This is a genomic window from Xanthomonas arboricola, assembly GCF_003353015.1.
Taxonomy (GTDB): domain Bacteria; phylum Pseudomonadota; class Gammaproteobacteria; order Xanthomonadales; family Xanthomonadaceae; genus Xanthomonas; species Xanthomonas arboricola_E.
Map to the genome: position 1 here is coordinate 230241 of NZ_QREM01000009.1, position 44059 is coordinate 274299.

Here is a 44059-nt window from a genome sequence, read left to right on the forward strand (position 1 = left end):
CGGCCAATGGCGACTTCAGTGCCCGCGGCGATGCCGAGCGCTTCCAGTACGACTTCCGCCTGATGGTGGAAAGCCTCAACAACCTGATGGCCACCGCCGACGGCAACCTGCAGTCGCTGTCCAGCCTGCTGCAGTCCATCGCCGCCGGCGACCTCACCGCGCGCATGAGCGGCGAGTTCCGCGGCGTGTTCGCGCAGATGCGTGACGATGCCAACGCAACGGCCACGCAGCTGGCCGAGATCGTCAGCGGCATCAAGTCCTCGGCGGTGTCGATCAAGGGTGCCGCCAGCGAGATCGCCGCCGGCAACCAGGACCTGTCGCAGCGCACCGAGCAGCAGGCCGCCAACCTGGAGGAAACGGCCGCCTCGATGGAAGAGCTCACCTCCACCGTCAAGCAGAACGCCGAGAGCGCGCGTCAGGCCAACCAGCTCGCCATCGGCGCGGCCGGCGTGGCCTCGCAGGGCGGCGAAATCGTCAGCAAGGTGGTCGAGACCATGAGCGGGATCGAAGCCTCGTCCAAGAAGATCGCCGACATCATCTCGGTCATCGACGGCATCTCGTTCCAGACCAACATCCTGGCCTTGAATGCCGCCGTCGAAGCGGCGCGTGCCGGCGAACAGGGCCGCGGCTTCGCCGTGGTCGCCTCGGAAGTGCGCACCCTGGCGCAGCGCTCGTCGGCGGCCGCCAGGGAGATCAAGGGGCTGATCGACGACTCCGTGCAGCGCGTCTCCGAGGGGTCGGTGCTGGTGCACAGCGCCGGCAAGACCATGGGCGAGATCGTCTCCAGCGTGCAGCGGGTCACCGACATCATGGGCGAGATCTCCGCCGCCTCGCAGGAGCAATCCTCGGGCATCGAGCAGGTCAACCAGACCGTCACCCAGATGGACGAGACCACCCAGCAGAACGCCGCGCTGGTGGAGGAAGCCACCGCCGCCGCACGCGCGCTGGAAGACCAGGCCACCCAGCTCACCGACGCGGTGGCGGTGTTCAAGACCGACACCGCGTACGCGCCGGTGCGCAGCGCCGCCCCGCGGCCGGTGGTGACGCCGGCGCTGAAGGCCAAGGTGGCCGCAGCCGGACGCAGCGCCGCGGCCAGGCCGCGTTCCGTGGTCGCCGCGCCGGGCAACGACACCAGCTGGCAGGAGTTCTGAGCCAAGCGGGCGCAACAGGCTGAATGGAGCCAGTCGGCGCCTGCGCCGGCCGGCTCAAGGCATAGCTGTTATCAGCCGATAGGCTGCGTACGCCTATGAGAAGCATCCATGACCACGTTGCCCGTGCAGCCTCCGCACACCGCCCCACCCTCCCCGCACCGCTGGAGCAGCCGCTGGGATGACCTGGCAATCGCCAGGAAGCTCGGCGTGATCGGAGTGCTGGCGCTGGCCGGCCTGGTCATTCCGGTGCTGCTGTACAGCGGCAAGCTCAACGAAAGCGTGGCCATCAGCAGCAACGAGCTGCGCAGCTATGCGCCGCTTGGACAGATGCTGGGGCTGATCACCGACCTGCACGCTGCCCACGTGGACAGCGGCAGCACCGCCAGCGCCGCAGCCGCGCGCGCCGAGCGCGATCTGCAACGCCTGCTGGCCACCACGGCAACCATGCCGGGCTTCGAACGCAGCCAGAAGGCCCTGCTGGGCCTGCAGCAGCGCCACGTCGCCGGCGCCGCTGCAACCGGCTATGCCGCCGTCAGCGAACAGGCGTTTGCCGCACTCGACGCCCTGCGCGACGACAGCCAGCTGGTCTACACCCCGTATATCGAGAGCTACCACCTGGTGGTGGCCACGCTGATCTACAGCCCCGATGCCACCGAGTCGCTGACCCGGCTGGATGCGGCCAGCGACCCGTCGCAGGCGGCCGACAGCCGCGCCATGCTGCGCGAACAGCTCAACCAGCTGGCGCGCAGCCACCAGCGATTCCGGCATGAGCTGGACAAGGCGATAGGCCTGCTGGAACAGCCCGACCCTGCGCTGGCCGATGCCGCCAGGACCGAAACCGCGCGTGCGAACGCGGCGCTGTCCGCACTCGGCACTGCGCTGGAAGGCAGCGACGCCAATGCCGACACCCAGTGGAACGCAGCGCTCGACGCGCTCGGCCAGGCCATGCAAGCGCTCGGCAGCGTCTCGCTGCAGGCCTTGCAGCGCCAGTCCGAGCGTCACCTGGCCGAGGCCCGCGATGCGATGTGGCAGGCCATTGCCGGGCTGTCGCTGCTGGCGGTGCTGATCGCGGCGCTGGGCTGGTACACCCTGTCCAGGCTGACCCGCAATGTGCGCCGCGCCGCTGCAGTGGCGGCCAACATCGCGCAAGGTCAGCTCGGCGAGCACATCGCCACGCCCAGCCGCGATGAAACCGGCCAGCTGCTCGACAACATGCGCCGGATGCAGGACCAGTTGCAGCGCGTGCTGACCGCGCAGAGCCAGATGGCGCAGCATCACGACGCCGGCCGGATCAGTTACCGCATGGACGCCGATGCCTTTCCGGGTGCCTACGCCAGCATGGTGCGCGACACCAACGCCCTGGTCGGCTCGCATATCGCGGTGAAGATGAAACTCGCCCAGATCATGTCACGCTATGCGATCGGCGACCTGAGCCAGGACATGGACCGCCTGCCCGGCGANTCGGCTCGCATATCGCGGTGAAGATGAAACTCGCCCAGATCATGTCACGCTATGCGATCGGCGACCTGAGCCAGGACATGGACCGCCTGCCCGGCGAAAAAGCCGTGTTCAGCGACACCATGGATGCGGTCAAGGCCAACCTGTCGGCAATGAACAACGAGATCAAGTTGCTGGCGCAGGCCGCCGCCAACGGCGATTTCAGCGTGCGTGGCGATGCGCAGCGCTTCCAGTACGACTTCCGGGCCATGGTCGACAGCCTCAACCAGCTGATGGCCACGGCCGACGGCAATCTGGGCGCGCTGTCCGGCGTGCTGCAGGCCATTGCCGCCGGCGACCTCACCACCCGCATGCAGGGCGACTTCCACGGCGTGTTCGCGCAGATGCGCGACGATGCCAATGCCACCGTGGCGCAGCTGGCCGATATCGTCGGACGCATCCAGCGCTCCACCGACGCCATCAACGCTGCGGCCAGCGAGATCGCCTCCGGCAACCAGGACCTGTCCCAGCGTACCGAGCAACAGGCTGCCAACCTCGAGGAAACCACCGCCTCGATGGAAGAACTCACCTCCACCGTGCGCAACAACGCCGAACATGCGCGGCGCGCCAATCAGTTGGTGGTCGGCGCCGCCACGGTGGCCTCGCAAGGTGGCACGGTGGTCGGCGAGGTGGTCGGCACCATGGCCGGCATCCAGGCCGCGTCCAGGAAGATCGCCGACATCATCTCGGTCATCGACGGCATCGCCTTCCAGACCAACATCCTGGCCTTGAACGCGGCGGTGGAAGCCGCCCGTGCCGGTGAACAGGGCCGCGGTTTTGCGGTGGTCGCCTCCGAGGTGCGCACCCTGGCGCAGCGTTCGGCCGGCGCGGCCAAGGAGATCAAGCAGCTGATCGACGATTCGGTGAGCCGGGTCGAACAAGGCAATGCGCTGGTCAGCCAGGCCGGTCGCACCATGCAGGACATCGTCGATTCGGTGCGCGGCGTCACCGAGATCATGCACGAGATCAGCGATGCCTCGCAGCAGCAGTCCCAGGGCATCGAACAGGTCGGCCAGACCATCGCGCAGATGGACCAGGCCACCCAACAGAACGCCGCGCTGGTGGAGGAAGCCACCGCCGCCGCACGGGCGATGGAACAGCAGGCGCAGCAGCTGCGCGATGCGGTGTCGGTATTCCGGCTGCAGGCCGCTGCCAGACCGGCCAGGCGCGTGCGGGCCGCGTGACGCGGCGGCGCGCGGGCATGCGTGCACGCCCCGCGCGCGCGCCCTTGCGGACCCGCGCAGGGCGCCGGGAACAACGCGGCCACCGCCACCGCTGGCATGACCGGCGGCGGCGCACCACCGCCTGATCCCCGCAGCCGAGCGCTGCATCCCGAGCGAACCCGCCATAGCGCATGACGCTGCCGTTGCGGGCTGCATTTCACCGTGCGCAGCGCACGTTCGGTGCCTGCCGCAGGCCATCGCCGGTCCGTCCACGTAGCTGCGCCGGCGTCGCCTGGCGGCCTGCGATCAACCCGGCCATTCGCGCAATGCCACCTCGCAGCGCCCCCGACCGGGTGAGACAGACGTGAATCCGTCCGCACCTGCCCCGGTCTTGATAGCGCTCCCATCGGTGTTTTCGGCCTGTTTCTGCACATGCGCGTCACTTCGGTGACGGCTGCCCATACGCGACAGGGCTTGCCAGTTCAGGCGCATGGCCGCTAGCCGTTACCTATAGCGGCACGTTTACCTGCCTTGCAATCGCCCGGTCGCCTCATGGCCGGGGCGATGGATCGGCCGGATACCTGCCCGCTGCGCGGTCATTGCGCATGGCCGACGCGTCACCCCGACGCACCTTGTTTTTCTTGCCCCCTGCCTCGAGACCCCAACATGATCACTTTTCTTCAGCGGTACAACGTCGGCAAGCGCCTGAGCTTCGCCTTTGGCACGCTCATCCTGTTGTCGTGTGCGCTGGTTGCCGCAGGCCTGTACACGCTGGCGCAGGCGCGCGAGCGCATGGATACCGTGGTCAATCGCCAGGTCAAGATCATGCAGCACCTGGAGGACATGACCGGCGCAACCTCGGTGATCGCCGTGCAGCTGCGCAACATCGTGCTGCCGACATCGCAGGAAGACAATCTGCGCTTTGCGGCGATCATCAAGGACCAGCTCAAGTCCTATGAGGACAGCCGTCGCACGCTGTATGTGTTCTCGGCATCCCCCGAAGCCGCTGCGATGCGGCAGAAGATCGACCAGGCCAGCGAGGCCGCGATGACGCTCAATACCGCGGTAGGCGATCTGGGGCTCGCCGGCAAACCCGATGAAGCGCTGGTGTTGCTGCTGCAGAAAGCCGCGCCGGCCACCGAGCGGTGGCAGGCCGCACTGGCGGACTATGCCGGGCTGCAGCGCCGGCGCGCTACCGAGGCATACGCAGTGACGGCGGCCGAAATGGCGCGCGGCCGCGCCCTGCTGATCGGCGGCGGCGTGGCGGTGGTGCTGTTCAGCGCCCTGCTCGGTTTCCTGATCACCCGCAGCCTGGTGCGTCCGCTGACCCAGGCCACCCGCGCCGCCGAAGCGATCGCCAACGGCAATCTCGACAACGATGTGCGCACGCAGTCCAACGACGAGACCGGCCGTCTGTTGCAGGCGATGGACCGCATGCAGGACCAGGTCCGCACGCTGATCACCGCCCAGCTGGACATGGCCAAGCGCCACGACGAGGGCCAGATCAGCTTCCGCATCAACGCCGATGCCTTCCCGGGCGAATTCGGCCGCATGGCCAAGGACACCAATGCGCTGGTCGGCTCGCACCTCGCGGTGAAGATGCGCCTGGCGCATATCATGGGCCGCTACGCGATCGGCGACCTGTCCGAGGACATGGAGAAACTGCCCGGCGAAAAGGCCGTGCTCAGCGACACCATGGCCCAGGTCAAGATCAATCTCGGCGCGATGAACACCGAGATCAAGCACCTGGCGGTGTCGGCGGCCAACGGCGACTTCAGCGCCCGCGGCGATGCCGAGCGCTTCCAGTACGACTTCCGCGTGATGGTGGAAAGCCTCAACAACCTGATGGCCACCGCCGATGGCAACCTGCAGTCGCTCTCGGGCCTGCTGCAATCGATCGCCGCCGGCGACCTCACCGCACGCATGAGCGGCCAGTACCAGGGTGTGTTCGCGCAGATGCGCGACGACGCCAACGCCACCGCCGAACAACTGGCCGGCATCGTGGGACGCATCCAGCAGGCAGCCGATGCCATCGGCCTGGCGTCGGGCGAAATCGCATCGGGCAACCAGGACCTGTCGCAGCGCACCGAGCAGCAAGCGGCCAACCTGGAAGAAACCGCCGCCTCGATGGAAGAGCTCACCTCCACCGTCAAGCAGAACGCCGAGCACGCCAGCCAGGCCAACCAGCTCGCCATCGGCGCCGCTGCCGTGGCGTCGCAGGGCGGCGATGTGGTGGCCAAGGTGGTCACCACGATGTCCGACATCCAGAGTTCGTCGAAGAAGATTGCCGAGATCATCAGCGTCATCGACGGCATCGCCTTCCAGACCAACATCCTGGCATTGAACGCGGCAGTGGAAGCGGCGCGTGCCGGCGAGCAAGGGCGCGGATTCGCGGTGGTCGCCTCCGAGGTACGCACCCTGGCGCAACGTTCGGCCAGTGCGGCGAAAGAAATCAAGCAGCTGATCGACGACTCGGTCGACAAGGTCACCCAGGGCGCTACCCTGGTCGATCAGGCCGGCACCACCATGGCCGAGATCGTCGCCAGCGTGCAGCGCGTGACCAACATCATGGGCGAGATTTCCTCGGCCTCGCAGGAACAGTATTCGGGCATCGAACAGGTCAACCAGACCGTCACCCAGATGGACGAAACCACCCAGCAGAATGCCGCATTGGTGGAAGAAGCCACCGCCGCCGCCCGTGCGATGGAAGAACAGGCCCAGCAGCTCACCGAGGCGGTGGCGGTCTTCAGGGTCGACACGCACGCACCGGTGGCACGTCAGCTCTCGGCCANGCCGCCCGTGCGATGGAAGAACAGGCCCAGCAGCTCACCGAGGCGGTGGCGGTCTTCAGGGTCGACACGCACGCACCGGTGGCACGTCAGCTCTCGGCCATCGCCAATGCGCCCGCCAATGCCCGCAGCACCCCGCGTCCGGTCGCCCGCGCCCGCCCCGCAGCGTCGTTGCCTCGCAGCGCCACCGCTGCATCGGCACCCAGCAACGACGTCGGCGACTGGCAGGAGTTCTAAGTACCGGCAACCGCTGTCGGCGCACCGACAGGCAGTGCGTCCGTGCTTGCCACCCGCATGCACGGCGCACGCGGCACCCGACACCACGCGCATGGACGCGACCCGGTAACCAGCTGCACTGTCCACGACGGCACCGCCCCTGCGGTGCCGTTTTGCGTTGCGCGCGACCTGCAACCGTCCGCTGCTCCGCCGGCATCGCCACCAGCGTGAAATCGGGCTTCACATCAAGCAAGGCGGAGGCTATCGCCGCGCCTGCATCTGCCTATGCGACAGGTGTTTTCCAGGGAAATCCCCGACCCTCCCCCACCAATTCCCTACCCCTCGTACACATGGCAGTCACGTGCCTGAGACCCGGCTTTACAGACCGGCCCGGTCTGCCTAAATGCAGCAGGGCTAACGCCGTTATCTGACCGCGGCAACACACAAGGTATGACGCGCAACACGGTGCTACCGCACTGCACTGCCCGCCATGCCACCCAACGGCACATTCGCTCAGGCACCCAATGACTTCCTTCCTGCACCGCTTCAATGTCGGCAAGCGCCTCTCCCTGGCCTTCGGCATCCTGATCCTTCTGTCCTGCGCACTGGTGGCCGCCGGCCTGTACACACTCAGCCAGGCGCGCGAACGCCTGGACACCATCGTCAAGCGCAACATGGCGATGATCCAGTACGCCACCGACATGCTGGACGCCAACGCCACGATCTCGCTGAATCTGCGCAACATCGTGCTGCCGACCACTGCCGAACAGAATCGCCAGTTCGGCGAAGTGATCGACGCCCAGCGCGTCCGCTACAAGGAGCTGCGCGAAAAGCTCTACGCATTTCCCGCCGACGCGCACGACCAGGAACTGCGCAACGCGCTGGATTCCACCCGCGAGCAGGCACTGGCGCATAACCAGCAGGTGCGCGAACTGGGCACCGCCGGCAAGGTCGACCAGGCCATGCCGATCCTGCTCGAACGCGCCGCGCCGGCCACCCAGCGCTGGCAGGATGCGATCCGTACCTACTCGGACGCGCAGCGCACGAGTAGCCAGCTGGCCTATGACCAGGCCAATGCCTCGATGGCGCGTGGCCGCAGCATGCTGATCGGCGGCGGCCTTGCGGTGGTGCTGCTGAGCGCCCTGCTGGCCTGGACGATCACCCGCAGCCTCACCGGCCCGTTGAACCGCGCCACCCGCGCCGCCGAGGCGATCGCCGACGGCAAGCTCGATAACGCCGTGCACAGCGAGGCCAGCGACGAGACCGGCCGTCTGCTGCAGGCGATGGACAAGATGCAGTCGCAGGTGCGCAACCTGACCACCGCCCAGCTGGACATGGCCAGGCGCCACGACAGCGGCCAGATCAGCTTCCGCATGGATGCCGAGGCGTTCCCGGGCGACTACGGCCGCATGGCCGGCGACACCAACGCGCTGGTCGACAGCCACGTCCAGCTCACGCAGCGCCTGGCGCAGATCATGGGGCGCTATGCGATCGGCGACCTCAGCCAGGACATGGAGGCGCTGCCTGGCGAAAAAGCCATGCTGACCGACACCATGGCGCAGGTGAAAACCAACCTGGCCTCGATGAACCAGCAGATCAAGCAGCTGGCCCAGGCCGCGGCCAACGGCGATTTCGGCGCACGCGGCGATGCGGCGCAGTTCCAGTTCGATTTCCGCGTCATGGTCGAGAGCCTCAACCAGTTGATGGCCACCGCCGATGGCAGCCTGCAGTCGCTGTCGGGCATCCTGCGCGCGATTGCGGCGGGCGACCTGACCGCGCGCATGGACGGCGAGTTCAACGGCGTGTTCGCACAGATGCGCGACGATGCCAATGCCACCGCGACCCAGTTGTCCGGCATTGTCGGGCACATCCAGCACTCGGCCGTCTCGATCAATGCCGCCGCCAGCGAAATCGCCGCCGGCAACCAGGACCTGTCGCAGCGCACCGAGCAGCAGGCCGCCAACCTGGAGGAAACCGCCGCTTCGATGGAAGAACTCACCTCCACCGTCCGGCAGAACGCCGAAAGCGCGCGCCAGGCCAACCAGCTGGCCATCGGCGCCGCCAGCGTGGCCTCGCAGGGCGGCGAGGTGGTCAGCAAGGTGGTCGACACCATGACCGGCATCGAAGCCTCGTCCAAGCGCATTGCCGACATCATCAGCGTCATCGACGGTATTTCGTTCCAGACCAACATCCTGGCCTTGAATGCCGCCGTGGAAGCGGCGCGTGCCGGCGACCAGGGCCGTGGCTTTGCCGTGGTCGCCTCCGAGGTGCGCACCCTGGCACAGCGTTCGTCCGCAGCGGCCAAGGAGATCAAGAGCCTGATCGACGACTCGGTGCAGCGTGTGACCGACGGCTCGCACCTGGTGGACCAGGCCGGCAAGACCATGGCCGAGATCGTCGCCAGCGTACAGCGCGTCACCAACATCATGGGCGAGATCTCCGCCGCCTCGCAGGAACAGTCGGCCGGCATCGAGCAGGTCAACCAGACCGTCACCCACATGGACGAAGCCACCCAGCAGAACGCCGCGCTGGTGGAAGAAGCCACCGCTGCCGCCCGTGCGATGGAAGAACAGGCCCAGCAGCTCACCGAGGCGGTGGCCGTGTTCAAGATCGTCGAGCAGGGTCCGGGCGCGCCGCAGCCCTCGTCGATGGTCGCCGCGCCGGTCAATGCACGCTTTGCCGCCCGCCCGGCCGTACGCACCGGCAGCAACGCAGCACCGCAGCGGGGCACCGTCGCCACGGCGGCGGCGGCCACCGCCGGTCCGAGCGACTGGCAGGAGTTCTGAGTCCACCGCAACGCGCGATAACCGCAGTCTCCAGCAACACCATTCGAGGGGAGTTTGATTCGGTCACCGAATCTTGAGGGTCGCTTCCATGCGAGGGAAGCGGCCCTTTTTTTGGTCCGGACGATGCGCGCAGGCGTGAGGCAACACACCCGGCGCCGGCCCACTCTTCACCTATAATTAACAATCGCCTTGCAGCTGTCGGCAGCCGATTGGGCACGCGCACCGGGCATTTGTGCGGATTTCGGCATAAAGCATCAATTAATTGCATAAGCGGCCGCTATCGGCTTCACGCATCCGTAACGCCCTCCCCCGGGCAAGGTCGATTCCTCATGCATTCTTTCAACCGGCTGTCCGTCGGTACCCGGCTGTCGGCGCTGCTGACGCTGGTGATCGCGCTCTCCCTCGGCCTGCTGGCCCTGACCATCTACCGCCAGTCCGCCGGCGACATCGAATCCCAGGTCAAGGCCGAGCTGCGCTCCAGCACCCGGCTGATGCAGCAGTCGGTCGCGATGTACGACGTCACCCTGACCGAAGGCACCCAGCGTCTGAGCAACGTGTTCGACGACATGCTGCCCGCTGGCGAGCGCACGCTCGACACCGCCAGCACCGTCGCCATCGGCGCGCAGCAGACGCCGTCGCTGCGTGCCGGCACGCAGGCCTTGAACCTCAATGTCGAGGCGGTGGATCGCTTCGCGCAGGCCACCGGCGGGGTTGCGACGATCTTTGCGCGCACCGGCGAGGACTTCGTGCGCATCACCACCTCGCTGCGCAACAAGCAGAACGAACGGGTGATCGGCACCCTGCTCGACCGCAAGGGCAAGGCCTACGCCGCGCTGTCGCAAGGCAAGGCCTTCACCGGCCAGGCGCAACTGTTCGGCGAGCAGTACATGACCCACTACCAGCCGCTGCGCAACGCCGCCGGCGAAGTGATCGGCGCGCTGTTCGTCGGCCGCAACTACACCCAGGGCCTGGCCGCACTCAAGGCGCAGGTCAGCGCCACCAGGCTGGGCCAGGACGGCTACTTCGTCATCGTCGACATGGCGCCGGGCGAGCGCCAGGGCCAGATCATCGCCGCACCGTCGGGCACACCGGCCACCCTGGCGGCGCTGGTGCCGGCCGGGCAGCAGGCGCTGCTGCAGTCGGTGCTGGACGGCAGGCAGCCCAGCGCCAACCTGCCCTTGCGCGACGCCCAGGGCAACGCCCAGGCCTTCGAAGTCACCGCCCAGCGCTACGCGCCGTGGCAGTGGGCAGTGATCGGCACCCAGCCGCGCAGCGCCATCGACGGCCCGCTGGACGAGCTGATGGGCAGCATGCTGCTGTTCTCGCTGGCGGTGCTGGCGCTGTGCATCGCGGTGGTGTTCATCGCCGCGCGCAAGATGGTCACCCGCCCGCTGCTGGCGGTGGAACGCGTGCTCGGCGATGTCGCTGCCGGCCGGCTGGACAACCCGATCGAGATCGACCGCCACGACGAACTCGGCCGCCTGCTGCGCAATGCGCGCACCATGCGCGACGACCTGCGCGCGCGCCTGCAGCGCGATCACCTGATCGCCAGCGAAGCGTTGCGCGTGCGCACCGCGCTGGACGATGTCAGCACCAACGTGATGATCGCCGATGCGGATCGCCGCATCATCTACGTCAACCGCCCGCTGCAGCGCATGCTCAAGAGCGTGCAGGACGAGCTGCGCCGCGACCTGCCCACCTTCGATGCCGATGCGCTGATCGATGCCAGCATCGACCAGTTCCATCGCAGGCCCGAGCATCAGGCACGCATGCTCGATCAGCTCACCGGCACCCACACCGCGCAGATCCATGTCGGTGGCCGCACCATGCGGCTGGTGGTCAACCCGGTGCTGGGCGCGGCCGGCGAACGCATGGGCTTTGTGGTCGAGTGGGCCGACCGCACCCAGGAAGTCCAGGTGGAACAGGAGGTCGCGCGCCTGTCTCTTATACACATGTAGATGNGCGGGCGTGTCGGCCTGGAAGGCAAGCAGGGCTTCCTGCTGCTGCTCGCCCAGCAACTCAACGCGCTGCTGGACAACAATGCAGACGGATTGTCGCGGGTGTCCGCGCTGCTCTCTGCGCTGTCACAGGGCGACCTGACCGCGCGCATGGACGGCGATCTGCACGGCGTGTTCGCCAGCATCCGCGACGACGCCAATGCCACCGCCGACCAGCTCGCCGGCATCGTGCGCCGCATCAAGGACTCGTCGCTGGCGATCAACGCAGCCGCCAGCGAGATCGCCACCGGCAACAGCGACCTGTCGCGTCGCACCGAGCAGCAAGCCGCGGCACTGGAAGAAACCGCCGCCTCGATGGAAGAGCTCACCGCCACCGTCAGGCAGAACGCCGACAACGCCGACCAGGCCAACCGCCTGGTGCTCGATGCCGCCGGCGTGGCGGCCAAGGGCGGCGATGTGGTCGGCCGCGTGGTCACCACCATGGCCGACATCGACACCTCGTCCAAGAAGATCGCCGAGATCATCTCGGTCATCGACGGCATCGCCTTCCAGACCAATATCCTGGCCCTGAACGCGGCGGTGGAAGCGGCCCGTGCCGGCGAACAGGGCCGTGGCTTCGCCGTGGTCGCCTCGGAAGTGCGCACCCTGGCCCAGCGCTCGGCCGGCGCGGCCAAGGAGATCAAGCAGCTGATCGAAGACTCGGTGAGCCGCATCGGCAACGGTGCCGCGCTGGCCTCCGAGGCCGGCAGCACCATGCAGCAGGTGGTCAGCTCGGTGCAGCGCGTCACCGACATCATGAGCGAGATCACCAGCGCCTCGCGCGAGCAGGCCGCCGGCATCACCCAGGTCAACCAGACCGTCACCCAGATGGACGAAACCACCCAGCAGAACGCCGCACTGGTGGAAGAGGCCACCGCGGCTGCACGCGCGATGGAAGACCAGGCCGCGCAACTGGTCGATGCGGTGGCGGTGTTCCGCCTGGAACAGCAGGACCAGCTGCACACCTTGCTGGCCAACGCCCGACACGCCTATCCCTGATGCCACACGCGACAACGGCGCACTCGTCAGATCGGCGCCTGCCGTGCAGGTGCGCGACCGTGGCCCTGCCGCCAGGCCGCAGGGCCGCCGCTCTGCGACTGATCGATCCGCAGCCTGCAATCCCCTCGAAACACGACGTCCAGGCAACCAAGATTTCAAACAGCGGTGCTTTGTCAGCCGCCCTTAAAGATTCCGCCGTGCCGCCGATATCAAGGCGACGCCGGGGCAACCGTTCCGGTGTCTTCCCGCATCTACCGTGCCCGTGCCCATGTCCCAAGGCGATACCTCAGAGCTGGACCACGACGATCACCTTGCCGAAGGTGACGAGCGCTATCTGCTGCGTAACAAACGGCAGATCCGTGGCCTGCTGCGCCAGTTGCTAGACCAGCGTGCCATCGTGACCATGCATGTGGCCGGACGCGACATGGCCGTGCCCACCGCCGTGCTCGAAGTGGACGAGGACGACGACTGCGTGATCCTGGACGGCAGCCACAACGAGGCCTCCAACCGCGCCATCGAAGGCGCAAACTACCTGCTGTGCTACGCGCAACTGGACCGGGTCAACATCCGCTTCCGGCTGGAAACGCCCGACCGGCTGGAGCGCGACATCCACGTCGCCTTCCGTGCTGCATTGCCCGACGCGATGTATCACATGCAGCGCCGTGAGTCGTACCGGCTGGAAACCCCGATCACCGACTCGCCCGTCTGCATCGTCCGCCAGGACGAGGCCCAGGGCGGCGTCCTGAACTTGCAGCTGCGCGTGATCGACATCAGCAGTGGCGGTCTGGCTGTAGCGCTGGTGGAAGGCATGCCGCTGCTCGAACCGCAACGGACCTACCGCAATTGCACGCTGCAGTTGCCCGACACCGCGCCCATCACACTGCCGCTCACCGTGTGCAGCCAATATAAGCAGGCGCTACCCAACGGCAGCGAAGGCTTTCGTATCGGCATGCAGTTCAGCGATCTTCCGCGCGGCGCCGACGAAACCATCCAGCGCTACATCTTCCGCGTCGACCGCCAGCGCAATGCGCGCAAGAGCGGCGTGTTCTGAACCCATCCGCACCAGCCACGGCGCACGGCTAAAGTTGCCCTGCGCTGCGCCGATGTTGCTAGGGCAATCCTCATCCGCATGCTTTTCCCAGAGCTGCAATCCGACACTCAGCCGCAACGCCCGGAGTTTCCATGAACGATAAAAGCACGACCACCGGCACCGGTGGTGAATTCCTCAGCTTCGCCCTGGGCGAAGAGCACTACGGCGTGGACATCCTGAAGGTGCAGGAAATCCGCGGCTACGACTCGGTCACCCGTCTGCCCGACGCACCGGACTACATCAAGGGTGTGATCAACCTGCGCGGCACCATCGTGCCGGTGATCGACCTGCGCCTGAAGCTGCGCCTGAAAGAAGCGCGCTACGACGCCTTCACCGTGATGATCGTGCTCAATGTCGAAGACCGCGTGGTCGGCATCGTGGTGGACAGCGTTTCGGACGTGATCCCGCTCAATGACGACCAGATCCGCCCCACCCCCGAATTCGGCGCCTCGGTCGACACCCGTTTCATCTCGGGTATCGGCACCCAGGACGATCGCATGCTGATCCTGCTGGATATCGAGACCCTGCTGGACAGCACCGAGCTCGGGCAGCAGCAGCTGACCGAAGAAGCGGCCTGATTCAGACCATCTGGTGTCGGGAGCTTCCCGACACGAGACGCACAGCGAAGTTGAAGTGAGATAGAAATCACGTTTTTCGGATTCAAGTTGAACGGCAGCTAGCCGATAGCTGAATAGAAGCCCGCGCACACAAACGGGTCACCGTTCGACTTTTTGATTCTGGAGAATCCCAATGAAGTTCCTGCTCTCGCTCCTCCCCGTCGCTGCTCTCGTGATCGTCGCTCCCACGCTGTCGGCCCAGTCGCAGGAAATGATTCCGCCGGAGATGGCGACCCGTTTCGTCGGCAAGGACGGCATGGTGTGCGGCAAGGTCGAAAAGGCCAAGTACGCCCAGAGCTCGGAAGGTGAACCCACCTTCCTGTACATGGGCGGCATGTTCCCGCGCCACACCTTCTCGGCCCGCATCGACGGCGCCAACCGCGGCAAGTTCAGCTTTGCCCCGGAAAGCCTGGAAGGCAAGGACGTCTGTGTCCTGGGCAAGATCCAGCGCGACAGCTCGCGCGCCGAAATCGAAGTCAGCTCGCCGGCCAGCCTGAAGCTGGCCACCATCAAGTAATCGCTGCGCCGATCGCCACGCCCTCGCGCGTGGCGATCTGCCGTTTGCGGTTATGCGCACTGACTTCTACCGGGGAATCGTGTCAATGCAATGGATCAACAATCTCAAATTGATGCCCAAGCTGATGCTGGCGTTCGGCATCGTGCTGCTGATCATGCTGGTGCAGGGAATCATCGCCTACGCGGGCCTGGCCTCGCTCAATAATGTCACCCGCGACCTGGCCGGCAACACCATGTCCAGCGTGCGCGAAGCAGGCGATCTGCGCGGCATGCTCGGCGAATACCGAAATGCGACCTATCAAAACCTGGTGCGCGCCAGCGACTCGGTCAAGCAGGAGGCCAAGGTCCGCGCCACGCGTCTCAGCGGCGAAATCGATGCCACGATCAAGGGCTATCCCCGCCTGATCGAGAGCCCGCAGCAGAAGAAATTGTTCGATGTGTTCGTGGCGGACTGGAAGAAGGCATCGGCCTCCTACGCCAGCGTCGACGAAATGATCGAGCTCAATCTGCCCGACGATGCCGTCGACACCTTCGTCGGCGAGACCCGTACCCTGCACAACAAGGCCAAGGACTCGCTGGCCGCGTTGATCGCCGAAGACAACAGGTTGGCGCAGGCTGCCAAGAGCAAGGCCGAAAAGGTCCACGCCACCTCGGTCTCGTTGACCGTGCTGGTGCTGTTGATCGGCATCGCCGGTGGCCTGGGCCTGGCGTTCCTGTTCGCACGTGCCATCGTCAAGAGCATGCGCGGCGCGGTCTCCACCGCCACCGAAATCGCCAGCGGCAAGCTCGATGGCCAGATCAATGTGCAGGGCCAGGACGAAGTGGGCGAACTGATGCGCTCCATGCACCGCATGCAGCGCGACCTGAAGGAGCGCATCGAACGCGATCAGAAGATCGCCGACGAAAACCTGCGCATCCGTACCGCGCTGGACAAGTCCTCCACCAGCACCTTCATCACCGACGCCGACCGGGTCATGATCTACGCCAACGAGGCGTTCCACAAGCTGGTCACCCATTACGAAAGCAGCATCCGTCTGTCCGCGCCCGATTTCGAAGCCGGCAAGATCATCGGTCAGCACATCAGCTATCTCGGCCTGCCCGAAGCGACCGTGCACAAGGCCATCGCAGCACTGGAACGCGACGGTATCACCAGCTTCGAAGAGCGCTACGGCGAGTTCGTGATGATGCAGACCGTCACCGTGATCAAGAACGAGCAGGGCGAAAGCACCGGCGACGTCTGCGAATGGCGCGATCGCACCATCGAAGTCCAGGTCGAAGAAGAAGTCGCCCGCATCGTGCGTGCCGCTGCCACCGGCGACATGAGCGGCCGGGTGGAAACCGACGGCAAGCAGGGCTTCTTCCTGCAGCTGGCCCAGCAGCTCAACGGCCTGCTGGATGCCAACGCCGCCAGCCTGGAGCAGATTTCCTCGTTGCTCTCGGCGCTGTCGCGTGGCGACCTGACCGTGCGCATGCATGGCGAGTTCAGCGGCGTATTCGCGCAGATGCGCGACGATGCCAATGCCACCGCCGAGCAGCTGGCCGACATCGTCGGACGCATCAAGGTCTCCTCCACCGCGATCAACGCGGCCGCCGGCGAGATCGCCTCGGGCAACGGCGACCTGTCGCACCGTACCGAGCAGCAGGCGGCCAACCTGGAAGAGACCGCCGCCTCGATGGAGGAACTCACCTCCACCGTCAGGCAGAACGCCGAAAGCGCCCGCCAGGCCAACCAGCTGGCCATCGGCGCCACCGGCGTGGCCTCGCAGGGCGGCGAGGTGGTCTCGCAGGTGGTCACCACCATGTCGGGCATCGAGGCCTCGTCCAAGAAGATCGCCGACATCATCTCGGTCATCGACGGCATCGCCTTCCAGACCAACATCCTGGCCTTGAACGCAGCGGTGGAAGCCGCCCGCGCCGGCGAACAGGGCCGCGGCTTTGCCGTGGTCGCCTCGGAAGTGCGCACGCTGGCACAGCGTTCGGCCGGCGCGGCCAAGGAGATCAAGGGCTTGATCGACGACTCCGTGCACAAGGTGGCCGAGGGCTCGGCACTGGTGCGCAAGGCCGGTGCGACCATGGCCGAGATCGTGGCCAGCGTGCAGCGCGTCACCGACATCATGGGCGAAATCTCCGCTGCCTCGCAGGAACAGTCGGCCGGCATCGAGCAGGTCAACCAGACCATCACCCAGATGGACGAGACCACCCAGCAGAACGCCGCGCTGGTGGAAGAAGCCACCGCGGCCGCACGCGCGATGGAAGAGCAGGCCGGCCAGCTGGCCGAAGCGGTGTCGGTGTTCAAGCTGGACGAGCCGGCCGCCATGGCCGCACCTGCCGCGCGCGCGCGCGCGGCTGCCACGCGCCCGGTTGCGGTGACGCCCGCAACCAAGCCGGCCGCGCGTGCAGCGGCCACGCCGTCGCGACCGGCCAAGCCGCAGGCCGCCCTGGCCGACGGGAACTGGCAAGAGTTCTGATCCAAGGCTTGTCCCCGCAAAGCCCCGGCACTGCCGGGGCTTTGCGCATCTGCAGCCAGCAAATCTGCAGCCAGCGCCGTGCGCAGCGCCGCGCATTGGCCACGCCCGCTGCCCCGCCAACGCGGCGGCAGGCCCGCAAGCGAACCGGACCTTCCGCAAGGCACCGATTGGTGCTTCAGTTGCATGACCACGTGGCCGATATCCAGTCATCGCTCACGACGCGTATGGATATGACGACCACCTCGACTCCCGCTTCAGACACACGCGAATTTGATTTTGGCGACCGCGATTTCAAGCGCGTCTGCGACCTGATCTACCAGCGTGTCGGCATCGCCCTGGCTCCGGCCAAGCGCGACATGGTGTATGGCCGGCTGTCGCGTCGTCTGCGCGTGCTCGGCCTGCGCTCCTTCCGCGACTATCTGGACCAGCTGGAAGCCGGCAACGACGAGGAGGAATGGCAGGCGTTCACCAACGCGCTGACCACCAACCTGACCTCGTTCTTCCGCGAGCCGCACCACTTCGACAAGCTGCGCGAAGAACTGCAAAAACGCGCTGCGCAGGCACCCCTGAAGATCTGGTCGTGCGCGGCCTCCACCGGCGAGGAGCCCTACTCCATCGCCATCACCGCCTGCGAAGCCTTCGGCACCTTGACCCCGCCGGTCAGCATCGTGGCCACCGACGTCGACACCCAGGTGCTGGAAACCGCCTCGCGCGGCGTCTATGCCATCGACCGTGTCGCCTCGCTGGACGCATCGATCAAGCGCAAGTATTTCCAGCGCGGCAGCGGCCCCAACGAGGGCAAGTGCCGGGTCATCCCGGCATTGCGCCAGCTCATCGAGTACCGCCAGTTGAACCTGCTGGCACCGCGTTACGACGTCGGCGGCCCGTATGCGGCGCTGTTCTGCCGCAACGTGATGATCTATTTCGACAAGCCGACCCAGCGCGGCATCCTGTCGCGTCTGGTCAGCCACATGGGCGACGACGGCCTGCTCTACACCGGGCACTCGGAGAACTACCTGCACGCAGCCGATCTGATCCAGCCGTGCGGACGCACGCTGTATCGGCGCAGCCCGCGCGCCGGAGCGGCTGCATGAGTACCGCCGTGCAGGTCGACGATGTCATGCGCTACCGCGACTCGCGGTTCCAGACCATCACCGCCAAGCTGCTGCCCACCCAGTACCTGGTGGTCGACGACGACACCGCGTTGACGACCACCTTGGGATCGTGCGTTGCCGCCTGCCTGCGCGACCCGGTCCTGAAGATCGGCGGCATGAATCACTTCCTGTTGCCCGAAGGCCAGGTCGGCGATGGCGCACCCGCGCGTTACGGCAGTTATGCGATGGAGTTGCTGATCAACGACATGCTCAAGCGCGGCGCGCATCGCAAACGCATCGAGGCCAAGGTCTTCGGTGGCGCCAACGTGCTCAAGGGCTTCACCAGCAACCCGGTCGGCACCCGTAACGCCGAGTTCGTGCGCCAGTACCTGCAGGCCGAGCACATCCCCATCATTGCCGAAGATCTGTGCGGCATCCATCCGCGCAAGGTGTGGTTCTTCCCGACGACCGGACGCGTGGTCGTGCAGCGTTTGCCGCATGCCCACGAAGCCGAAGTCGCCGCCGCCGAATCGGCCGTGCGCGCCCGTCTGTCCAAAGCACCGGTCACCGGTGGAGTGGAGTTGTTCGAATGACGCTGGAAACCCCTGTGCGTGTACTGATCGTCGACGATTCGGCGGTCGTCCGTCAGATGCTGACCGAAATCCTCTCGCGCGATGCCGGCATCGAGGTGATCGGCTCGGCCGCCGACCCGATCCTGGCACGCGAAAAGATCAAACGCCTCAATCCGGACGTGATCACGCTGGACGTGGAAATGCCGCGCATGGACGGCCTGGTGTTCCTGGAAAACCTCATGCGCCTGCGCCCGACCCCGGTGGTGATGATCTCATCGCTGACCGAGCGCGGCGCCGACACCACCTTGCAGGCCTTGTCGCTGGGTGCGGTGGACTTCGTCTCCAAGCCCAAGATCGATGTCGCACGCGGGCTGGAAGGCTACGCCGAGGAGATCGTCAGCAAGGTCAAGATGGCGGCCAAGGCCAAGGTCAGCGCACTCAATCGCCCCAGCGCGCCCAAGGTCACCCTGGACATGCAGTCGGCACCGGTGCCGGGCAGCGCACTGCGTTTCCGCACCACCGACCGCCTGATCGCCATCGGCGCCTCGGCCGGTGGTACCGAAGCCCTGCGCGTGGTGCTCGAACACATGCCCGCCGATGCGCCGGCGGTGGTGATGACCCAGCATCTGCCGGCCAGCTTCAGCACCGCCTTCGCCGAACGCCTCAATCGCCATTCGGCGATGTCGGTACGCGAGGCCAGCGATGGCGAGGCGATCCTGCCCGGCCATGCCTACCTGCCGCCGGGCGGCCAGCACCTGCGCATCATCCGCGACGGTGCGCGCTGGCGCTGCCGCATCGACGACGGCCCGCCGGTCAATCGGCACAAGCCGGCGGTGGACGTGCTGTTCCGCTCCGTCGCCGCCAACGCCGGTCCGAATGCGGTCGGCGCCATCCTCACCGGCATGGGCGACGACGGCGCACGCGGCCTGCTGGAAATGCTGCAGGCCGGCGCACCCACGCTGGTGCAGGACGAAGCCAGCAGCGTGGTGTGGGGCATGCCCGGCGCCGCCTACAAGCTCGGCGCCGCGCAGGAAGTGGTCCCGCTGGACCGCGTGGCCGAGCGCCTGATCGCGCTGTCGGCGCAGGCGCGCTGATCCGGCATGACCGCCCGCCCCCCGCACCCGACCGAGCAGGCGGCGGTTCCCGACGTCGCGGAACGCGCCTCGCCGGCAACGGCGGACGCGCCGGCTGATCGCCCGAGCCCGCTGGGGACGACCAAGGCCGGCCCGATCACTGCCGGCATGAGCAGGCCCGACGAACACCCCGACGCCACGCGCTCGCGGCTGCTGGCCGAAGCGCTGGACGGCAGCAGCAGCGCGATCCTGATCTGCGATCTGCAATCGCGCCTGCTGTACGCCAATGACGGCTTCCAGCGCATGTTCGGCTATACCGAGGCCGAACTGGTCGGCAAGCGTCCCTCCGACGTGCTCACCCGCGCGCAAAGCGACCAGAAGGAAGTGGCGCGCATCCGCGACCGCGCCGACGCGCTGCAGCAGACCCAGGCCGACCTGCTGGTGTACCGCAAGGACGGCACGCCGCTGTGGATCTCGCTCAACTTCAATCCGATCTACGACGCCAGGCATCTCCCGTCGCATTACGTGGCAGTGCTGACCGACATCACCGACACCAAGATGCATGAGGTGCTGCAGCATCGCGTGCTCGAGGCCCTGGTGCAGGAGCGGCCGCTGATCGAGGTGATGACGCTGATCTGCACCGAGGTCGAACGCATCGCCCCGGATGTGCTGGCCACGGTCATGAGCGCGGACAATCAAGGCTGCCTGCATTCGCTGGCCGCACCCAGCCTGCCGCCGGAATATGCCGATGCGGTCAATGGCTTGAAGATCGCGCCCGGCGCGGGCGCCTGCGGCACGGCCGCCTGGCGCGGCCGCGCGGTGATGGTGGAAGACATCGCCACCGACCCGCTGTTCGCGCCGTACCGCGAACTGCTGCTGCCGATGGGCCTGCGCGCCTGCTGGAGCACGCCGATCCGCGCCAACAGCGCCCGCGTGCTCGGGACCTTCGCGCTGTACTACCGCAAGGCCCAGCGTGCCGACGCCTGGCATGTGCGCCTCACCGATCTGTGCCAGCAACTGTGCACGCTGGCGCTGGAGCGCGAGCAGATCCGCCAACGCGTGCACCAGCTCGCGTTCTACGATGCGCTGACCGGCCTGCCCAACCGCATCATGTTCAGCGCACGCGCCGAGCAAGCCCTGACGCAGGCCGACTATGCCGGCGAACCGGCCACGTTGATGTTCATCAACATCGACCGCTTCAAACTGATCAACGACAGCCAGGGCCATGCGGCCGGCGATGGCCTGTTGCGCGACATCGCCTTGCGCATCGGCGAACAGCTGACCGCCACCGCCATGCTGGCGCGCCTGGCCGGCGACGAATTCGCGCTCGCGCTGCCGCAATGCAGCGCCGAACAGGCCAGTGCCACCGCCGAACGGGTGCTGGGCACCATTGCCAGGCCGCTGCCGGTCGGGCACATGACCGTGCATCCGTCCGCCAGCATCGGCGTGGCGATGTTTCCCGAGGACGGGCGCGACATCAACATCCTGTTGCGGCATGCCGATCTGGCCATGAACCGCGCCAAGCAGGAAGGCGGTGGACGGTTCCGTTTCTTCAGTTCCGACATGAACCGCATGGCGCAGGAGCGCGTTGCGCTGGAAGCGGAGCTGCGCCAGGCCATCGGCCGCGATCAGCTGCAACTGCACTACCAGCCGCAGCTGCACAGCGCCGCGCCGCACGCGCTGTATGGCGTGGAAGCGCTGTTGCGCTGGAATCATCCGCAACTGGGCGCCATTTCGCCGGCGCGTTTCCTGCCCGTGGCCGAAGAGCAAGGCATGATGCCGCAGCTCAACGATTGGGTATTGCGCAGCGCCTGCCGGCAGATCGCCGATTGGCGCACGCGTGGTGTGCCGGTGGCGCGCGTGTCGGTGAATCTGTCGGCGAGCAGCTTCGAAAGCCCGCGCATGCTCGGCGACCTGTTGCGCCTGATCGCCGAGACGGGTGCGCAGCCTTCCGACCTCACGCTGGAAATGACCGAGAGCGTGATGCTGTCCGGGCAGCCTGGCGTGCTGGAGAACCTGCACGCCATTCGCGAAGCCGGCATCTCGCTGTCGCTGGACGACTTCGGCACCGGCTATTCCAGCCTGAGCCACCTGCATCGCCTGCCGATCGACGAACTCAAGCTGGACATGAGCTTCGTGCGCGACATCGAACACAGCGAAGACGCCCGCGCGCTCACCACCTCGGTGCTGCGCATCGGCGCGCATCTGCGCAAGCACGTGGTGGCCGAGGGCGTGGAAAACGAGGCGCAGCGGTTGTTTTTAGCCGACCTTGGCTGCGAAGTGCTGCAGGGCTATCTGTTCTCGCGGCCGTTACCGGCCGCAGCACTGGAAGCCTGGTTGGGCGCGCAGCCTTAGGCCGGCGTACACCACTACCTCTTGATGGTCAGACTTGCCCTCATGGCGCTTTCTGCTCGCATCAGCAGGTCGAAGCAACCTGCTAGAAGGCAAAGCATCTGATCTGGTGCTTCGGTGCAGGGCCCTTGCCCGCCCACCATCGCGGGACACGCCGTGAATCCATCCATGGAGGCTGTTACGCGGCATCCATGCCGCGTAAGGTCCCGCGACGGTGAGCGGGCAAGGACCAAGTGAGGTGGTCGGTGCCCATGGTTGCAAGCAACGCCAGGTGAGGTGGTCGGTGCCCATGATGCAAGCAACGCATGATGTCGTTCTGATCGCCAGATCAGCAGCACATCCTTAGAGCGGCGCCTGTGCCTGGGCGCTGCCTTCAGGCGCGCGCCTTTCCATCCGCATCGAATCCGATGCCACGGTGCGCTTCAGCCATCCCGACAACTGCGCAGTGACGAACGCCGGATTCTCCAGCGATGCGATATGCCCGGCGTCGGGAATCAGCTCGTAGTCGCAACCGATCACCTCGGCCATCAGCCACAGCTCATCCGGCGGCCGCGGAATATCGTCTGCGCCGCCGAGCAGGAAGGTGCTGGCCGGATTCAGCGCAGACATCGCCTGCAGGCGATCGGCGCGCCCGAAGATCAGCCGGCCCAGCGGCACGATGGATGTGCGCAACTGTTCGGCCGACATCGCCGCCAGGCGCTGCGCAAACGCAGCCGGCAGCGCGGAATTCAGATCGATACCGGGACGGAAAAAGATCGGCACGATCGCCTCGATCAACGCAGGCGTCACCTGCCCTGCCGCTTCGATTGCATCGAGCAGACCGAAATAACGCGTTTGCGTGGCCTGCGGCTCGGCACCCAGGAAGGTGTCCATCAATACCAGGCTGTGCACACGCTCCGGTGCCAGCAGCGCCAGCTCGGCGCCCCACATGCCACCGACCGACAGACCGACCACCGCGCACTGCGGCAGCTCCAATGCGTCCAGCAATCGCAGCATCTGCTCGGCAAGATCGCCAACCGTCTGCGTGCCCGCCGGCAATGCTGCCGATTGCCCGTGTCCCCACAACTCGGGGACGATGACCCGATAGTGCTGCGACAGCGCCTGGATCTGCGGCTCCCACATGGCCGCATCCCAGAGATAACTGTGGCCGAGCAGAACCGGAAATCCTTGACCGTGTTGTACGTAGTGCAGCGTTTGACCAGCGATCGTGCAAGTGGGCATTGGAGATCATCACAGCGAGTGGAAGCGGCGCCACTGTAGGCCTCCCGACTTCAGATTTTTGTTGCAATGCGGCAAGTGAGTTAACTGCGATTTCCTTTCAACGTCCGGCATCGCGCGGCCAACACGAAGCCATCGCCCGAATAACGAAAAACGCCCGGCATTGCCGGGCGTTTTCGGACAGGTGATCCAGCCGCGGGATCAGGCAGCGACGGTGTCGGCCACGTCCTGATATTCCTGGATCTGATCGAAGTTCATGTAGCGGTAGATCTGGTCGCCACTGGTCTTGATCACGCCCACATCGGCCATGTACTCGTCCTTGGTCGGGATGCGACCCAGACGCGAGCAGATCGCGGCCAGTTCCGCCGAACCCAGGTACACATTGGTGTTGCGGCCCAGACGGTTGGGGAAGTTGCGCGTGGAGGTGGAGAACACCGTGGCGCCCTCGCGTGCCTGCGCCTGGTTGCCCATGCACAGTGAGCAGCCCGGCATTTCCATGCGCGCACCGGCCGCGCCGAAGGTGCCGTAATGGCCTTCCTTGGTCAGCTCGGAGGCATCCATCTTGGTCGGCGGCGCAACCCACAGGCGGGTCGGGATATCGCGCTTGCCTTCCAGCAACTTGGCCGCGGCACGGAAGTGCCCGATGTTGGTCATGCACGAACCGATGAACACCTCGTCGATCACCGCACCGGCCACGTCCGACAGTGTCTTGACGTCGTCCGGATCGTTCGGGCACGCCACGATCGGTTCGACGATGTCGGCCAGGTCGATCTCGATGACGGCCGCGTATTCGGCGTCGGCATCGGGCTGCAGCAGCTGCGGGTCGGCCAGCCACTCTTCCATCTTCTTGATGCGGCGGCCCAGCGTGCGCGCATCGGCATAGCCTTCGGCAATCATCCAGCGCAGCAGGGTGATGTTGCTGGTCAGGTATTCGATGATCGGCGCCTTGTCCAGGTGCACGGTGCAACCGGCCGCCGAACGCTCGGCCGAGGCGTCGGACAGTTCGAACGCCTGCTCCACCTTCAGGTTCGGCAGGCCTTCGATCTCCAGGATGCGGCCGGAGAAGATGTTCTTCTTGCCCTGCTTGGCCACGGTCAGCAGACCGTCCTTGATCGCGTACAGCGGGATCGCGTTGACCAGGTCGCGCAGGGTCACGCCCGGCTGCATCTCACCCTTGAAGCGCACCAGCACGCTCTCGGGCATGTCCAGCGGCATCACCCCGGTGGCGGCGGCGAACGCCACCAGGCCGGAGCCGGCCGGGAACGAGATGCCGATCGGGAAGCGGGTGTGCGAGTCGCCACCGGTGCCGACGGTGTCGGGCAGCAGCATGCGGTTGAGCCAGCTGTGGATCACGCCGTCGCCCGGACGCAGCGACACGCCGCCACGGGTGGAGATGAATTCCGGCAAGGTGTGGTGGGTCTTGACGTCGACCGGCTTCGGATAGGCGGCGGTGTGGCAGAACGACTGCATCACCAGGTCGGCCGAGAAGCCCAGGCAGGCCAGGTCCTTGAGCTCGTCGCGGGTCATCGGGCCGGTGGTGTCCTGCGAACCCACCGAGGTCATCTTCGGCTCGCAATAGGTGCCCGGGCGCATGCCCTGGCCTTCCGGCAGGCCGCAGGCGCGGCCGACCATCTTCTGCGCCAGCGAGAAGCCCTTGCCGGTGTCCGGCGGGTCCATCGGCAGGCGGAACAGGTCCGAGGCCGGCAGGCCCAGGAACTCGCGCGCCTTGGCAGTCAGGCCGCGGCCGACGATCAGCGGAATGCGGCCACCGGCGCGCACCTCGTCGAACAGCACGTCCGACTTCATGGCGAACTCGGCGATCACCTGCCCGTTCTTCAGCGCCTTGCCGTCGTAAGGACGCAGCTCGACCACGTCGCCGTGCTCCATCTGCGACACGTCCAGCTCGATCGGCAATGCACCGGCGTCTTCCATCGTGTTGTAGAAGATCGGGGCGATCTTGCTGCCCAGGCACACGCCGCCGAAGCGCTTGTTCGGAATGAACGGAATGTCTTCGCCGGTCCACCACAGCACCGAGTTGGTGGCCGACTTGCGCGAGGAACCGGTACCGACCACGTCACCGACGTAGGCGACCAGGTGGCCCTTGTCCTTGAGATCGGCGATGGCCTGGATCGGGCCGCGCTTGCCGTCTTCTTCCGGCACGAAGGCCGCACCGTCGCGGGCGTTCTTCAGCATCGCCAGCGCGTGCAGCGGGATGTCCGGGCGGGTGGTCGCATCCGGAGCCGGCGACAGGTCGTCGGTGTTGGTCTCGCCCGGCACCTTGAACACGGTGACGGTCATGCTCTGCGGCACTTCCGGCTTGCTGGTGAACCACTCGGCCTCGGCCCAGCTCTGCAGCACGGCCTTGGCGTGCGCGTTGCCGGCTTCGGCCTTTTCCTGCACGTCGTGGAAGGCGTCGAACACCAGCAAGGTGTGCTTGAGCGCCTCGGCGGCAGTGGCGCCCAGCTCGGCGTTGTCGAGCAGGTCGATCAGCGGCTGGATGTTGTAGCCACCCAGCATGGTGCCGAGCAGCTCGGTCGCACGCGTGGGGCTGATCAGCGCGGTTTTCTCGGTGCCGAAGGCCACCGCAGCCAGGTACGAAGCCTTGACCTTGGCGGCGTCGTCGACGCCGGCCGGCACGCGCTGGCTGAGCAGCTCGACCAGGAATTGTTCCTCGCCCGCCGGCGGAGCCTTCAGCAGCTCGATGACCTCGGCGGTCTGCTGCGCGGTCAGCGGCAGCGGCGGGATACCGAGCGCGGCGCGCTCTGCAACGTGGTGGCGATAGGCTTCCAACATGCGGGTTCTCCAAAAGGACAGCAGTGAATGTGTAAAAACGTCAGACGTGGATCAGAAGGCGTGGGTCAGGCAACGGGCTTGGGGACGGTGATCTTCAAACCCTTGAAGTAGTCGCGGAAAAAGCCCTCGTCGCGGGTAATCAGCCCGTCGCACTGGAGCATCGCGTGGGCGCCGATCAGGAAATCGGCCACCACCCGCTCGCGCTTGCCGCCGCGCGCGCGGAAGCGCTTGTTCATATGGCCGGCGCGCACCGCCGCCGCTTCCTGGGTGGGCTCGTAACGCACGCCGATCGAGGCCAGCGTTTCCATCAGGTCGACCTGGGTATCGAGCATGGCCAGCACTTCGGCCACCACCGCGTCGCACACCACCACCTCGTCGCGCGCCAGCGCGTCGCCGATGCAGGTCTCCGACACCTCGCCGTAGACCGCATCGCCGACCAGGATGTCGAGCAGCACCGAGGAATCCAGGGCGATCATGGGTCGAATGGATCCCCGGGCGCGCGGCCGCGGATCGCGCGCATCGCCTCGTCGGTACTGGTCAGCCCGTCGACCAGCCTGAACTTGCCGCGCACCTTGCGCAGCGCTTCGCTGACGTCCTTGCGCAGGATGATGCGCCCGCCGTCGAGCTCGATCTTCAGCGTGGTGCCCTTGGTCAGGCCCAGGGCATCGCGCACGGCCTTGGGCAGGGTGATCTGCCCGCGTTCGGCGACTGTGGCTTCCATGAGCATGCTCCAGAAAGTATGCACGGATTATACGTACTCACGAAGTCGTACTCAAGTCGGCAGAGCGCCGCGGACACACCATCCGTACACACTGAATCGCTCAGAATGAAGTCCTACCTAAGCCTAGACGCCATAGGAGTGACGCATGAGCGATTCCTTTTCCACCCGCACCTCGCTTGAGGTCCACGGCCAGCGCTACGAGTACTACAGCCTGCCGAAGCTGGGCGAGCGCTTCGAGATCGGCCACCTGCCCTACTCGATGAAGATCCTGCTGGAGAACCTGCTCCGGCACGAAGACGGCGGTGTCACCGTCGGCAAGGACCACATCGAGGCGGTCGCCAAGTGGGACCCCACCGCCGAGCCCGACATCGAAATCGCCTTCATGCCCGCGCGCGTGGTGCTGCAGGATTTCACCGGCGTGCCGTGCGTGGTCGACCTGGCCGCGATGCGCGATGCGGTGGTCAAGCTGGGTGGCAATGCCGACCAGATCAACCCGCAGATTCCTTCGGAGCTGGTCATCGACCACTCGGTGCAGGTGGACGTGTTCGGCTCGGCCGATGCGCTCGACCTCAACGGCAAGATCGAATTCCAGCGCAACCAGGAGCGCTACGGCTTCCTGCGCTGGGGCCAGAAGGCATTCGAGAACTTCAAGGTGGTGCCGCCCAATACCGGCATCGTCCACCAGGTGAACCTGGAAAACCTGGCGCGCGTGGTGATGAGCGCGGACAAGGACGGCACCCGGATCGCCTACCCGGACACCGTGTTCGGCACCGACAGCCACACCACCATGATCAACGGCATCGGCGTGCTGGGCTGGGGCGTGGGCGGCATCGAGGCCGAGGCCGCGATGCTGGGCCAGCCCTCGTCCATGCTGATTCCGCAGGTGGTCGGCTTCAAGCTCAGCGGCAAGCTGCCCGAAGGCGCCACCGCCACCGACCTGGTGCTCACCGTCACCCAGATGCTGCGCAAGGCCGGCGTGGTCGGCAAGTTCGTCGAGTTCTACGGCGAAGGCCTGCAGCACCTGCCGCTGGCCGACCGCGCCACCATCGGCAACATGGCCCCGGAGTACGGCGCCACCTGCGGCATCTTCCCGGTCGACGAAGAATCGCTGACCTATCTGCGCCTGTCCGGCCGCAGCGAGGAACAGATCGCGCTGGTCGAGGCCTATGCCAAGGCGCAGGGCCTGTGGCACGACGCCAACACCCCGCCCGCCCAGTACAGCGCCACGCTGGAGCTGGACATGGGCGAGGTCAAGCCGTCGCTGGCCGGCCCCAAGCGCCCGCAGGACCGCGTGCTGCTGGAAGACATGCAGTCCAACTTCCGCGAGAGCCTCAAGCCGTTCGTGGACGCGCGCAGCAAGCGCCCGACCGACATCAAGCAGGAAGAGCGCCTGAAGAACGAAGGCGGCGGCGGCACGGCGGTCGGCGCCAAGGCGGCGCAGGCCGAGAGTTCCACCGACAGCGGCGCAGGCTGGCAGCTGCGCGATGGCTCGGTGGTGATCGCCGCGATCACCTCCTGCACCAACACCTCCAATCCGGCCGTGATGCTGGGCGCCGGCCTGCTCGCGCGTAACGCGGCCGCCAAGGGCCTGAAGGCGCAGCCGTGGGTGAAGACCTCGCTCGGGCCGGGCTCGCGCGTGGTCACCGATTACCTGAGCAAGGCCGGCGTGCTCGCCGACCTGGAAACGCTCGGGTTCTACGTGGTCGGCTACGGCTGCACCACCTGCATCGGCAATTCCGGCCCGCTGCCGGACGATGTGTCTGCGGCGATCGCCAAGGACGACCTGGTGGTGTCCTCGGTGTTGTCGGGCAACCGCAACTTCGAAGGCCGCGTGCATCCCGAAGTGAAGATGAACTACCTCGCCTCGCCGCCGCTGGTGGTGGCGTATGCGATCGCCGGCACCACCGACATCAACCTCACCACCGACCCGCTGGGCACCGGTAGCGACGGGCAGCCGGTGTATCTGCGCGACATCTGGCCGAGCAACAAGGAAATCGGCGACACCATCGCCGCCACCGTCGGCCCGGAGATGTTCAAGCAGAACTATGCCGACGTGTTCAAGGGCGACAGCCGCTGGAACACCATCGCCTCGCCCGATGGCGCGCTCTACGAGTGGGACGCGGCCTCGACCTACATCAAGAACCCGCCCTACTTCGACGGCATGACCATGCAGGTCGGCCATGTCGAGGATGTGCACGGCGCGCGCATCATGGGCCTGTTCGGCGACTCGATCACCACCGACCACATCTCCCCGGCCGGCAACATCAAGAAGGACTCGCCGGCGGGCCGCTTCCTGCAGGAACGCGGCGTGCAGCCGGCCGACTTCAACAGCTACGGCAGCCGCCGCGGCAACGACGACGTGATGGTGCGCGGTACCTTCGCCAACATCCGCATCAAGAACCTGATGTTCGGCGGCGAGGAAGGCGGCAACACGCTGTACTACGGAAAGGACGGCGCGGCGCCGGAAAAACTGGCGATCTACGATGCGGCGGTGAAGTACAAGGCCGACGGCGTGCCGCTGGTGGTGCTGGCCGGCAAGGAATACGGCACCGGCTCCTCGCGCGACTGGGCGGCCAAGGGCACCAACCTGCTCGGCGTCAAGGCGGTGATCGCCGAAAGCTTCGAGCGCATCCACCGCTCCAACCTGGTCGGCATGGGCGTGCTGCCGCTGCAGTTCCTGGAGAACGAAAACGCGCAGACGCTGGGCCTGGATGGTTCGGAAGTGCTGGACATCACCGGCCTGCAGGACGGCGCCAGCCGCCGCGCCACCGTGGATGCGAAGAAGTCCGACGGCAGCGTCAAGCAGTTCCAGGTCAAGGTGCTGCTGCTGACGCCCAAGGAAGTGGAGTACTTCAAGCACGGCGGTCTGCTGCAGTACGTGCTGCGCCAGCTGGCTGCCCGCAAGGCGTCCTGACCGCCAGGCGCGGCGATGCAGGCATCACCACACTCCCGCCGCTTGGCGGGAGTGTCGTTTCCGGCGGTCGGGCGCACTCCCGCCACACCAGGTGAGCGGCCGATCAGAGATCGATGGACGCAAGGCGCGCGCAGCGCGAGCGGGCACCACGCGGCCACCGGTCGCGCTCGTCTGGCGATGCACAGACCCGGACCGCCGTATCAGCGCCCGCTCGGCTCCCACTGCGCGTGATACAGCTGCCAGTCGCCACCCTGCAGGCGCCAGCCGGTGGTCACCTGGAAGGCCTGTGCCTGCTCGGGCAACCCGCGCCCGTTGCCGCCGGTCAGCAGCGCGCTGAAACGCACGCGTGCGGTGTCATCGCGCAGCTGTACATCCACCGGCCCCAGGGTCACGCCAATGCGGCGATTGCCCCGCATCTGCAGCTGCATCAATCGCCGCAGGCCGGCTGCGTCCAGTCCATGGTCGCCGACAAAATCCTCGGCCACCGGCGCCATCGCCTCGCCGAGGTCGCGCGCCTCGATCGCCTGGTGCATCGCCTCCAGCGTTGCGCGCAACCGTTGTTCCGGTGCAGCACGCGTGCAAGCGATCAAGGCCGCGATGCAAATTGCGCCCCACGCCAGCCACCACCGGGCTTGAATGCTGCTCTGCATCACGCTTCGCCTTTTCCATCCATGACGGTATGCTGCCCGCTGTTGTAGCGCCGTGGAACACACCGCGTCACGTACCGAACACCCTGGAGGGGGGCAGATGAATCAGGCACGTCCTTGGTTGCAAAGTTATCCGGCCGGCGTCGCCGCCGAGATCGATCTGGAGCAGTTCCGGACCGTGGCAGAGGTGTTCGCCACCTCGGTCAAGCGGTATGCCGACCGCCCCGCGTACCACAGCTTCGGCAAGACCATCACCTATCGGCAAGCCGATCAGCTGGTCGAGCAGTTCGCCGCCTATCTGCTTGGCGAACTGCAGTTGAAGAAAGGCGACCGCGTCGCCCTGATGATGCCCAACTGCCTGCAGTATCCGGTGGCCACGTTCGGCATCCTGCGCGCCGGCCTGACCGTGGTCAACGTCAATCCGCTCTACACCCCGCGCGAGCTGAAGCATCAGCTGATCGACTCCGGCGCCAGCGTGCTGGTGGTCATCGACAACTTCGGCACCACCGTGCAGCAGGTCATCGCCGACACCCCGGTCAAGCAGGTGATCACCACCGGCCTGGGCGACATGCTCGGTTTCCCGAAAGCGGCGCTGGTCAACTTCGTCGTCAAGTACATCAAGAAGCTGGTACCGGATTACCGCATCAATGGCGCGATCCGTTTTCGCGACGCATTGGCGCTGGGCCGCAAGCACAGCGTGCCGACGCTGCAGATCGAGCCCGACGACATCGCCTTTTTGCAGTACACCGGCGGCACCACCGGCGTGGCCAAGGGCGCGATGCTCACCCACCGCAATCTGGTGGCCAACATGCAGCAGGCCCACCAGTGGCTGGCCGGCACCGGCAAGCTGGAAGAAGGCGCCGAGGTGGTGATCACCGCGCTGCCGCTGTACCACATCTTCGCATTGACGGCCAACGGCCTGGTCTTCATGAAGATCGGCGGCTGCAACCACCTGATCAGCAATCCGCGCGACATGCCCGGCTTCGTCAAGGAGTTGAAGAAGACCCGCTTCACCGCCTTTACCGGCGTCAACACGCTGTTCAACGGCCTGCTCAATACCCCCGGCTTCGACCAGGTGGATTTCTCGTCGCTCAAGATGACTCTGGGCGGTGGCATGGCGGTGCAACGTTCGGTCGCCGAACGCTGGAAAAAGGTCACCGGCCAGACCCTGGTCGAAGCCTACGGCCTGACCGAAACCTCGCCGGCCGCCTGCATCAACCCGATGGACCTGAAGGACTACAACGGCTCGATCGGCCTGCCGATCCCGTCCACCGATGCCTGCATCAAGGACGACACCGGCGCGGTGCTGCCGCTGGGCGAGATCGGCGAGCTGTGCATCAAGGGCCCGCAGGTGATGAAGGGCTACTGGAAGAAACCCGAGGAAAGCGCCAAGGTCGTGGATGCCGAAGGCTGGCTGCACACCGGCGATATCGCGCGGATGGACGAGCAGGGTTTCGTCTACATCGTCGACCGCAAGAAGGACATGATTCTGGTGTCCGGCTTCAACGTCTACCCGAACGAGATCGAGGACGTGATCGCCGAAATGCCCGGAGTGCTGGAAGTGGCCGCCGTCGGCGTGCCGGACGAGAAGTCCGGCGAGATCGTCAAGGCCGTCATCGTGAAGAAGGACCCTGCCCTGACCGCCGATGCGGTCAAGGCGCACTGCCGCGCCAACCTCACCGGCTACAAGCAGCCGCGCGTGATCGAGTTCCGCAAGGAGCTGCCGAAGACCAACGTCGGCAAGATCCTGCGCCGCGAACTGCGGGATGCACCCCCCAGGTAATTGCAGGCAAGCCTCGGCGGTAAGCTCGCAACTCGCTGAAAGATTCAGACCGAAGGGCTTTCCCGGCAATGGGAAAGCCCTTTGCGTTCAGGCAGATAGCGCCGGTGTAGGATCCGTTTGTGGAGCCCGCACCGCCCGCTGCGCCACATGATCCGCGGGCGATCTCCTCGAGAAAAGCTCATGAGCATGATCGAAAAACTACAGCCTCACATCAACCAATCCACGATTCGCACGCATGCCAGTCATGCGGATGCAGGCCATTGGCTGTTCATGCATGCAGACGCATCGGCCGGCGTCAGGCCGTGCTTCCGTCCGCAGTTGATGACGGAAATGCACGACTACCTGAGCGCGCTTGCCGACACGTCCACGCACGAAACCGGCCGTCTACGCAGTCTTGTCCTCGCCTCCGACGCAAATGCCTTCAACCTCGGCGGAGACCTGGATCTGTTCGGCCACATGATCCGCGCACGCGACAGACAAGGCCTGTTGCGATACGCGCAGAGTTGCGTCAGTGGTGTGTTCCAGTTCCATCGGGGAATCACCGGCAATTTCAGGACCATTGCCCTCCTGCAGGGAGATGCGCTGGGTGGCGGCCTGGAAATGGCGCTGTCCTGCCACACGATCGTGGCCGAGGAAGGCGTGGGCCTGGGACTGCCCGAAGTGTTGTTCGGCCTGTTCCCGGGCATGGGCGCGTACTCGTTCCTGTGCAGGCGCGTATCGCCCCAGCTGGCGGAACGGATCATTCTTGAGGGGCGCGTCTACAGCAGCGAGGAAATGCACGCCATGGGGGTCGTGGATGTGCTGGTACCTCGTGGGCAAGGCATCCATGCGACCCACGAGTTGATCACCAGGCAGCAGCGCATACCGCAGTCGTACCTGGCGATGAATCGTGCAAGGCAGGTATGCAACCCGGTCACCCATGAAGAACTGCTGGCGGTCGCGCAGATCTGGGTGGAGGCCGCACTGGAGCTGGGAGAAAAATCGCTCAAGACGATGGATCGGCTGGTAAAGGCGCAGACGCGCAGAGCCGCAAAGGGAATTGCCTGATTAGCATGACGACATGCCGTAAGGGGAATCAGGCCCGGCGTACTGCCGGGCTTCTGGTCAGGATGCGTCTTCGCCAGAATCCTTCTCGAACCGTTCTTTTTCCCGCGATTCCAGCGCGGCGCGGCCCAGCTGCAGACTTTGCTGAAGTTGACTGACGCGCAGTTGCCATTCGGCCTTCATCTGCGTACTGGACATGCCCATCAGCTCCCCACCCTGCTCTGCGAGCACCACGAGCCCAAGATTGCTGGCCACGCCCTTGGTCGCATGAGCATGCTCGCGTAGCCGCTCCCAGTCCGATGCCTGGGCATCACCTGTCATTGCGGCGATGCAGGCCTCCGCGTCACTCAGGCACTGGCGAATGAACTCCTTTTCGAAGTTCTTGCCCATGCCCAGCGACGCCAGCTCGTCGAGCACGGTGACATCGAGAATGCCGTCCGGTGCCGATCCGGCACGCACCGGGACCAAGCCGAGCGGCGGAAATTTGCTCTGCGTTGCAATCTCGGCGAGCGTATCCAGCAAACGCACCGCAACCACCGGTTTGGCGAGGAAGGCATAGGCACCGGCCTGCTCGCAGCCACGAATCGCTTCCGGCGTCACATCCGCACTCAATACGACGACCGGCGTTCTGGGCTGCGCTCCTGCCTGCATCACCCGCAATTGCTTGAGCAGGTCCAGGCCGCTGACGCCTGGCATGTGCAGGTCGACGATGGCCACATCGAAATCGGTCTCGGCGAGCGCATCCAGTACCTGCTCTCCACCGTTGACACAGGTCACCTTGTGCCCGGCCTTCTGCAGCAGCCGTTGCAGAACCATCCGGTTGGCAGCGTGATCATCGGCCACCAGGATCTGCAGCGTGCGCACGCGCGCCCGGTGGCGCAGGAACGGATCGGCAAAGGCGATGACATTCCCGGCCTCGGCGCTCTCACGCGACCTGCCGATCTGCTGCGGCACCGATGCACTGGACTCGACCGCATAGTCGAACGGCAACTCGAACCAGAAATGGCTGCCGCCGCCCGGATTTTCCTCGAAGCCGATCTGGCCACCCATCGATTCGACCAGGCCCTTGGCGATGGTGGTGCCGAGGCCGCTGCCCTCGAAACGGCGCGCCAGCCCGTTGTCTGCCTGCTCGAACGCCTCGAACAAGCGCGGCTGCATGTCGACCGGCACACCGATCCCGGTATCGATGATGTCGAACCGCAACCGCACCTTGCCGTCGGCGGGACGACCGACCGCCCCGACGTTGACATCGACATGCCCGCGGTCGGTGAACTTGACCGCATTGCCGGCCAGATTCAGCACGATCTGCCGAAGATGCCCGGCATCGCCCTTCAACAGATCGGGGACGTCCGGCGCCACCACCACGTCATAGACCAGCGACTTTGCCCTGGCTTGCGGCTGCAGGATCAGATCGATGTTGGCGATCACCTCCCTGAGCGCAAAATCGCGGTACTCGACGCGGATCTTGCCTGCCTCGATGGCAGAGATGTCGAGCACTTCCTCGACCAGTGAAAGCAGGCTGCGCGCGGAGGCCTGGATGGTACTGACGCACTCGCGCTGTTCGGCATCCAGGCGGGTCGTCGCCAGCACCTCGGTCATGCCGGAAAGGCCGTTGAGCGGAGTGCGGAACTCGTGGCTCATGTTGGCCAGGAAGCGGCTCTTGGCTTCACTGGCGCGACGCGCTTCGGCCGTGGCGCGGGTCAGCTTGTTGAGCAGACCCGACAGGTACAACGGAATCGCCGCCAGACCAAGCCACAACCCGACGCCCAGACCGAAATTGCGTTCCCAGTAGTCGTTGGTCAACAGCGTGATGCCGAAACTCACCATCGCCATGGCCACAGCCAGATAGAGATAGCGGTTGCCGAAGCGCAGGCCGTTGCCGATGGTCACCCACATCACCACCACGTAGATGCAGGCCATCGGTTCGCCGATCGCACTCATGGCCATCGACATCAGGCCGTAGTCGGCCAACATGCCGATGACCCGACGCGGGTGCGAGCGCTGCGGCTTGAGCACGATCCAGCTGAAGATCACCAGCGCCAGCGCCTGGCTGAGCAGCGTCAGGCCGACCACATAGACCAGCTGCGTTGCCGGCAATGCCCAGCGGCTGGCGAACAGCACCTCGTACGCCAGGATCAGCGCCACCATGGCAATGCGGATCAGTGCCTGACCATGCTCGCTGTCCTGACGCTGCGCGAGCCTGTTGCGCACTTCACGGAGCATGCCTGACATGCTCACACCCCAGGTCGCGCCGATGCGGTGGAGTAGTCTCCACAGATCTGGTCCAGCTGCGCGCGGCCGCGCAGCAGCGCATCCACGCAGCGCGGATCGAACAGGCGGCCACGCTGTGCGTAGAGATAAGCCAATGCAGCATCCATGGTCCATGCTTCCTTGTACGGGCGCGGCGACAGCAGCGCATCGAAGACGTCGGCGACCGCCACGATACGCGCTTCCAGCGGAATCGCCTCGCCGACCAGTCCATCCGGGTAGCCGGTGCCGTCGTAGCGCTCGTGGTGACGCAGCGCGATCAAGGCACCGACCTGGATGAAGCGGTTCTGGCTGCCGCTGAGCAGCTCGTAGCCGATCCGTGGATGCCGCTTCATGATGCTCATTTCGTCATCGGTGAGCTTGCCCGGCTTGAGCAGCACCGCATCGGGAATGGCGATCTTGCCCATGTCGTGCAGCGGTGCGGCCATCTCGATGATGCGCACTTCTTCTTCCGACAACCCGAGCTGCTCGGCGATCAGGCCGGCCACGTGCGACATGCGCTCCAGGAACGCGCTGGTGCCCGAGTCGCGGTACTCGATGGCGCGCGCCAGCCGCGACAGCGTCTCGCGTTCGCGCTCCTCGACCTCGTTCATGCTGGCCAGCAAACGCTGCTCCAGCGACAGCGCGCGTTGCTTGACGCTTTCGCTCTGCTGACGCAGCTGCAGCAAATTGGCGCAGCGTGCGCGCAGTTCGCGCGGGCGGATCGGCTTGACCAGGAAGTCGATCACGCCCGCTTCCAGCGCGGCCTGGCGGATCGGTTCGTCGCCGACGATGGTGATCAGGATGATCGGGATATCGCGATGGCTGGGCAGCCGGCGCAGACGCCGGGCGAACTCCAGGCCATCCATGCCGGGCATGCGGTAGTCGAGCAGCAACAGGTCCACCCGTCCGGCCTCGCACCACGCCAATGCGTCGAGCGGGTCACCGAAATCGTAGACCTTCAATTCCGGTGCGATGTCCTCGATGACGTGGCGCAGCATCGTGCGCGCAGACATCTGGTCATCGACAATGACGATGTTCAATCCCAGATCCGCCTTTTCCGACCAGCTTCCCGATGGATCCGCCGACGATACGCCGGCAAGATTACCCAAAACATCCTGCATAGCCGTTGCTCCTCTATCCCGAGAACGGAAAAGCGATGACGCCGGCCGCTCTGCCGGCTCCCCCGACGATACGCCATTCGGGGCTCCGCTCTAGCATATGCAGTATCTGTGCCGTCGGCACGCCAACGGCACAAAAAAGATCAGGCTTCCGGACGCATGTACGGGAACAGCAGCACGTCGCGGATCGAGGTGCTGCCGGTCAACAGCATCACCAGACGGTCGATGCCGATGCCCAGGCCGCCGGTCGGCGCCATGCCGTACTCCAACGCACGGATGTAGTCGGCGTCGTAATGCATCGCTTCGTCGTCGCCACCGTCCTTGGCCTGCACCTGCGCCTGGAAGCGCGCGGCCTGGTCTTCCGGGTCGTTGAGCTCGGAGAAGCCGTTGGCCAGCTCCTTGCCGTTGATGAACAGCTCGAAGCGTTCGGTGTACCCCGGCTCGGTGTCGCTGGAACGCGCCAGCGGCGACACCTCGACCGGATGGTCGGTGATGAAGGTCGGCTGCACCAGGGTGTGCTCCACGGTGGCCTCGAAAATCTCCAGCAGCAGCTTGCCCCAGCCGTAGGACGGCTTGACCTTGATCTTCAGCCGTTCGCAGTGGGCCAGCAGCGCATCGCGATCGGTGCAATCGGCCGCGCTGATCTGGGGATTGTGGTGGCGGACCGCCTCGTCCATGCGCCAGCGCCGGAAAGCCGGCGCCAGATCGATGGCGGCACCGTCCCAGTTCACCTGGGTGGTGCCCAGCACCGACTGCGCGGTGTCGCGGATCACCTGCTCGGTCAGGTCCATGATCTGGTGGTACGTGGCGTAGGCCTCGTAGAGCTCGAGCATGGTGAACTCGGGGTTGTGCCGGGTCGACACACCCTCGTTGCGGAAGTTGCGGTTGATCTCGTAGACCCGCTCCAGGCCACCGACCACCAGCCGCTTGAGGTACAGCTCCGGCGCCACCCGCAGGTACAGGTCCAGGTCCAGCGCGTTGTGGTGGGTGGTGAACGGCTTGGCGGTGGCGCCACCGGGGATGTAGTGCATCATCGGCGTCTCCACTTCCAGGAAGCGGCGCGCGTCCAGCCAGGCGCGGATCGCGCGGATGATCCTGGAGCGCTTGATGAAGACCTCGCGCGCTTCCGGGGTCACGATCAGGTCGACGTAGCGCTGGCGGTAGCGCTGCTCCACGTCCGACAGGCCGTGCCACTTGTCCGGCAGCGGACGCAGCGACTTGGTCAGCAGGCGCAGCGCGCTGGCCTTGACCGACAGCTCGCCGGTCTTGGTGCGGGTCAGCCCGCCCTCCACTGCCACGATGTCGCCGACATCCCAGCCCTTGAACGCGGTGTAGGCATCGCCGAGCACATTGCCCTGCAGGAACAGCTGCACGCGACCGGATTCGTCCTGGATCTGCGCGAAGCTGGCCTTGCCCATCACCCGCTTGGCCATCAGCCGGCCGGCCATCCGGACGGTACGGCCGCTGGCTTCCAGCGCTTCGGCGGTCCAGGTCCCGGCGTCGGCGAAGTCGGCCTGCAGGTCGCCGGCGAACTGCTCGCGCACGAAATCGTTGGGATAGGCGATGCCCTGGCCGCGCAACGCGCCCAGTTTCGCGCGGCGCTCGGCGATGAGGCTGTTCTCGTCGGCGGGGATCTGCGGCGCGGGGGTCTGCTCGGTCATGGCGGGAATCGGTCTGCGATAGGTCGGGCGCATGCCCGGTGGAGAATGCGGAACCGGGCGGGCCGGTTCCTGCGTTTTACGGTGTCTCGATGACAACTGCGCAGCGCGACGGGAGCGCGTGGCGAGATGTCCAGCTGTACTGCGCTGCACACCTGGCAGCCGGCGCGGAACACCTCGCCGTGCGGCGGGCGCGGCGAGGTGCTCTTGCCATCAGGCATCCAGGCGCTTGGAGCCTGCCGCCAGGCCGGCCTTGAGGCTGGCCTCGACGAACTCGTCCAGATCGCCGTCCAGCACTTTCTGCGTATCGCTGCGTTCGATGCCGGTGCGCAGATCCTTGATGCGGCTCTGGTCGAGCACGTAGTTGCGGATCTGGCTGCCCCAGCCGATGTCGGACTTGGTGGCTTCCAGCGCGTCGCGTTCGACGTTGCGCTTCTGCACTTCCAGCTCGTACAGCTTGGCGGCCAGCATCTTCATCGCGTTGTCGCGGTTCTGGTGCTGGCTGCGGCCGGTCTGGCAGGCGACCACGGTGTTGGTCGGGATGTGCGTGATACGCACCGCCGATTCGGTCTTGTTGACGTGCTGGCCACCGGCACCGGAGGAGCGGTACACGTCGGTCCGCAGGTCGGCCGGATTGATGTCGATCTCGATGTTGTCGTCCACTTCCGGCGACACGAACACCGAGGTGAAGCTGGTATGCCGGCGGTTGTCCGAATCGAACGGCGACTTGCGCACCAGCCGGTGCACGCCGATCTCGGTCTTCAGCCAGCCATAGGCGTACTCGCCCTCGATGCGGATCGTGGCCGACTTGATGCCCGCCACTTCGCCGCCGGACACTTCCATCAGCTCGGTCTTCCAGCCGCGCGACTCGGCCCAGCGCAGGTACATGCGCAGCAGGATTTCGGCCCAGTCCTGCGCCTCGGTGCCGCCGGCGCCGGCCTGGATGTCGACGAATGCGTTGGCGCCGTCCATCTGGCCGGAGAACATGCGCTGGAATTCCAGCTTTTCGACATGGGTCTGGTACTTGTCCAGGTCGGCGATCACCGCCACTGCGGTGTCTTCGTCCTGCTCGCTCTCGGCAAGCTCCAGCAGATCTGCCGCATCGGCCAGGCCGGCCAGCACGTCGGCGATGCCGATCACGGTCTTTTCCAGCAGCGAGCGCTCGCGCCCCAGGGCCTGCGCGCGCTCGGCGTCGTTCCACACGTCGGGGCTCTCGAGCTCCCGGCTGACTTCCTCTAGACGCTCTTTCTTGACGTCGTAGTCAAAGATACCCCCTGAGCGAGAGCACGCGATCGTTGAGATCGGTGATGCGCTGGCGGATCGGATTGGTTTCGATCATGACGGACTTCCGGCAAACAAGCCCGGTAGTTTAGCAAGCGGGCGGCGGCGGCGGAACGCGGTGGCGGTCGGGGTGGCGCCGGTTGCGTGCTGGCCCTGGACGTCGTGGCGCCCCCTGCGAGCCCGGACCGGCGCAGGGCTGCCGGGAGGACGAGCGCCTGGGTCCGGGCCGGCAGCGCCCGGGCGAGGCCGGCCCTGGATGCGATCGCTGCCAGGGCCGTCAGCCCCGCACGACCTCGACACGCTGCGGCACGGGCGCCTGCCTCGCCAACGCCCGCAAGGCAGCCAGGTAACGGCGACTGCACGGCAGCACGGTGGTGTCGGCCAGGTGCACGCGGGCGTCGCCCGATTCCAGCGGCTCGATCGCCTGCACGCATGCCAGCTTCACCAGGTAGCTGCGGTGGATGCGCACGAACACGGCCGGATCGAGCCTGGCCTCGATCGCGGCCATCGTGCTGCGCAGCGGGTACTCTCGGCCGCGCACATGCAGATTGACGTAGTTGCCCGAGGCCTGGACCCACTCGATGTCGACGGTGGCGACCAGGAAGTCGCGCCCAAGCTTGCGCACCAGAAAGCGCTCCGGACGCTCCAGCGGCTCGACCGGCGGGCCGTCGTCCGGCGCGGCCAGCAGATGCGCCTCGCCCTGCCGACGCCGGCCATACCATGCCAGCGTATGCCATAGCGCCACCAGCAGGGCAAAGGTGCGCAGGTCCTTGGAGAGTTCGTACATCCACTGCAGCCACAAGGCGCCGAAATCGTAGTGCGCACCGACCGCCAGATAGGCCAGCTTGCGCAGCAGCACCATGCCGCTCACATGCAGCAGCCACCAGACAAGTGCGGCCGCAAGATAAACAGGAACGCGCCGCCGCCAGACATCGGCATGCAATGGCCAACGCGTGCAGAGCCAGATCAGCGGCGGCAGGAGCAGCAGTGAGACGGTCGCGCTGCTCAGCTCCCAGGTCAGCACCTGCCACAGCAGCAGCGGCTGACCGTCGCGCCGTGCCGCCAGCCAGGCGCTCGCGGTGTTACCCAGCGCGCTGCCATAGAAAACCAGCAGCCAGATCAACGCCACCCGGTGCCGGCCTGCACCGGCATCGCTGTCGGTCTGGCGTGCGATGGCCCCGGACACAGCTGAATTCATCCGCGCATTCTATGCAAACCGCCAGCCTGCCGTCCCCGGTTCGTCCCTGCGGGCCCGCCACTGGTCACTCGGGGACGGCATCGCAGCCCTTGGCGCAGCGGCGGGGGGATGGCGTTGCCGAGGATGCAGGCACGTCTCCTACCGACACCGCCATGACCGAGCGCCGCCACGATATCGACGCCTTGCGCGTCTTCGCCTTCGCACTGCTGATCCTGTACCACGTGGGCATGGCCTATGTGGCCGACTGGCAGTTCCACCTCAAGAGCGTGCACACCGCGCAGTGGCTGCAATGGCCGATGATCGTGCTCAACCGCTGGCGGATGCCGTTGCTGTTCATGATCTCCGGCATCGCGATCGGGCTGTCGCGGCCGCAGGCCACGCCCTGGCGCTTTGCCTTGCGGCGTTGCGGACGATTGTTGCCGCCGCTGTTGTTCGGCATGTTCGTGGTGGTCGCGGTGCAGGCCTATTGCCAGGGTGTGAGCAACGGCAAGGTCAGCCCGGGCTTCGGAACCTTCTTGCTGCGCTATTGGCAGGTGCGTCCGTGGCCGGCCGGCAGCTTCGATGGCTGGGAGCACGGCATCACCTGGAATCATCTGTGGTATCTGGCCTACCTGCTTCCCTACACCATCACGTTGATGGCGCTGGTGGCGCTGACACGCCCGCTGCGGCCGACTGCGTTGCCTGGCCTGCCCGCTGCGCTGGCCGTGCCGGCACTGCTGCTGTTGCCGATCCTGTGGGAAGCATTCTGCGTGCTGTGGGTGATGCCACGCCACCCGCCTACTCACGCGCTGTTTGGCGACTGGTTCGTGCACGCCGAGTCGTTCCCGTTGTTCGTCCTGGGATACCTGCTGGCGCGCAGCGAGTGCTTCTGGCAGTGGGCCGTGCAGCTGCGCTGGCTCACGCTGGGCACCGCGCTGGTGGCGATCGGCATCGAACTGGGCAGTCGCTATGTCGGCATCCATGGGCAGCCTGCGCAACCGTGGACAACGCTGGCCGCGCTGCCGTGGGAGGCGATCGAACACGGCGCACGTGCCGCCTACACCTGGCTGGCGCTGCTGACGATTCTTGGCTGGGCCAGACACGGATTGAACCGCCCGTTCCGCTGGCTGCCGTACTGCACGGAGGCGGTGTTTCCGTGGTACATCCTGCATCAGAGCCTGATCGTCGTGACGCTGTACTGGCTGATGCCCCTGCATCTGAATGCCTGGCTGGAGCCGACGCTGGTGCTCGCCGCCACCGTGATCGGCTGCCTGGCGTTGCATGAATTTGTCATCCGCCGGGTGCGCTGGTTGCGTCCGTTGTTCGGATTGCATGCGCGCAGGCCGCGCCTGGCGAGCAAGACCGACAGCGCGCCGGTGCCGTCATGAAGATCCTGCGCAGGCGTGTCCCGCTTCGGCATGCGACGCACTGGACGGCCCCGTCGGCAGCAACGCAAGATGCGCGCCGGACACGCCCTTTCGAAAGACACCATGCGCCCTACCCTGCTTGCCGCCACCTTGTTGCTCGCGCCTGTCGCCGCCCTTGCCGATGCGCCGGTCGGCATCGCCTTCGACCACCAGGACTGGACCATCGCCTGCGACAACACCCGCACCTGCCGCGCTGCCGGGTATCAGCCGGATGGAGACGACAGCACGCCGGTGTCGGTGCTGCTGACGCGCAAGGCCGGTACCGGGCAAGCGGTCACCGCCGAATTGATGCTGGGCCAGTACGACGAGATCAAGATGCCCGCCTCGCTCAGCTTGCGCATCGATCAGCGCGATCTGGGCAAGCTGGCACTCAATCGCGACAGCGGCACCGCGCCGCTGACCAGCGCGCAGGTGACCGCGCTGCTGGCGGCGCTGACCCGCAGCAGCAAGATCGTGGCGGTGGGCAATGATGGCCGCCGCTGGCAGCTGTCCGATCGCGGCGCTGCGGCGGTACTGCTGAAGATGGACGAGTTCCAGGGCCGGCTGGGTACGCGCGGCGCGCTGGTGCGCAAGGGCGATCGCGACGAAGCCACGGTGCTGCCAGCCGTGCCGGCACCGCAGGTGCGCGCGGTCAAGCTGGCAGCACCGCAAGCGACCGATGCGCGCCTGGGCACGCTGCCTGCGCTCTATCAGGCGCTGCGTGCCAGCCTGCCGGCCGATGAGGAATGCAAGGGACTGGACGCAGCGCAAACGCCGGAGCCGCTGACAGTCACACGGTTGAGCAGCGACAAGTTGCTGGTGTCGGCCGAGTGCTGGAGCGGTGCCTACAACACCGGCAGCGGCTACTGGGTGGTCAACGCACGTGCGCCGTTCGCGCCGGTCCTGGTCACCACCCATGCCAGCGACGTGGATGGCTCCACCATCCTCGAATCGCAGAAGGGACGCGGCCTGGGCGATTGCTACAGCGAGGCCAGCTGGACCTGGGACGGCCGCCGTTTCGTGCCGACCTCCAAATCCACGTCCGGCCTTTGCCGGCTGGTGGCCGCTGGCGGCGCGTGGGAATTGCCGACCTTGGTGACCGAAATCAAGAAGTCCCCTTGATCCAGGCGAGGACGGTGCGAGCGAGTGCGAGCGCCAATGTGCGCTTGCACGGTCTTGCAGGACGCTTCGAACTGCCAACCAGACTGCTTTGCGGCCGTAAGGCATGCGGCTCTTAGAGCGTGTACTCCCGCATGAATGCCGCCTGTGGTGCGAGGCTCAGTACAGAACACGTGCAGAGCGGCTGATCTGCAGCCTGGCTGCAGGGCCCTTGCCCGCCCACCGTCGCGGGACACGCTGCAAGTACGTCCCTGTAAGCTCTTACGCGGCATCCATGCCGCTCAAGGTCCGGCAACGGTGGGCGGGCAAGGACCTGTCCAGATGGTCGGTGTGCATGGTTGCAAGCGGAGCATGACGCGTGTTGCTTGGATCACGGCGCGTCCGATCGGCTCCCCGGCACACGCCGAACAACCCAGGGCCTTCAAGAAAGCACCTGCAGGGCGTCATCGCGAATCTGGAAACCAAGATGACGAATCGTCCTGCCCTGAGCAGGTCATGGAAACGACACGCCGAGGCGGCAGCGTGGCCGGGGATTGGCGGAGAGCGGCAC

At 66.1% G+C, this 44059-nt stretch carries 25 protein-coding genes and 3 pseudogenes (1 of these 28 running past the window's edge); 18 read left to right on the forward strand and 10 right to left on the reverse strand.

Annotation, left to right across the window (positions count from 1 at the left end; all coding sequences use genetic code 11):
- The 13 genes and pseudogenes from C0541_RS11615 to C0541_RS11675 all read left to right on the forward strand — a co-directional run.
- On the forward strand, positions 1-1151 hold the 3' portion of the coding sequence (locus tag C0541_RS11615) for a methyl-accepting chemotaxis protein (protein ID WP_115050270.1). 1093 nt of this gene lie to the left of the window's left edge; only the last 1151 of its 2244 coding nucleotides appear in the window; the start codon falls outside the window, past its left edge; it ends in the stop codon at positions 1149-1151.
- A 108-nt stretch (positions 1152-1259) separates the two neighbouring features.
- Positions 1260-3832, forward strand: a pseudogene (locus C0541_RS21490) (methyl-accepting chemotaxis protein).
- A 645-nt stretch (positions 3833-4477) separates the two neighbouring features.
- Positions 4478-6837, forward strand: a pseudogene (locus C0541_RS11625) (methyl-accepting chemotaxis protein).
- A gap of 503 nt (positions 6838-7340) precedes the next feature.
- A complete protein-coding gene (locus C0541_RS11630) occupies positions 7341-9602 on the forward strand; it encodes a methyl-accepting chemotaxis protein (RefSeq protein WP_115048505.1) in 2262 nt (753 codons plus the stop codon).
- 329 nt (positions 9603-9931) lie between these two features.
- Positions 9932-12598, forward strand: a pseudogene (locus C0541_RS21495) (Cache 3/Cache 2 fusion domain-containing protein).
- Positions 12599-12866: 268 nt separating this feature from the next.
- Entirely contained in the window at positions 12867-13649 is a 783-nt protein-coding gene (locus C0541_RS11640) for a flagellar brake protein (protein WP_161960024.1), read from the forward strand.
- A 131-nt stretch (positions 13650-13780) separates the two neighbouring features.
- Positions 13781-14266, forward strand: coding sequence for a chemotaxis protein CheW (locus C0541_RS11645; protein ID WP_029219732.1), 486 nt, complete (start codon positions 13781-13783; stop codon positions 14264-14266).
- Between the two features lie 172 nt (positions 14267-14438).
- Entirely contained in the window at positions 14439-14822 is a 384-nt protein-coding gene (locus C0541_RS11650) for a hypothetical protein (protein WP_005993867.1), read from the forward strand.
- A gap of 85 nt (positions 14823-14907) precedes the next feature.
- Positions 14908-17289 (forward strand): methyl-accepting chemotaxis protein, encoded by a 2382-nt coding sequence (locus tag C0541_RS11655; RefSeq protein WP_161960025.1) that lies wholly within the window; start codon positions 14908-14910, stop codon positions 17287-17289.
- A 224-nt stretch (positions 17290-17513) separates the two neighbouring features.
- Entirely contained in the window at positions 17514-18383 is an 870-nt protein-coding gene (locus C0541_RS11660; RefSeq protein WP_115048509.1) for a CheR family methyltransferase, read from the forward strand.
- Complete coding sequence (gene cheD / locus C0541_RS11665) at positions 18380-18976, forward strand: chemoreceptor glutamine deamidase CheD (RefSeq protein WP_024937701.1); 597 nt, start codon at positions 18380-18382, stop codon at positions 18974-18976. The genes C0541_RS11660 and cheD overlap by 4 nt, the downstream gene beginning before the upstream one ends.
- Entirely contained in the window at positions 18973-20049 is a 1077-nt protein-coding gene (locus C0541_RS11670; protein ID WP_115048511.1) for a protein-glutamate methylesterase/protein-glutamine glutaminase, read from the forward strand. The genes cheD and C0541_RS11670 overlap by 4 nt, the downstream gene beginning before the upstream one ends.
- A gap of 6 nt (positions 20050-20055) precedes the next feature.
- Positions 20056-22383: an EAL domain-containing protein gene (locus tag C0541_RS11675; RefSeq protein ID WP_161960026.1), complete on the forward strand. Its 2328-nt coding sequence runs from the start codon at positions 20056-20058 to the stop codon at positions 22381-22383.
- A gap of 339 nt (positions 22384-22722) precedes the next feature.
- Here the strand turns inward: C0541_RS11675 and C0541_RS11680 are convergent, their stop codons facing one another.
- The 4 genes from C0541_RS11680 to C0541_RS11695 form a co-directional block, all read right to left on the reverse strand.
- On the reverse strand, positions 22723-23601 hold the full coding sequence (locus C0541_RS11680; protein ID WP_238601315.1) for an alpha/beta fold hydrolase: 879 nt from the start codon (positions 23599-23601) through the stop codon (positions 22723-22725).
- Between the two features lie 198 nt (positions 23602-23799).
- A complete protein-coding gene (gene acnB / locus C0541_RS11685; protein ID WP_115048516.1) occupies positions 23800-26391 on the reverse strand; it encodes a bifunctional aconitate hydratase 2/2-methylisocitrate dehydratase in 2592 nt (863 codons plus the stop codon).
- A gap of 65 nt (positions 26392-26456) precedes the next feature.
- Positions 26457-26867 carry a type II toxin-antitoxin system VapC family toxin gene (locus tag C0541_RS11690; protein WP_115048518.1) on the reverse strand — a complete coding sequence of 137 codons (411 nt, stop codon included), beginning with the start codon at positions 26865-26867 and terminating at the stop codon, positions 26457-26459.
- A complete protein-coding gene (locus C0541_RS11695) occupies positions 26864-27112 on the reverse strand; it encodes an AbrB/MazE/SpoVT family DNA-binding domain-containing protein (RefSeq protein WP_104535509.1) in 249 nt (82 codons plus the stop codon). Before C0541_RS11695 ends, C0541_RS11690 begins: the two co-directional genes overlap by 4 nt.
- 145 nt (positions 27113-27257) lie before the next feature.
- Here C0541_RS11695 and acnA point away from each other — a divergent pair, with 145 nt between their 5' ends.
- Positions 27258-30026 carry an aconitate hydratase AcnA gene (gene acnA / locus C0541_RS11700; protein ID WP_115048520.1) on the forward strand — a complete coding sequence of 923 codons (2769 nt, stop codon included), beginning with the start codon at positions 27258-27260 and terminating at the stop codon, positions 30024-30026.
- Between the two features lie 200 nt (positions 30027-30226).
- Here the strand turns inward: acnA and C0541_RS11705 are convergent, their stop codons facing one another.
- Positions 30227-30676 carry a YybH family protein gene (locus C0541_RS11705; protein ID WP_115048522.1) on the reverse strand — a complete coding sequence of 150 codons (450 nt, stop codon included), beginning with the start codon at positions 30674-30676 and terminating at the stop codon, positions 30227-30229.
- Between the two features lie 97 nt (positions 30677-30773).
- On the opposite strand from C0541_RS11705, the gene C0541_RS11710 reads away from it, so the two are divergent.
- Together C0541_RS11710 and C0541_RS11715 are read left to right on the forward strand one after the other, a co-directional pair.
- Positions 30774-32456 carry a long-chain fatty acid--CoA ligase gene (locus C0541_RS11710; protein WP_115048524.1) on the forward strand — a complete coding sequence of 561 codons (1683 nt, stop codon included), beginning with the start codon at positions 30774-30776 and terminating at the stop codon, positions 32454-32456.
- A gap of 180 nt (positions 32457-32636) precedes the next feature.
- Positions 32637-33503 carry a crotonase/enoyl-CoA hydratase family protein gene (locus C0541_RS11715; protein WP_115050276.1) on the forward strand — a complete coding sequence of 289 codons (867 nt, stop codon included), beginning with the start codon at positions 32637-32639 and terminating at the stop codon, positions 33501-33503.
- 57 nt (positions 33504-33560) lie between these two features.
- Here C0541_RS11715 and C0541_RS11720 read toward each other — a convergent pair whose 3' ends face one another.
- From C0541_RS11720 to C0541_RS11740, 5 genes are all read right to left on the reverse strand, one after another.
- On the reverse strand, positions 33561-35732 hold the full coding sequence (locus tag C0541_RS11720; RefSeq protein WP_115048526.1) for an ATP-binding protein: 2172 nt from the start codon (positions 35730-35732) through the stop codon (positions 33561-33563).
- A 2-nt stretch (positions 35733-35734) separates the two neighbouring features.
- Complete coding sequence (locus tag C0541_RS11725) at positions 35735-36871, reverse strand: HD-GYP domain-containing protein (RefSeq protein WP_115048528.1); 1137 nt, start codon at positions 36869-36871, stop codon at positions 35735-35737.
- 140 nt (positions 36872-37011) lie between these two features.
- Positions 37012-38529, reverse strand: a complete 1518-nt coding sequence (gene lysS, locus C0541_RS11730; protein WP_115048530.1) for a lysine--tRNA ligase — start codon at positions 38527-38529, stop codon at positions 37012-37014.
- 210 nt (positions 38530-38739) lie between these two features.
- A protein-coding gene (prfB, locus tag C0541_RS11735; protein WP_115048532.1) for a peptide chain release factor 2 occupies positions 38740-39865 on the reverse strand; the annotation gives its coding sequence in 2 pieces (ribosomal slippage) (positions 38740-39789 and positions 39791-39865; 1125 coding nt in all).
- 219 nt (positions 39866-40084) lie between these two features.
- On the reverse strand, positions 40085-41005 hold the full coding sequence (locus C0541_RS11740; RefSeq protein ID WP_238601316.1) for a LytTR family DNA-binding domain-containing protein: 921 nt from the start codon (positions 41003-41005) through the stop codon (positions 40085-40087).
- Positions 41006-41157: 152 nt separating this feature from the next.
- Here C0541_RS11740 and C0541_RS11745 point away from each other — a divergent pair, with 152 nt between their 5' ends.
- Both C0541_RS11745 and C0541_RS11750 read left to right on the forward strand, forming a co-directional pair.
- A complete protein-coding gene (locus C0541_RS11745) occupies positions 41158-42372 on the forward strand; it encodes an acyltransferase family protein (RefSeq protein ID WP_115048536.1) in 1215 nt (404 codons plus the stop codon).
- Positions 42373-42474: 102 nt separating this feature from the next.
- Positions 42475-43512, forward strand: coding sequence for a DUF1176 domain-containing protein (locus C0541_RS11750; RefSeq protein WP_115048538.1), 1038 nt, complete (start codon positions 42475-42477; stop codon positions 43510-43512).
- Positions 43513-44059 lie beyond the last annotated feature (547 nt).

Bases quoted from the DNA above. Each gene is read 5' to 3' on its own strand.
- C0541_RS11630 (WP_115048505.1), top strand. From the start codon at position 7,341: ATGACTTCCTTCCTGCACCGCTTCAATGTCGGCAAGCGCCTCTCCCTG.
- C0541_RS11640 (WP_161960024.1), top strand. From the start codon at position 12,867: ATGTCCCAAGGCGATACCTCAGAGCTGGACCACGACGATCACCTTGCC.
- C0541_RS11645 (WP_029219732.1), top strand. From the start codon at position 13,781: ATGAACGATAAAAGCACGACCACCGGCACCGGTGGTGAATTCCTCAGC.
- C0541_RS11650 (WP_005993867.1), top strand. From the start codon at position 14,439: ATGAAGTTCCTGCTCTCGCTCCTCCCCGTCGCTGCTCTCGTGATCGTC.
- C0541_RS11655 (WP_161960025.1), top strand. From the start codon at position 14,908: ATGCAATGGATCAACAATCTCAAATTGATGCCCAAGCTGATGCTGGCG.
- C0541_RS11660 (WP_115048509.1), top strand. From the start codon at position 17,514: ATGGATATGACGACCACCTCGACTCCCGCTTCAGACACACGCGAATTT.
- cheD (WP_024937701.1), top strand. From the start codon at position 18,380: ATGAGTACCGCCGTGCAGGTCGACGATGTCATGCGCTACCGCGACTCG.
- C0541_RS11670 (WP_115048511.1), top strand. From the start codon at position 18,973: ATGACGCTGGAAACCCCTGTGCGTGTACTGATCGTCGACGATTCGGCG.
- C0541_RS11675 (WP_161960026.1), top strand. From the start codon at position 20,056: ATGACCGCCCGCCCCCCGCACCCGACCGAGCAGGCGGCGGTTCCCGAC.
- C0541_RS11680 (WP_238601315.1), bottom strand. From the start codon at position 23,601: ATGCCCACTTGCACGATCGCTGGTCAAACGCTGCACTACGTACAACAC.
- acnB (WP_115048516.1), bottom strand. From the start codon at position 26,391: ATGTTGGAAGCCTATCGCCACCACGTTGCAGAGCGCGCCGCGCTCGGT.
- C0541_RS11690 (WP_115048518.1), bottom strand. From the start codon at position 26,867: ATGATCGCCCTGGATTCCTCGGTGCTGCTCGACATCCTGGTCGGCGAT.
- C0541_RS11695 (WP_104535509.1), bottom strand. From the start codon at position 27,112: ATGGAAGCCACAGTCGCCGAACGCGGGCAGATCACCCTGCCCAAGGCC.
- acnA (WP_115048520.1), top strand. From the start codon at position 27,258: ATGAGCGATTCCTTTTCCACCCGCACCTCGCTTGAGGTCCACGGCCAG.
- C0541_RS11705 (WP_115048522.1), bottom strand. From the start codon at position 30,676: ATGCAGAGCAGCATTCAAGCCCGGTGGTGGCTGGCGTGGGGCGCAATT.
- C0541_RS11710 (WP_115048524.1), top strand. From the start codon at position 30,774: ATGAATCAGGCACGTCCTTGGTTGCAAAGTTATCCGGCCGGCGTCGCC.
- C0541_RS11715 (WP_115050276.1), top strand. From the start codon at position 32,637: ATGAGCATGATCGAAAAACTACAGCCTCACATCAACCAATCCACGATT.
- C0541_RS11720 (WP_115048526.1), bottom strand. From the start codon at position 35,732: ATGTCAGGCATGCTCCGTGAAGTGCGCAACAGGCTCGCGCAGCGTCAG.
- C0541_RS11725 (WP_115048528.1), bottom strand. From the start codon at position 36,871: ATGCAGGATGTTTTGGGTAATCTTGCCGGCGTATCGTCGGCGGATCCA.
- lysS (WP_115048530.1), bottom strand. From the start codon at position 38,529: ATGACCGAGCAGACCCCCGCGCCGCAGATCCCCGCCGACGAGAACAGC.
- C0541_RS11740 (WP_238601316.1), bottom strand. From the start codon at position 41,005: ATGAATTCAGCTGTGTCCGGGGCCATCGCACGCCAGACCGACAGCGAT.
- C0541_RS11745 (WP_115048536.1), top strand. From the start codon at position 41,158: ATGACCGAGCGCCGCCACGATATCGACGCCTTGCGCGTCTTCGCCTTC.
- C0541_RS11750 (WP_115048538.1), top strand. From the start codon at position 42,475: ATGCGCCCTACCCTGCTTGCCGCCACCTTGTTGCTCGCGCCTGTCGCC.